General features: G+C 56.0%; 57 protein-coding genes and 1 pseudogene (2 of these 58 only partly in view). 38 read left to right on the top strand and 20 right to left on the bottom strand.

Annotated elements, in window-relative coordinates:
• The 5 genes from AABO57_01160 to AABO57_01140 form a co-directional block, all read left to right on the top strand.
• Positions 1-257: the final stretch of a sigma 54-interacting transcriptional regulator gene (locus AABO57_01160; protein ID MEK6284331.1), read on the top strand. It extends 3,166 nt beyond the left edge of the window; only the last 257 of its 3,423 coding nucleotides appear in the window; its start codon lies off the left edge, out of view; its stop codon occupies positions 255-257.
• Between the two features lie 280 nt (positions 258-537).
• Positions 538-2,202 carry a hypothetical protein gene (locus AABO57_01155; GenBank protein ID MEK6284330.1) on the top strand — a complete coding sequence of 555 codons (1,665 nt, stop codon included), beginning with the start codon at positions 538-540 and terminating at the stop codon, positions 2,200-2,202.
• A gap of 221 nt (positions 2,203-2,423) precedes the next feature.
• Positions 2,424-3,548 carry a histidine kinase dimerization/phospho-acceptor domain-containing protein gene (locus AABO57_01150; GenBank protein ID MEK6284329.1) on the top strand — a complete coding sequence of 375 codons (1,125 nt, stop codon included), beginning with the start codon at positions 2,424-2,426 and terminating at the stop codon, positions 3,546-3,548.
• Positions 3,549-3,570: 22 nt separating this feature from the next.
• Entirely contained in the window at positions 3,571-5,013 is a 1,443-nt protein-coding gene (locus tag AABO57_01145) for a sigma-54 dependent transcriptional regulator (GenBank protein MEK6284328.1), read from the top strand.
• Between the two features lie 31 nt (positions 5,014-5,044).
• Entirely contained in the window at positions 5,045-5,368 is a 324-nt protein-coding gene (locus AABO57_01140) for a hypothetical protein (GenBank protein ID MEK6284327.1), read from the top strand.
• 10 nt (positions 5,369-5,378) lie between these two features.
• Here AABO57_01140 and AABO57_01135 read toward each other — a convergent pair whose 3' ends face one another.
• Entirely contained in the window at positions 5,379-5,741 is a 363-nt protein-coding gene (locus tag AABO57_01135) for a hypothetical protein (GenBank protein ID MEK6284326.1), read from the bottom strand.
• Positions 5,742-5,827: 86 nt separating this feature from the next.
• On the opposite strand from AABO57_01135, the gene AABO57_01130 reads away from it, so the two are divergent.
• From AABO57_01130 to AABO57_01080, 11 genes are all read left to right on the top strand, one after another.
• On the top strand, positions 5,828-6,538 hold the full coding sequence (locus AABO57_01130; GenBank protein ID MEK6284325.1) for an MBL fold metallo-hydrolase: 711 nt from the start codon (positions 5,828-5,830) through the stop codon (positions 6,536-6,538).
• 362 nt (positions 6,539-6,900) lie between these two features.
• Positions 6,901-9,669 (top strand): methyl-accepting chemotaxis protein, encoded by a 2,769-nt coding sequence (locus tag AABO57_01125; protein ID MEK6284324.1) that lies wholly within the window; start codon positions 6,901-6,903, stop codon positions 9,667-9,669.
• 34 nt (positions 9,670-9,703) lie between these two features.
• On the top strand, positions 9,704-10,207 hold the full coding sequence (locus tag AABO57_01120; GenBank protein ID MEK6284323.1) for a chemotaxis protein CheW: 504 nt from the start codon (positions 9,704-9,706) through the stop codon (positions 10,205-10,207).
• A 38-nt stretch (positions 10,208-10,245) separates the two neighbouring features.
• Positions 10,246-11,103, top strand: coding sequence for a protein-glutamate O-methyltransferase CheR (locus tag AABO57_01115; protein ID MEK6284322.1), 858 nt, complete (start codon positions 10,246-10,248; stop codon positions 11,101-11,103).
• Between the two features lie 21 nt (positions 11,104-11,124).
• Positions 11,125-12,873: a chemotaxis protein CheA gene (locus AABO57_01110; protein MEK6284321.1), complete on the top strand. Its 1,749-nt coding sequence runs from the start codon at positions 11,125-11,127 to the stop codon at positions 12,871-12,873.
• On the top strand, positions 12,863-13,951 hold the full coding sequence (locus tag AABO57_01105; GenBank protein ID MEK6284320.1) for a chemotaxis response regulator protein-glutamate methylesterase: 1,089 nt from the start codon (positions 12,863-12,865) through the stop codon (positions 13,949-13,951). The genes AABO57_01110 and AABO57_01105 overlap by 11 nt, the downstream gene beginning before the upstream one ends.
• Positions 13,938-14,369, top strand: a complete 432-nt coding sequence (locus AABO57_01100) for a response regulator (GenBank protein ID MEK6284319.1) — start codon at positions 13,938-13,940, stop codon at positions 14,367-14,369. The genes AABO57_01105 and AABO57_01100 overlap by 14 nt, the downstream gene beginning before the upstream one ends.
• A complete protein-coding gene (locus AABO57_01095; GenBank protein MEK6284318.1) occupies positions 14,366-14,830 on the top strand; it encodes a chemotaxis protein CheX in 465 nt (154 codons plus the stop codon). The genes AABO57_01100 and AABO57_01095 overlap by 4 nt, the downstream gene beginning before the upstream one ends.
• 12 nt (positions 14,831-14,842) lie before the next feature.
• Entirely contained in the window at positions 14,843-15,676 is an 834-nt protein-coding gene (locus AABO57_01090; GenBank protein ID MEK6284317.1) for a GAF domain-containing protein, read from the top strand.
• On the top strand, positions 15,669-16,055 hold the full coding sequence (locus AABO57_01085; GenBank protein MEK6284316.1) for a response regulator: 387 nt from the start codon (positions 15,669-15,671) through the stop codon (positions 16,053-16,055). The genes AABO57_01090 and AABO57_01085 overlap by 8 nt, the downstream gene beginning before the upstream one ends.
• Positions 16,056-16,063: 8 nt before the next feature.
• Entirely contained in the window at positions 16,064-17,248 is a 1,185-nt protein-coding gene (locus AABO57_01080) for a DUF4388 domain-containing protein (protein ID MEK6284315.1), read from the top strand.
• A gap of 221 nt (positions 17,249-17,469) precedes the next feature.
• Here AABO57_01080 and AABO57_01075 read toward each other — a convergent pair.
• From AABO57_01075 to AABO57_01040, 8 genes and pseudogenes are all read right to left on the bottom strand, one after another.
• Positions 17,470-17,613 (bottom strand): annotated as a pseudogene (locus AABO57_01075) (TOBE domain-containing protein).
• Positions 17,614-17,762: 149 nt separating this feature from the next.
• On the bottom strand, positions 17,763-18,935 hold the full coding sequence (locus AABO57_01070) for an acyl-CoA dehydrogenase family protein (protein MEK6284314.1): 1,173 nt from the start codon (positions 18,933-18,935) through the stop codon (positions 17,763-17,765).
• Positions 18,925-19,701 carry an XdhC family protein gene (locus tag AABO57_01065; protein ID MEK6284313.1) on the bottom strand — a complete coding sequence of 259 codons (777 nt, stop codon included), beginning with the start codon at positions 19,699-19,701 and terminating at the stop codon, positions 18,925-18,927. Before AABO57_01065 ends, AABO57_01070 begins: the two co-directional genes overlap by 11 nt.
• Before the next feature lie 65 nt (positions 19,702-19,766).
• Complete coding sequence (locus tag AABO57_01060; GenBank protein MEK6284312.1) at positions 19,767-20,813, bottom strand: VWA domain-containing protein; 1,047 nt, start codon at positions 20,811-20,813, stop codon at positions 19,767-19,769.
• 36 nt (positions 20,814-20,849) lie between these two features.
• Positions 20,850-22,151: a UDP-glucose/GDP-mannose dehydrogenase family protein gene (locus AABO57_01055; GenBank protein MEK6284311.1), complete on the bottom strand. Its 1,302-nt coding sequence runs from the start codon at positions 22,149-22,151 to the stop codon at positions 20,850-20,852.
• Between the two features lie 28 nt (positions 22,152-22,179).
• Positions 22,180-23,160, bottom strand: a complete 981-nt coding sequence (locus AABO57_01050; protein MEK6284310.1) for a UDP-glucuronic acid decarboxylase family protein — start codon at positions 23,158-23,160, stop codon at positions 22,180-22,182.
• Positions 23,161-23,179: 19 nt separating this feature from the next.
• Positions 23,180-24,310 (bottom strand): DegT/DnrJ/EryC1/StrS family aminotransferase, encoded by a 1,131-nt coding sequence (locus tag AABO57_01045; GenBank protein ID MEK6284309.1) that lies wholly within the window; start codon positions 24,308-24,310, stop codon positions 23,180-23,182.
• A gap of 634 nt (positions 24,311-24,944) precedes the next feature.
• Positions 24,945-26,207, bottom strand: a complete 1,263-nt coding sequence (locus AABO57_01040) for a hypothetical protein (protein ID MEK6284308.1) — start codon at positions 26,205-26,207, stop codon at positions 24,945-24,947.
• A 183-nt stretch (positions 26,208-26,390) separates the two neighbouring features.
• On the opposite strand from AABO57_01040, the gene AABO57_01035 reads away from it, so the two are divergent.
• The 6 genes from AABO57_01035 to AABO57_01010 all read left to right on the top strand — a co-directional run bounded on the left by AABO57_01035 (position 26,391) and on the right by AABO57_01010 (position 30,332).
• The gene (locus tag AABO57_01035) at positions 26,391-27,164 is read left to right on the top strand and encodes a mechanosensitive ion channel family protein (GenBank protein MEK6284307.1); all 774 of its coding nucleotides are present in this window, start codon (positions 26,391-26,393) and stop codon (positions 27,162-27,164) included.
• Between the two features lie 103 nt (positions 27,165-27,267).
• The gene (locus AABO57_01030; protein ID MEK6284306.1) at positions 27,268-28,002 is read left to right on the top strand and encodes an SGNH/GDSL hydrolase family protein; all 735 of its coding nucleotides are present in this window, start codon (positions 27,268-27,270) and stop codon (positions 28,000-28,002) included.
• Positions 28,003-28,252: 250 nt separating this feature from the next.
• Entirely contained in the window at positions 28,253-28,987 is a 735-nt protein-coding gene (locus AABO57_01025) for a hypothetical protein (protein MEK6284305.1), read from the top strand.
• 63 nt (positions 28,988-29,050) lie between these two features.
• Positions 29,051-29,680, top strand: a complete 630-nt coding sequence (locus AABO57_01020) for a hypothetical protein (GenBank protein MEK6284304.1) — start codon at positions 29,051-29,053, stop codon at positions 29,678-29,680.
• 180 nt (positions 29,681-29,860) lie between these two features.
• Positions 29,861-30,058 carry a BrnT family toxin gene (locus tag AABO57_01015; protein MEK6284303.1) on the top strand — a complete coding sequence of 66 codons (198 nt, stop codon included), beginning with the start codon at positions 29,861-29,863 and terminating at the stop codon, positions 30,056-30,058.
• On the top strand, positions 30,045-30,332 hold the full coding sequence (locus AABO57_01010) for a CopG family antitoxin (GenBank protein ID MEK6284302.1): 288 nt from the start codon (positions 30,045-30,047) through the stop codon (positions 30,330-30,332). Before AABO57_01015 ends, AABO57_01010 begins: the two co-directional genes overlap by 14 nt.
• Before the next feature lie 191 nt (positions 30,333-30,523).
• On the opposite strand, the gene ccsA is transcribed toward AABO57_01010, so the two are convergent.
• The 4 genes from ccsA to AABO57_00990 all read right to left on the bottom strand — a co-directional run bounded on the left by ccsA (position 30,524) and on the right by AABO57_00990 (position 35,343).
• Positions 30,524-32,089 carry a cytochrome c biogenesis protein CcsA gene (ccsA, locus tag AABO57_01005; GenBank protein ID MEK6284301.1) on the bottom strand — a complete coding sequence of 522 codons (1,566 nt, stop codon included), beginning with the start codon at positions 32,087-32,089 and terminating at the stop codon, positions 30,524-30,526.
• Positions 32,082-33,833 (bottom strand): cytochrome c biogenesis protein ResB, encoded by a 1,752-nt coding sequence (locus tag AABO57_01000; protein MEK6284300.1) that lies wholly within the window; start codon positions 33,831-33,833, stop codon positions 32,082-32,084. The genes ccsA and AABO57_01000 overlap by 8 nt, the downstream gene beginning before the upstream one ends.
• Before the next feature lie 175 nt (positions 33,834-34,008).
• Positions 34,009-34,728, bottom strand: coding sequence for an SDR family oxidoreductase (locus tag AABO57_00995; GenBank protein MEK6284299.1), 720 nt, complete (start codon positions 34,726-34,728; stop codon positions 34,009-34,011).
• Between the two features lie 24 nt (positions 34,729-34,752).
• Positions 34,753-35,343 (bottom strand): nucleoside triphosphate pyrophosphatase, encoded by a 591-nt coding sequence (locus AABO57_00990; protein MEK6284298.1) that lies wholly within the window; start codon positions 35,341-35,343, stop codon positions 34,753-34,755.
• A gap of 93 nt (positions 35,344-35,436) precedes the next feature.
• On the opposite strand from AABO57_00990, the gene AABO57_00985 reads away from it, so the two are divergent.
• The 6 genes from AABO57_00985 to lolA all read left to right on the top strand — a co-directional run bounded on the left by AABO57_00985 (position 35,437) and on the right by lolA (position 39,941).
• Positions 35,437-35,667 carry a hypothetical protein gene (locus AABO57_00985; GenBank protein MEK6284297.1) on the top strand — a complete coding sequence of 77 codons (231 nt, stop codon included), beginning with the start codon at positions 35,437-35,439 and terminating at the stop codon, positions 35,665-35,667.
• Between the two features lie 153 nt (positions 35,668-35,820).
• Entirely contained in the window at positions 35,821-36,948 is a 1,128-nt protein-coding gene (locus AABO57_00980; GenBank protein MEK6284296.1) for a multiheme c-type cytochrome, read from the top strand.
• A 127-nt stretch (positions 36,949-37,075) separates the two neighbouring features.
• A complete protein-coding gene (locus tag AABO57_00975) occupies positions 37,076-37,702 on the top strand; it encodes a Uma2 family endonuclease (protein MEK6284295.1) in 627 nt (208 codons plus the stop codon).
• 45 nt (positions 37,703-37,747) lie between these two features.
• Complete coding sequence (locus AABO57_00970; protein ID MEK6284294.1) at positions 37,748-38,194, top strand: DUF721 domain-containing protein; 447 nt, start codon at positions 37,748-37,750, stop codon at positions 38,192-38,194.
• Positions 38,191-39,150: an ABC transporter ATP-binding protein gene (locus AABO57_00965; GenBank protein ID MEK6284293.1), complete on the top strand. Its 960-nt coding sequence runs from the start codon at positions 38,191-38,193 to the stop codon at positions 39,148-39,150. Before AABO57_00970 ends, AABO57_00965 begins: the two co-directional genes overlap by 4 nt.
• Before the next feature lie 68 nt (positions 39,151-39,218).
• Complete coding sequence (gene lolA / locus AABO57_00960) at positions 39,219-39,941, top strand: outer membrane lipoprotein chaperone LolA (protein ID MEK6284292.1); 723 nt, start codon at positions 39,219-39,221, stop codon at positions 39,939-39,941.
• A gap of 6 nt (positions 39,942-39,947) precedes the next feature.
• Here the strand turns inward: lolA and AABO57_00955 are convergent, their stop codons facing one another.
• From AABO57_00955 to AABO57_00935, 5 genes are all read right to left on the bottom strand, one after another.
• Positions 39,948-40,430, bottom strand: a complete 483-nt coding sequence (locus tag AABO57_00955) for a hypothetical protein (protein MEK6284291.1) — start codon at positions 40,428-40,430, stop codon at positions 39,948-39,950.
• A gap of 36 nt (positions 40,431-40,466) precedes the next feature.
• Entirely contained in the window at positions 40,467-41,816 is a 1,350-nt protein-coding gene (locus tag AABO57_00950; GenBank protein MEK6284290.1) for a metallopeptidase TldD-related protein, read from the bottom strand.
• A gap of 130 nt (positions 41,817-41,946) precedes the next feature.
• Positions 41,947-43,383, bottom strand: a complete 1,437-nt coding sequence (gene tldD, locus AABO57_00945; protein MEK6284289.1) for a metalloprotease TldD — start codon at positions 43,381-43,383, stop codon at positions 41,947-41,949.
• A 74-nt stretch (positions 43,384-43,457) separates the two neighbouring features.
• Positions 43,458-44,177, bottom strand: a complete 720-nt coding sequence (gene ubiE, locus AABO57_00940) for a bifunctional demethylmenaquinone methyltransferase/2-methoxy-6-polyprenyl-1,4-benzoquinol methylase UbiE (GenBank protein MEK6284288.1) — start codon at positions 44,175-44,177, stop codon at positions 43,458-43,460.
• 36 nt (positions 44,178-44,213) lie between these two features.
• The gene (locus AABO57_00935) at positions 44,214-45,620 is read right to left on the bottom strand and encodes a pitrilysin family protein (GenBank protein ID MEK6284287.1); all 1,407 of its coding nucleotides are present in this window, start codon (positions 45,618-45,620) and stop codon (positions 44,214-44,216) included.
• A 250-nt stretch (positions 45,621-45,870) separates the two neighbouring features.
• Here AABO57_00935 and AABO57_00930 point away from each other — a divergent pair, with 250 nt between their 5' ends.
• Positions 45,871-46,419, top strand: a complete 549-nt coding sequence (locus AABO57_00930; GenBank protein MEK6284286.1) for a hypothetical protein — start codon at positions 45,871-45,873, stop codon at positions 46,417-46,419.
• A gap of 17 nt (positions 46,420-46,436) precedes the next feature.
• Here AABO57_00930 and AABO57_00925 read toward each other — a convergent pair whose 3' ends face one another.
• Positions 46,437-48,245 (bottom strand): extracellular solute-binding protein, encoded by a 1,809-nt coding sequence (locus AABO57_00925; GenBank protein ID MEK6284285.1) that lies wholly within the window; start codon positions 48,243-48,245, stop codon positions 46,437-46,439.
• A gap of 271 nt (positions 48,246-48,516) precedes the next feature.
• Here AABO57_00925 and AABO57_00920 point away from each other — a divergent pair, with 271 nt between their 5' ends.
• The 9 genes from AABO57_00920 (at position 48,517) to ybgF (ending at position 56,250) form a co-directional block, all read left to right on the top strand.
• Positions 48,517-49,143 (top strand): DUF5343 domain-containing protein, encoded by a 627-nt coding sequence (locus tag AABO57_00920; protein MEK6284284.1) that lies wholly within the window; start codon positions 48,517-48,519, stop codon positions 49,141-49,143.
• Positions 49,136-49,732, top strand: a complete 597-nt coding sequence (locus AABO57_00915; GenBank protein ID MEK6284283.1) for a Swt1 family HEPN domain-containing protein — start codon at positions 49,136-49,138, stop codon at positions 49,730-49,732. The genes AABO57_00920 and AABO57_00915 overlap by 8 nt, the downstream gene beginning before the upstream one ends.
• Positions 49,733-49,845: 113 nt before the next feature.
• Positions 49,846-50,304, top strand: coding sequence for a hypothetical protein (locus AABO57_00910; GenBank protein MEK6284282.1), 459 nt, complete (start codon positions 49,846-49,848; stop codon positions 50,302-50,304).
• 263 nt (positions 50,305-50,567) lie between these two features.
• Complete coding sequence (locus tag AABO57_00905) at positions 50,568-51,287, top strand: MotA/TolQ/ExbB proton channel family protein (GenBank protein ID MEK6284281.1); 720 nt, start codon at positions 50,568-50,570, stop codon at positions 51,285-51,287.
• 119 nt (positions 51,288-51,406) lie between these two features.
• Complete coding sequence (locus AABO57_00900; GenBank protein ID MEK6284280.1) at positions 51,407-51,841, top strand: biopolymer transporter ExbD; 435 nt, start codon at positions 51,407-51,409, stop codon at positions 51,839-51,841.
• Between the two features lie 123 nt (positions 51,842-51,964).
• Positions 51,965-52,831 (top strand): TonB C-terminal domain-containing protein, encoded by an 867-nt coding sequence (locus tag AABO57_00895; protein ID MEK6284279.1) that lies wholly within the window; start codon positions 51,965-51,967, stop codon positions 52,829-52,831.
• Between the two features lie 131 nt (positions 52,832-52,962).
• Positions 52,963-54,270 carry a translocation protein TolB gene (locus AABO57_00890; protein MEK6284278.1) on the top strand — a complete coding sequence of 436 codons (1,308 nt, stop codon included), beginning with the start codon at positions 52,963-52,965 and terminating at the stop codon, positions 54,268-54,270.
• Between the two features lie 86 nt (positions 54,271-54,356).
• On the top strand, positions 54,357-55,337 hold the full coding sequence (locus AABO57_00885) for an OmpA family protein (GenBank protein MEK6284277.1): 981 nt from the start codon (positions 54,357-54,359) through the stop codon (positions 55,335-55,337).
• A 127-nt stretch (positions 55,338-55,464) separates the two neighbouring features.
• Positions 55,465-56,250: a tol-pal system protein YbgF gene (gene ybgF / locus AABO57_00880; protein MEK6284276.1), complete on the top strand. Its 786-nt coding sequence runs from the start codon at positions 55,465-55,467 to the stop codon at positions 56,248-56,250.
• Positions 56,251-56,265: 15 nt separating this feature from the next.
• On the opposite strand, the gene AABO57_00875 is transcribed toward ybgF, so the two are convergent.
• Positions 56,266-56,725, bottom strand: the 3' portion of a protein-coding gene (locus tag AABO57_00875; protein MEK6284275.1) for a hypothetical protein. It continues 167 nt past the right edge of the window; 460 of the gene's 627 nt are visible here — the last part of the coding sequence; the start codon falls outside the window, past its right edge; the stop codon is at positions 56,266-56,268.

Below are 56,725 nucleotides of genomic sequence, written 5' to 3'. Positions count from 1 at the left end.
AGCGGACTCCATCCGTAGTTGGCAACAATAGGCAAGGCCGGGGAACTAATGGTAGCGGGCTTAGGGATCAGCCAGCTGAAGGCACCCGGTTAAAACTTAAGCAAGCGACAGCGGTGCTCGAGCGCCAACTTATCCAAGAAGCGTTGGTCCGCAACAGAAACAATCTCTCTCGCACCGCCATCGACCTCGGGCTGTCGCGGAGAGGGCTGCGGCTTAAGCTTGCACAGCTCGGAATTCAAAAGGAGGTTCCGGCTTAGGCCACCCGTCGTCGTTGGAGGAGCGGTCCAAAGAACGGTAACTCTTGAAAATGCTTCGAAAAACGCTTGACACGACGGTACCTTTGAAAATATTATCGCAGTCTGACCGACAGCAGCGGTGTATTGTTTCGCCTTTTCAGCAGGACTAGATTAGAAGTGGCAACCCCTGACCGCTCCTAGACACAGACAGGACTCAGGTCTTAAGAGCCGCGACCGGCGCAAATTGAATTTTGGGAGCGCAACGGACGTGACGGGATTGCACCGTGGAGTGAGGTATAGCATGAATACAAGTGGACTGTTCAGCAAGATGAGAGGGATGCGCATAGTTGTTGTTTTCTTAGCCCTCTTGTTGGCGTATGGCGCCGTTAGCTACTCACCCCAGGCGTCCTCCACAAACGTCTATTCCGTTGATCTTGGCGGAGTCACCGGCGCAACCAATAATACCATTCTGGCCTTTGGTAGATACGTCGTCATAGCTCCCTTCTGGCCTTCGAAGGGGCTTGCGGAAAATGGGGACCTTGACGTTTCGCAACTCGACAATCATTCCCTTTATGTGATCGACACGAAGAAGCCGGATGCGCCCCCGCTCTCAAAGAAAATCACGTCGTCGCGGGATTCAGAGCCTGGTGCGCCCAACACAGTCTACTTTCCAACGAGAGTCCTATTCGATCCGCCCAGCAGCACCGTTTATGTAAGGGGCACAAGGTTCGAAGAGAAGGACGGCGAGGTCACGCCAATTGATGTGATCGCCTACGTGCACTTTAGTTTGGATGAAACCGGCAAGCCCGTTCTCGATTCTAACGTGGTGACGTTTGACATCCCGGGGGTATCGACTGAACACACCAGTGAAGCGCCGTTGGACTTCGCATTGAACGGGAACGGCGACACGTTGGTGTTCACCAACGGAGCTTCACTGTTCTCATATAATCTTGCACAGGGGTATCTATACAGTGTTGCGATAGTGCAACCTGATGCGTACGGCCCGGACGATAGCATCTCGTTCCTTAACGTTGATGCGGCCACCAATGTTGTGAGCGTTTGCCAGAATCGGAGGTCCGTTGGAGAGGACACCGTTACCACGGTTTCATCCGAGATATCATTCTACGGGCTCGGCGTGTACGGTACATTCGATCCGCTGAAGCGAACAATGCCCGATCAGTTTCCTGCCGGAACAGCACTGGCCGACGGCAGCAATATCGCGATTGTTTCTCACGCGGATTCAGAGTTTGCATTGTTCGCGACAAGTGACGGCTCGCTGTGCGCGGTTGATCTTGAAGGCGACGACAAGATTGCGACGGTTAAGCGGCTATACTCGTTCCCGGAACTGGCGCACTACTCCGAGAGCGATGCGAGTCCTCTTTTGATCCAGTACGATTCATCGAAGCGAGTCGTTGGAATAGTCAAGCCTGGCTATACAGTCCAAATCAGGAGGCCGACTAACGCAAAAGGTCCGGGTATCCGTCGTCCTACTAACCTACACATAACATCCGAGCTTGCGGTGCTGGCTATGGCCAGGTTAGGAAAGAAGAACAAAGTCACATCCGCTAACTCGTTCACCGAGGACTTCAAAGACGAAGGTGGGCTTTCCAACTTCGTTAGCGGGCAGAATTCGGAGTGGCTGATTGCCACTTATTCGGGGAACCTATATTCCGTCGGCGTTGCGGGCGACTTGCAAGACTCTAAGCCGCAATTGGTCGGGCCAATTGGATCCAGAGTTGATCGGCTGGACTATTATGCGGACCGTACCAGCATTGTGGCGATAAGCTCATTCACATTGGATGAAGCCGGAATACGAATGGCCTCTCCGGGTTCGCTGGTCGTCGGGAAAATGCCAGACTTACAGAGTCAGTCTGGCGGCGCAATCCTACAAGCGCTTCTGCCAACGGCCGCGGCGCTCAGTACGCCCGCGCCTTCTATCCGCAGACCAAGCAACGTCAAGCGCTGAATGCAGTGCCTTGACTCAGACAGCGCGCCCTGTGACTAGCGTTCGAGACAAAGGGGGGGCCTACCACTGGCCCTCCCTTTTGATTTGTGGCGGCTACCTCACGTTGCAGCAAAGCGGTGCTATACTTTTTACTTCCCAATCTGGAGCACTGTACAGAGCGCGATAGGTTTACTTTCTGGGGATTCACAAGCAGACCTGTATTTGAATCCGTCCGGCTAAGCATGCCAACTGGTATAGACAACTCAACCGTAGATCGTATGGGCTCGACTTCCGCGAACGGCACTCCCGGATCTCCGGTGGAGTATCTGTTGACCACTGTCCTTGACGCAGTCTCTGAGGGCATTAGCGTCCACTCGGCAACCGGTGAAATCCTGTGGGTGAACAAGAACCTTTGCGACATATACTCCAAGTCGTTTTCTGAACTGAAGGGCTCTAGTTGCCAGCAAGCCTTTCATGGGGAACATTCGACTTGCCCACACGAGCAAGTTCTAGCGACAGGGTCGGTGGTCAAACTAGACGGTGAAGTGAACTTGTCCGGGAGAATACTGTTCGTGACCATCGAGCCGCTACTTGACGAACGCGGCGGCACGTGTGGATTTATAAGATTGCTGCGCGACGTTACCGGTGAACGCCGCGCACAGCAACAGTTACTGAAGGCAGAGCGGTATGCTAGCTTGGGTCAAATACTCTCTGGAATTGCGCATGATATTGGCACTCCCCTCAACGTCATATCGGGCTACACCGAGTTCCTACTGATGCGAACGAAACCGGACGGTCAAAACTACAAGGAACTCTCGGCCATACTTAATCAAACCAGGCGTATAGCATCAATGGTCGGACAAGCGCTCGATCTTGCGCACCCTCCGCAAGGCCGGGCCGACGCAATTGAGATCAACACCTTGCTGTCGGACGCGCTCACCCTGGTGGGGCACTATCTACACAAGACAAAGGTGAAAGCTGGCCTCACTTGCAGAATAAGCCCTCCGCTGGTATATGGAGAAGCGCCGCAGTTGAGGCAGGCGTTCTTCAACCTCTTGCTTAACGCCGGTCAGGAAGTCGGACCCGGAGGCAGGCTTGAGGTGGTAGTTGATGAAGCCCCTGAGAGGCCCGGATTTCTGGCCGTGGCGTTGGCGGGAACCGAGGCCGGCGGAGTCGGGCACGACTTCTCACAATCTCTTGGCTGTTTCCTTGGCGCGCAGAGTGAAGCAGCAACTGTAGGTGTCGGCCTATCGCTTGCAAAGGAGGTACTGAACGCGGCGGGCGCGAGAGTAGCTTTCAGCGGGTCGGGGGAACGAGGCATCTCGCTTGTGATCTATTTGCCTGTGAATCCTGGTAGCCCGGCATAGTCGAAACTCGGTACTGTAAGTCATGAGGGACATTAATCAGCGTATCTTAATTGTCGAAGATGAAGCTCCAATGTGCGAGCTTCTCACATCGTTCTTTTCGGAAAAAGCGTACACCGTGGATACGGCTCAGGATGGCGAACACGCCGTAGCTCGCCTTCAGGAACAGGATTACGCGCTCGTCATAACGGACATCAAGCTGCCCGGGATGAGCGGACTCGAATTACTGGCGAGAATTCGGGTCGATTGGCCCGAAGTGGCCGTCGTCATCATGACTGCCTTCAGCTCAATCTCCTCGGCAGTCGAAGCCATGAAGCTCGGCGCCGAAGATTATATCGGCAAGCCCTTTCAGCTCGACGAACTAGGCATCACAGTCGAGAAGGCTTTGGAGCGGCGCAGCCTCCGTCGCGAAGTGAAAGAGCTTCGAGCCGAGGTGCGGGGGCGATACAACTTCTCCAACATCGTTGGCCGCAGCAAACCTATGCAGCAGCTTTTCGAAGTGATAAAGCGAATTGCTGCCCGTCGAGACGCTTCCGCTTTGATAACCGGGTCCACTGGAACCGGAAAGGAGCTGGTCGCGCGTGCGATTCACTACAACTCGGATCGCCGGGACGCTCCGTTCATGCCCATAAACTGCTCCGCGATCCCCGACACCCTGCTTGAGTCTGAATTGTTCGGCCATCAAAAAGGCGCCTTCACCGGAGCACACGAGACCAGACGTGGTTTGATTGAAGAAGCGCAGGGCGGCACCGTATTCCTGGATGAGATCAACACGCTTTCGCCGAGTCTTCAAGTGAAACTTTTGCGAGTCTTGCAGGAGCGTGTCGTAAGGAGGGTTGGCGGGCGTGAGAACATCCAGATTGATATTAGACTCGTGTCTGCCAGCAACGAGGAGCTTGAAGAAGTAGTCAAACGCGGCGAGTTTCGTCAGGATCTATTTTACCGCCTCAACGTCGTGCCAGTGCGACTCCCAGACTTGAAGGACCGCCGTGAAGACATTCCGCTTCTCCTCCACCACTTCTTGCAGAAGTTCGCGCTTCAGCACAGCGAGCCTACCAGCCGGTTTGCGAATGAGGCGATGCGAGTTCTGATGACTCACGAATGGCCTGGCAACGTTAGAGAACTGGAGAACGCGGTCGAGCACGCGCTCACGATGGGAAGCGGCGAGATTCTGTTGCCCGAGGACTTGCCCGTCAGCGTCACTGCGCCTGAGCGCGACATAGTGCATGAAGCAACGCTTGACGGCGTCTCGCTCGCCGAGGTTGAACGCCGCTACATCATCCGAGTGCTCGAGAAGATGGGCGGTCATCAAATCAAAACTTCAAGAGTGCTCGGAATAGATCGGCGCACGCTCTATCGCCGCCTACGCCAATATGGTTATGCCGGCCGGCTGCGAAGCGAGGAAGAAGAAGAGATGGACGACGCGGTGACAGAAGGTACAGCGCGGGCCACAGCGTGGCCAGTATGAGCTTCGATGCCCATTGTTTTGAGATGGCCCAATGACAGACGAGATAACTTCGAAACAGCCGCCAACGAGAGATGAGGCTGAAAAGCGCACTTCATCTGGCTTACATCCATCTCGGAGCCTCGAACCGCGCGCGAGAGGTTACGGCATCGGCGGCGGATACGAGAAACCGTATCGTAGCCGGCCCAAGCCAGCGGATGAGCCAGGAGAGTCCTACGGGCCGCTCCCACACTCGGGGTACTATGGGGCTGGAGCTGGGTCGGAGCGGTTTGAACGGGGGGAAGCGGGGTACAACAGGGAACTCGCATGGTACGGCCCACAGTACGGTGAGAAGACAAGCGGGCAAGACCGGAAGTGATAGCTGGGGATCACTTACCGCCGGCAAGATACCCGGCGGCCTCCTTTTGCTCTTTCGTATAACCCGTAATGCTCTCCACCCGCCACTCATTGCCCGCTCGCGTCAGAATAAAACCGAGAAACTCGCGCTGCGGCTTTCCTTCGGTGCTCGCGAAGCTATAGACCACGGTGGCGCTGGTGTACGCTTTGTCGGGAAGGTTTGGATTGGTGTAAAAGAGATCCACGTTGACATCGGTGACTCCGTGGGGTTTTAAGTATTCTTGAATCACCTTCTTGGCCTTCGACTCGTTAGTCGCGCAGGAAGCGGCCGCGAAGAGCGTGCTGAGCAGCAACATGAAAAGCAAGATGCGACATTCTAGTCGTCCGTTAGTCATATGCACCCTTTTTACCCTAAGCCGGACCTTCTTTTCAAGGAAGACCGATTGACCGTTCCGACAATGATCTGAGACGGAAGTAAACCATGGGCTTATACATTAGACAGCTTCTCGCAGGCCGCGATTTTGCGAGAGCGGACTATTTCGCTTCGCAGATGGCCAACTTCGTCTACCTTGTCGGAGACGATGAGCTGAAGGTGTCCATGGTTGTGGACCCCGCCTGGGACATTCCGGGTATCATAGAGTTCGCCGACTACGAAGGCATGGGACTGGATGGGGCCCTGGTGACGCATTACCATCCCGACCACGTAGGCGGAAATATCTTCGGCCACGACATCGCCGGCCTTGCCGATTTCATCGCGATGCGGCCAGTCAAGGTTCACGTAAACGAAGTGGAGAGTGAAGGGGTAAAAACAGTCACCGGTCTTTCCGATTCCGACCTTGAAAAGCACCACGGTGGCGATGATATCTCCATCGGCAACGTCAAAGTGAAGTTACTTCATACACCCGGGCACACGCCCGGCAGCCAGTGCTTTCTCGCGGCTTCTGCGCTGATCTCGGGCGATACCTTGTTCATCGGGGGATGCGGACGTGTCGATCTTCCTGGCGGCAACCCCGAGGACATGTACCATTCGCTGACGCAGGTCCTGGCCAAACTCCCAGAGGAAACGCTTGTTTATCCAGGGCACAACTACGCTGCGAAGCCCACGAGCACAATCGGCGACGAAAAAAAAGAGAACTATTGTCTAAAGATCAGAAGCTTTGAAGGCTGGAAGAGTCTAATGGGTGAGCCGTAGCTACTCGTCACACTGACGCGGGAAGGGCTGGGAAATCCGGAGGTAGTCATCCATACAGGTAAGCAGGCACAAAGTCCCGATAGAATTGTATTGACTGCGTCCCCGCAATAGGCATAATAAAGGCCATCTGACGCGCATCTCGATTTGTTGCTCCCACCGTTGCCCCTTCAAGAAATTTCACCCAAAGTTGGTCGAGGCTCCTCTTTGAGTTAGTGTTCGCCTCGCACGTTGCCCCTTTCGCATTCTCTTCGAGACGATCTCGGTTTGGCCGGCACGCAGCGCGTGTGCGTTTAGCGGCTTAACTCGAAACATGCTTCTCTTTCCCGCCTCAAATCGGGCGAAAAAAAAGAAGAGTAACGCAAATGGATTCAAATCAAAAACGGCACAGTGCGCCTCCCCATGGTCTTGATGCTCGCTCGACACTCGGCAAGGTTGGTCTGAAGGCCCTGGACGTCAAGCTAGGGGGCTTAGCGGTGACGCTGGCGTTTCTGTTCGGCGCGGCCGCATACGTGTCTACTTATCTGAGTTTCGAAGGCTCGGCCGCAGAACCGAGTGCTCTACTATCAAGGGCCTCGACGGTCAATGCTGCGACGGCGGCTCTCCTTTCACTTGTGACGGTGTTTGTAGCCGGTCTCGTAGTCGCGAGGCGCATCACAAGCAGTCTGGAGAAGTTCAGTCACGCAACTAGAGAAGCATCGGCTGGAAACCTCGATGTCCGCGTAGATGCTTTTACCAGTCCGGTGTTCGAAGAGCTGGCGCGAAGCTTTAATGCGATGATGGACCGAATGAGCGAGACAGCGCGCTCTGAGGCGGGGCAAAAACAATCGCTTCTCGCGATCATTAAGGCGGTCGAAGGCTCGGGGGACGCAATTGCTGTCGCCGACTCCACCACCGAGGGCACCTACTACAACAAGAAGTTCACCGAGCTTTTCGGCTACAACGTCCAAGAGCTGGATGCCGCGGCCAGCAAAGCACTCCTCTACGTCGATCCCGGCGTTGCGCGAGAGGTCTCTGAAGCCGTCAGTAACGGCGCATCCTGGTCGGGAGAGATCGAGATGCGCGCTCGAAGCGGCAGGATCATACCTGTGGCCTTGCGTTCCGACGCGATAAAAGATGAGAGCGGTCGAGTGACAGGCCACATTGAGATTCACACGGACATTACGGAGCGCAAACGCGCAGAATTGCTCCAGTCGGCGCTCTACCGTGTTGCTGAGATGACCAGCTCGACAGATGATATGCAGGCTTTCTTCAAGGCAGTCCACCGTATCGTTGGGGAGCTAATGTATGCCGGAAACTTTTTCATTGCGCTTTACGATGAAGCAGCTCATATGGTGAGCTTTCCCTATTACGTTGATGAAGTCGACGACCCGCCTCAACCGCGAAAGCTCAGGAGGGGGATGACCGAACACGTGTTGCGCACCGGGGCGGCGCTACTGGCTCCGCGCGAAAACTTGCAGGCGATGATAGGGACTGGTGAAATCGAGGTCATCGGAACGCTTCCCGTCGCCTGGCTGGGCATTCCCCTCAAAGCAGGGGACGAAACGCTAGGTGTTCTCGCGGTCCAGAGTTACACAGAGAGCGTTAGGTTTGGTGAGACCGAGAAGGATGTCTTGACCTTCGTCTCGCAGCATATCGCCAGCGCGCTCAATCGCAGGCGCGCTGAAGAAGCGCTGAGACAAAGCGAGGAAAAGTATCGGACCATCCTCGAAAGCATCGAAGACGGATACTTCGAAGTTGATCTCAGAGGCAACTTCACTTTTTTCAATGGCCCAGTATGCAAGATGCTCGGGTATGAGGCCGAAGAGTTGATGGGAATGAACAACCGCCAGTTCATGGATCCCGACGTTGCCCAGCAGGTCTATCAAGAGTTCAGCAGGGTAGCTCGAACCGGGGAAGCCACCCGCGGCTTCTCCTATGAGGTAGTCGCGAAAGACGGAACGAAGAGAGTCGTTGAGTCTTCCGTTTCTCTCAAGCGCGATGCTTCGGGCAAGCCCGACGGCTTTCGCGGAATCAAACGTGACGTAACCGCAAGACGACTGGCCGAAGAAAGCCTCGAGCGCAACCTCAAAGAGTTTCTGACTATGGTCTCTTCGGTGTCCGAAGGTGATCTGACAAAACGCGGCGGTGAAACCGACAACACCCTCGGAAGAGTCATCCAGTCTGTAAACAAAATGCTCGACGATTTCAGCCTTATGCTTACCGAAGTCAAACAGATCGGGCTCTCTGTCTCGTCGAGCGCGACGGAGATACTAGCCGCGGCAGAGCAAATCGCGGTCGGGTCGCAACGACAAGCGGACGAAATAACCAATACATCAAGCGCAGTGGAAGAGATGGCGGCGTCGATGAATCAGGTTTCGAAGAATGCAGATGCTTCGGCTGACGCGGCGCGCCGCGCACTCGATAAGGCCGAACACGGAGACAAATCCGTTCGCGACACATCGGAAGCAATGTCGAGGATCGATTCCGCCGTCCAGCAAACGGCGGAGAAGATGCGGCTGCTCGGCATTCGCAGTTCCGAGATATCGGAGATCATCGACTTGATCGACGAGATCGCCGCCCAAACCAATCTGCTCGCGCTGAATGCCGCAATCGAAGCGGCACATGCTGGAGAGGCCGGCCTGGGGTTTAGCGTTGTGGCGGACGAGATCAGAAAACTGGCAGAAAGATCGGCGCGCGCCACCCGCGATGTAGGGAACCTCATCAAGTCGATTCAAAACGAGACCTCGGAAGCGCTCACTGCCATGGAGGCCGGGATGAAAGAGGTCCGGGGCGGGAGCTACCTTGCCTGCGAGGCAAGCACCGCGCTTCGAGAAATCTCAGAGGCCGTGCGCCAGTCATCGGAGCTGATCGAGGAAATCTCAGCGGCATCGGAAGAACAGGCGCGGGTGACGAGCAATGTGGCCGGAGCGATGCAGACCATATCGAGCATTACGCTTGAAACATCCGCCGGCGCTCACCAAACCGCGCAAACGATCGAGGGAATGGTGGGGCTCGCAGACCGGCTGAACAAGGCAATCTCGCAGTTCAAAGTGAAGGACGACTATATTCACCCGTTTTCGTACGATCTGCCCGGCTCGTCAGGGAACCGTGGAAACGGGACCACAATCGCACGCTATCCACACGGCGACTGAGCGAGGCGGTCAGGAAGCGAGCACGGAGGCGGCTTTGCCAGCAAGACGACAATTGGTGGTGTTCAAAGTCGGCGGAGAAGAATTCGCCGTTGACATCATGCTCACCAGCGAGGTTGTGCTGATGCGCGAGATAACGCCAGTCCCCGAGACCGAGCGTTATGTCGAAGGTGTAATGAATCTCAGAGGGAACCTCGTGCCTGTACTTGACTTCAGAAAGCGGCTTCGCGCTCTCGAAACGCCAATACCCACGGACCAGCGGATAATCATCGCGAAGCTCGACGGCCGGACGGCGGGATTAATAGTCGACGGCGCATCCGAGGTGATACGGGTTAGCGACGAAATGCTTGAGCCCGTGCCCGACCTTATTTCGGAGATCGGCGCCGGCTACGTCGAGGGCGTGGTCAAGATCAACGATAGATTCATCACGCTGATTGATCTGAGAAAGGCCCTATCCGATGAGATCGTTGCCGAACTGGACGTAGTAATTGAATTCTTGTCCCGTAGAAGAGAGCAGCTCGCAACCGCGTCATCGTTTTGAGTATGAGCAATTCATCGCACGTTATGACACCGGGGTACATGCAACAGTTCGACTCGGGGCCGCTCAGCCTGAACATTTTGTCTGACAGCGAGTTCAGGCTGTTCAGGGACCTTATCTACGAGCAGTGTGGTGTCAGCCTCGGTGTCGAGAAACGATCGTTTCTGGAATCCAGGTTAAGACGCCGAATGGATCAACTCGGGGTTACGAGCGGGTATGAATACTACTGCATGATCACCGCGCCGCAGGGCAGGTCGCAGGAGCTGCTCGCGCTTCTGGACTCACTGATGATCTGCGAGACCTCGTTCTTTAGAAACCAGCCGCAGTTCGACTTATTGCGAGAGGTAGTGCTGCCCGAGATTGTCTCGAAGAAAGAGAAGAGCGCGACCCGCCTTCTGCGCGTGTGGAGCGCTGGGTGCTCGACAGGACAGGAGCCCTATAGCGCAGTAATGACGCTGCTGGAAACATTGCCCGATCGAGACTCGTGGGCCATTCGCGTCTTTGCGTCGGACCTGTCATTCACCGCGCTCGAGCGGGCGCAGTGCGGCTTGTATCGCGCCGACCAGTTGAGGGGAGTCGATCCGGACTCTGTTGCGAAATACTTTCGGCAGGAGAACGGGCACTACGTGATGAGCGAGGCAGTCAGGAAGCGCGTGATATTCGACTATCACAACCTGAAGAACGACAACGGGCTTCGCGGACTCGACATAGTCTTTTGCCGAAATGTGATGATTTACTTCGACGCCGAAGAGCAGCGCAGGCTGGTCAATCGATTTGCGAATTGCCTGGTGCCGGGCGGTTTCCTGTTCCTGGGGCACGCGGAAAGCCTTCAGGGCTTATCAACCAGATTCGCAATGGTGCATCGCAACAAGGGCATCGCCTACAGGCTCGAAGGATAAGGCGATAGGAATGTGTTCGAGATGGATGATCTGACCAAAGCAGAACTCGATCAGTTGCTCGGGGTGTTTCGCGACCAGTCGCTTCAGATTCTGGAAGAGATGGGGCACGATCTGCTTACTCTGGAGTCGGCCGGTGACGACGCCGAAGCGATGACGCGGCTACGAAGAGGGGCGCACACGCTGAAGGGCGATTCGGCCTGCATAGATCTCGAAGGCGTGACACAAGTAGCCCACAAGATCGAAGACGTGTTCGACGCGGTACTCAGCGGAAAGATTGCGTTTGATCGTCGCTCGGTGGATGCGATCCTCAATAGCCTCGATGCGGTGAAGGCCGCAATTGACGGCAGTGAAGTGGGCGATATCCCGGCTGAAACTGCGAACAAGATGGTTGAAGCGCTCGGAGCGATTCAGACAAGTGGGGAGTTTCCTTCGACGCAGCCAGATGATCATCAACAGGTCGAACCACGGCACCGGTCAGAAGCTTCGATTCGCGTCGAGAGCCAGGCCGCGACCAGGAATCGCCGCGTCTACGTCCGCGTTGAGGCGGCGAAAATAGACACCCTGTTGAACCTTGCCGGTGAGATGGTGATCGCGCGTTCAGTCATCGGTCAGCTCCGTCCTGAACTCGAACTGGCGCTTCCTCGAAACGAAATTGTTAGCCGGTTCAGCGGCGCCAGCTCACACATGGGCAAACTGATTGCCGATTTGCAAAAGAGCGTACTGAAGATGCGAATGGTTACCATCGACCACGTATTCCGCAGATTCGCGAGACCTATGCGCGAGCTAGCGGCTGAACGCGGAAAGGAAGTCGAGCTTCAGATAAGCGGGGGCGAGACGGAGCTTGATCGCGCGTTGGTGGATCTGCTGTACGAGCCGTTGTTACATCTCCTACGCAATGCGGTCGATCACGGGCTTGAAACGACGGCCGCTCGGCGAAATGCCGGTAAGCCGGCGGCCGGTCGCATCGGGATGCGCGCCTACCATGAAGGGAACTACATCATCATCGAAGTCAGCGACGACGGCGCCGGTATCGATCCGGCCATCGTCAGAGCGAGGGCGATCGAAGCAGGAGCGATAACAAGCCAGGATGCCGCCCGGCTTTCCGACGAAGATGCAATGGAGTTGATCTTCCTCGAAGGGGTGTCCACGGCCAAAAGTGTCACTCGATTGTCCGGACGAGGCATTGGGACCGCTGCCGTGAAGTCGGCCATCGAGCAGTTACGCGGGAGCGTGACCGTAAGGAGTGAGGCTGGCGCCGGCACGTGTTTCACTCTTCGGATGCCGCTCACACTGGCGATCATAAAGGCGTTGCTATTCAAGGCTGCCGGGCAGCTCTTCGCGTTGCCGCTGCTCTCGGTCAGCGAGATAGCGCGAGCAGAAAGCTCTGACATTGTTTATCTGGACGGAGTCGAAAACTATAGACTGCGCGATCGCTTCGTATCGATGGTTCGGCCAGGCGTTGTGCTCTCGTTTGACAGGCGCAAAGGCGGCAGCGGCGCCGCTCTTAGAAGCGAAGCAGAGCAATTCTTTATAGTCGTCCTGGCAACCGCTGACAAGAGGTACGGCGTTGTGGCGGACGAACTGATAGGCGAGCAGGAACTGATGATAAAGCCGCTCGACAGCCACTGGGTGCAGAACGAAGCGCTGTCTGGCGCCTCAGTGCTGGGTGATGGACGAGTTGTGCTGATAATGGACGCGGAGATGGTCTTCCGCAAGGCAGTGAAGTACGAACGAGGGAAAGGGAACAGCAGGGAGGCTTATGCCGTCTGAGCGAAAAAAGATTCGCGTGTTGGTAGTAGACGACTCCGCCTTGATGCGCAAGCTCATCTCGAAGCTATTGGAGGGAGATCCTGAGATCGAGGTGATCGCGACTGCGATTGACGGCTGCTTCGCGTTAACCAAGGTTGAACAACTGAAGCCGGACGTGGTGACGCTGGATGTGGATATGCCGCGAATGGACGGACTGACCGCGCTCGGGGAACTCGTTTCAAAGCATCGCACTCCTGTGATTATGCTCAGCTCGCTGACCACGCGGGGGGCAGCTCTGACTATGCAGGCGCTCGAGAAGGGAGCAGTGGACTTCGTCTGCAAGCCTTCAGGCACGGCCCGGCTGCCGGAGATGGCAGAGGAGCTTGTGTCGAAGATCAAGGCCGCCGCGCGAACGAACGTAGCGGCGCTGGGCGGCTCTTTGCCCGGACCACTGGTCAAGAAAAAGCCTCGGGTTGAAGGACGGGGCAGGGGAGCCGGAAGGATCGTTGCGATAGGCGCTTCGTCGGGCGGGCCGCACGCTTTGCGATACTTATTGCCGCGAATCCCGGCAGACTTCGACGCGGGCATCGTGATCGTGCAGCACATGCCGGAGAGCTTCACTGCGATGCTCGCTCACTGGCTCAACGAGATTTGCGACCTGGAGGTGAAAGAAGCGGAATCGGGCGATCTGGCTCTCCCCGGAAAGGCGTTGATTGCGCCAGGCAATATGCATATGAAAGTCCGGAAAACGCCGGCCGGATGCCAGGTGTTGCTGGAGGGAGGCGCTCAGGTGAACGGCCACAAGCCATCCGTTGACGTCTTGTTCCGGTCTGTTGCAGCGGAGTATGGGCCAATGGCTACAGGAATCATAATGACAGGAATGGGCAGCGACGGAGCGCTGGGACTGGGAGAGATCAAGCAAGCCGGGGGACAGACTATCGCGCAGGATAAGGAAAGCTGCGCGGTCTATGGGATGCCTAGAATCGCAGTGGAAAGAGGTTACGCAAACAAGATCGTGCCGCTCGCCGAGATGGCGTCATATCTCACGAGTCAGGCGGGACAGCTTGTCGAGGTGGAGAAAGTCTATGCATGTAAGTGACGAAGAAACAGCAATCGCGAAACCGCCCCTCACGTGTTTGATCGTGGACGATTCGGCGTTTATGCGATTTCACCTGAGGCGAATGATGGATTCCTTCGAGAACGTCATCGCCAGTGAAGCCGCCAACGGCACCGAGGCCATAAGAGAATACAGCCGCCTCAGACCGGATATTGTGCTGATGGACATCGTCATGCCGGGCCTGGAGGGCGTCGAAACCGTTAAGAGAATATGCGACGAAGACCCGAAAGCAAGGGTCATAATGATCAGCTCGGTAAGCTACACAGAAAAGGTGGCCGAGGCAATGTCTGCAGGCGCAAAGTGGTTCCTCCCCAAGCCCGTCACTACCGAAGAGCTAAGAAAGGCGATTGAGAACGTCCTGTCCTCGGCTCCCGACAATCGTGCCAGGGGAGTGATATGAGACTAGACTTCGTAAAAATATTCGTCGACTCGACCACCGTGGTGTTTCGGGAGTTGATTGGGCCGACGGTTGATGTCCCTTCAATTTCTATGAAACCAAGCCCGGTGGCCGGCAGAGAGGTCATGGCGATCATCGGACTCGCCGGCGAAGCGCAAGGACGCGTCATCTTCGATATGGATCTGTTCACGGCGGTGCAGCTCGCCGGACACATGCTCGGAGAACCGTCGCCGGGAATGACGCCGCTGGTTCGCAGCTCAATAGCGGAGCTCGCTTCGATGGCGATCGGTCGCGCCATATCGAAGATCAACGAGGGCGGCACCAGACTCAGAATGAGCCCACCGACGGTGATAACGGGCGCGAATCTTGTCAGCTACGATCAATGCTTCGAGACCCTGGTTGCGCCAATAGCTACCGCCTACGGTGAAGTGCGAGTCAACATTACAATTCAGGATTTGGATTGAGGGAGCGCTGACATGGCACAAGAGCCCGCAGAGATCTTGAACCTCTTCAACAAGAGCGAAGAGCTGGTGGACATGCTCAGAAAGGGAAGGGCATTCACCGAAGAATTAATGTGTGAGAATGAGCGACTCCGCTACCGCGTGGTCCAGTTGGAGGCGGACCAGATGAACTCGTCGGACGCGCTGATGAACGAAGTCGAGCGATTGAGACTCGAAAACGGCCAGATGGCGCAAAAGCTCGAATTCCTCGATCGCAGGTTTCAACAGGTCGAAGCCGAGAACAAAGACTTCGCGCAAAGATACGTTCAGGTGGAAGAGCAGAACGAGAGCCTCGCGAATCTGTACGTTGCCAGCCATCGACTGCACTCGACGCTGGACTCGGCCGAGGTTCTGGAGTGCATCAAGGAAATCCTGCTCAACATGATCGGCTCTGAGGATTTCGGTCTCTTTGTTGTCGATGATGAGACTCATGAACTCGTGCGGGCGGGCTACGAGGGCGATACCGGCGGCCGGCCGGACAAGGCGCAGGTTACTCTCGGTGAAGGCATCGAAGGTGTCGTCGCTCTTACGGGAGAGCCGTATTTCAGCGAAGGCGAAGGGGACGGGCCTCGCGCCTGCGTACCGCTGAAGATAAAGGAGCGCGTCGTCGGTTTGATAACGATTTACCAACTGCTGTCTCACAAGAGGGGACTTACCGAGCTGGATCATCAGCTAATGGAGTTGCTAGCCGGCCACGCCGCGAGTGCGCTCATCAGCTCGAGGCTCTACTCGATGGCCGATAGAAAGCTTCGCACAATTGAAGGATTCATGAGTTTGTTGCGAGTGCCACAAGGAGGCGCCAATGGCTGACAAGTCTCTGCTGGTGGTCGATGATTCGGCGACCATGCGACAGCTCCTCTGTATGACCCTGACAAGAGTCGAGGGCATTACTCAGGCAAACATAACCGAAGCCTTCGACGGCGAGGATGCATTGAACAAAGTCAGGAACCGGAACTTCGACCTGGTTCTGACTGATATTCGAATGCCAAGAATGGACGGCCTGGAATTCATTCGAACGGTGCGTGCCGAGCCAAAGCATCGCGAGCTGCCGATTATCATAATCAGCACCAAGGGCGCTGATGAGGATGTCCAACTGGGGATGAGCCTGGGCGCCAGCGGTTATCTCTCCAAGCCCGTATCGATGGCGAGGCTGAAGGAGTTAGTGAAGGATTTCCTGGGTGAGCACTGAGCACGGCTATGCAGCTAACTGGGGACTTGAGCGACTTCGCTCTAACAGACATCTTGCAGATACTGTCGCTGAGCAGAAAAACGGGAATGGTGTCTCTTGAAGGCGGGGGGTCGGAGGGCAAGATAATAGTAGAGGGAGGGCGAATAACACATTCCTCAGTCCGGCCCGGAGAAACTCTCAGGGATAGTCTGGCGCTTGCAGGGTTGCTTGGAGCGGATGCTTTGAGAACGCTGGCCGCCGGCGGCGACCACAAGGATGCCGGCCTCGAACGGTTGGTGGAAAGCGGGATTCTCACACGGAACGGACTGGCCGCCGCTGCCCGTCGCCACACTCAACGCGTCATAGCAAAGCTCGTGAGAATAGAGAAGGGACGCTTCAGCATAGCGCTGGGTGAGGCGACGCTTCCGCAATCGGTAGAGGGCATACGGCTCGCCGAAGGCCTCGATGTCGGCGAGGCTCTGTTGCACGCAGCGCACGAACAAGATAAATCATACAAAGAACGAGAGACGGAAGCGCTACACGACGACTCTGGCTGGTTCAGTTTGAATGGCGGGCGGGAAACCCGGCCTCTCGGCAACCGTCGGGACGCTCAAGTCTCGTTCGGGACACGGATGGGGCACGATGACGATGCGCCAAAGCGGGGGAATCACGATCGATCGAGTCTTTTGTGCTCATTACTTGCCGAGATGAAGCAGCACTCGTTTGAAGCTGAGATCAGTTTGCTGCTGATGAGGTATGCGAGCGAGCTTGCAGCGCGGGGCATTCTGTTCGCGATCAAAGACTCGAAGCTATATGGCCTCGGGCAGTTCGGGCTCAACCAGGGCGCGGACGGCAAGAGCGCCGATGAACTGGTTCGCGACCTTTGCCTTCCGTTGGAAGGCGACAGCGTTCTTGCTCGTGTCGTGAGGACAGGCGAGCCGTTTGTCGGAGCTAAGCCGGACAGCTATTGGTTCTCGGAATTGCTCAGTCGCGTGGGAGGCTTCGGCCACGAGCTTACTTTCTTCGTGTTGCCGTTAAGCTGCAATGAATCTCCGGCCTTCGTAATCTACGGCGACAACTATCCCGGCAACGCTGAACTGACGGGACTTGGGGAATTGGTCGCCCTGGCCAGTCAAGCGAGCCTCGCTCTCGACCGCATCGCGTTGCAGCGTCGAGTCGTGCAGCTCGAAGGGGATCAGTACGGCATCTCCTAGAAGAACCGATCCGTTGCGTCCGATAATAGATATTATGTAGACGCGGGCTTTGCCTCAAAAGCACCTTCCGAGTCGATTTATGAGGCCAGCGGGGATTTCTGCCCCGAAATTCGATGGTGTCCTTGGCTTTACACAAGAAAGCCGATTTTGATACCTATTCTTGTGTAGAGTCGAAATGGCTGCACGATAAAGAGGCGACATAGAAATGGCAGTGATTCGCTTTAGTCAATGCCTATCATCACGTCACTAGCTTTGACAACTGCATATGCCTCTTTGCCTTCTGTAAGCCCTAGCCTTTCAGCGGAATCCTTAGTGATAATTGAAACGACTTCCGTACCGCCCGCAAGCTCAATTACTACTTCGCTTTGACCATACGCCACGTCTAGAAACACAATTCAACGGACGCCGCGATGAGCTTGGTGAGGCAGACTCCGTTTATAAGAAAAGCCATTGCATACGCGTCTAGTAGGAACGAGCTTTGCCTCAAAAAGTAATGGAATAGGCCGCGTGCGATCTACTGGAATGCGCTTTCGCCTGTAAGGTGCTGCCCAAGCACCAGCGTGTGGACCTCGTGCGTGCCTTCGTAGGTGTAAACCGATTCAAGGTTGCACATGTGACGCATGATCGGATACTCACCGGTGATGCCGTTCGCCCCGAGGATCCCTCGAGCCGTTCTCGCACACTGCAAAGCGATCGACACGTTGTTCATCTTGCCCATCGATACGTGCACTGGCTTAATCTTGCCGCCGTCCTTCAACCGCCCCAGGTGCAAGCACAACAACTGCGCTTTACTGATTTCAGTCGCCATTTCGGCTAGCTTCTTTTGAGTCAGTTGAAACCCAGCGAGCGGGCGCCCGAATTGTGTCCGCTCCTTTGAGTACTTTAGCGCAACGTCAAAGCAAGACATCGCGGCGCCCACCGCGCCCCACGCTATTCCGTAGCGCGCTTGCGTCAGGCACATCAGCGGGCTCTTTAGCCCACCTGAGCCCTGCAAGATGTTCTCCTCAGGAATCACGCAATCCTCGAAGAACAGTTGCGATGTGTCAGACGCGCGCAGGCTTAGTTTATGATGAGTTTGCCGCGTGCTGAAGCCTTTCGTGCCTCTCTCAACTATGAAGCCGCGGATCTGGTCATCTTCATCGGTCTTGGCCCACACGATGGCGATGTGCGCCATTGAGCCGTTCGTTATCCATGCCTTCGAGCCATTGAGCACCCAGCCGTTTCGGTCTCTTTTGGCTCTTGTCAGCATACCGCTCGGATCAGAACCGAAGTTCGGCTCTGTAAGCCCAAAGCATCCGATTACCTTGCCGGCAGCCATTTCGGGCAACCACTTGCGCTTTTGTTCCTCGCTTCCAAACTGAAATATTGGATACATACAGAGCGCGCCCTGGACCGAAGCGAAGCTCCTGATCCCGGAATCACCCGCTTCGAGTTCCTGCATCACCAACCCGTAGGCGACGTTGTTCATCCCCGCGCAGCCGTAATCTTCGGGAAGATTCGCCCCCAACACGCCGAGCTCGGCGAGGCTCGGTATCAGTTCGTTCGGAAACCTTCCTTCTTCGAAACACCCGGCTATGATCGGGGTAATCTCCGACTCAACATACTTCCTGACCTCAGACTGCACGAGTCTCTCCTCATCCGATAGCAGCGCGCCGACTCCCAAAACATCCAATCCTTCAAATGGCATTTTTCTCTCCCTTGTTTTTGTGGTCAGGGTTGTTCAAGTGATCAATTATCTCGGCGAGAATCGACACGGCTATCTCCTGCGGAGAGATCGCTCCGATCCGCAATCCAATGGGCGCGTGTACTCTCTGCAAGGCCTCTTCGGAAAAGCCCTCGCCGGCGAGCTTCTTGAACACCGACAGCACTCGTCTACGGCTTCCTATCATTCCGATGTACGTCGCGTTTGAGCGGATGACGTTCTTGAGACAAACCTCGTCGTACTGATGCCCACGCGTAACAATCACAATCGCTGTGCTCGGTGAGAGTTTTAGCTTCTCGGTTGCGCTGGCATAATCGCTCACCAGCGGGCGGATCCTCGGGTCAGGCAATCGGCTGCGCGAAGCGAACTCTTCCCTGTCGTCTACAACAGTGACCTGATATCCGGTTAGCGCCCCCATCAGTGCAACGGCCTGGCCAACGTGTCCAGCGCCGAATACCACCAATTCGAACTTGGGTTTGACTATCTCGATAACGAGCCTTACCGAACTTCCCTGCTCATCCAGCGTCTCGATCAGATCGGCGACGCCGCCCTTTGCTCTAACGCTCTCCACTGAAGCCAGTATCTTGGAAGCTATTACTCGGTCCGCTATTGGCGGGGACAATTCGCCGTTAGAAACCGTAACCGTCGCGTTCTTGCCTGAAGCCTCGTTCAAAACTCGGACGACCGCCAGGGGTTCCTCGCGCGATGCGCCATCCTCGATAGTCTTCAGAAGGTTCTTTAGCCCCGCCATAAATAAATTCGCCGACCATTCGTAGGCGGCCCTAAAGCTTGGTTTGAAGTCAACGCGCGACCTGACTACTGTGCGACTCTATATGCCGGGCGTGCTCGAACTGTGACGCTCGGGCGAGAGACTCGTACCGTTATCTTACGCGCGCGATCGTCCTTTTGCTTGTTTGTCGGGTAATAACCAAGAAGGTATTGGTGACGCAGTTCTTCGGCTATTCTTCCCAACGCCGACTTCAAGTCGCCGAGTCTATCCGCGCGCTCGACTATCCCGCCCGACATATCAGCAAGGCGTTGCAGATACTCGTCTGCGCTTCTGTACGCGCGATCCAGCTCTCGCCTGCTTTGCTCGAGTTTGGAGTCTACCGCGGAAGTCCCTTTCGAATTCAACAAGCCCCTTACCCTGGCGTCCATCTTGCGTTCGACATCCTCGCGCGTGGCGTAGCGAATCGGGTAAACGATGATGTCCTCGCTCTCAATGACCGCATCCAGCGTGTCCTCTTCGGAAATCTCGCTACTTGCCGTGTCGAGTCCGTCGCTGAAAACGATCACCGCCTTTCTTCCGGGAACATCGCGGAGCCTTTCCCATACCGCCGTATAGACTGCCTCGTAAACCTGGGTGTACTCGCCCGATTTGATCGATCGCACGGCCGCCGCAAGCCGAGTCGCATCGTTGGTTAGTTCACACATGACCTCAACGCTGTCATTGAACGAAGCGACCATCACGCGATCGTGCGGCCTGAGGTTGCCGAGAAAAGCCATTGCTGCCGACTTGATTTGATCCAGCGCCCCTTCGGTTGAGCCGCTCGAGTCCAGCAGCAGCGCAACACTGAACGGCTCTTCAACTGAGCCGAACAGTTCGAGGTTCTGCTTGACGCCATCCTCGAAGATATTGAAGTCATCGCGCGTTAGATCGCTCACGTAGCGGCCACCATGCTCGCTAACGACGACAGGTACCTGCACAAGAGTCGTGTGGAGCTTGATCGGCTCATCTTCTCGAGGAACCGGCTTCTGGCTTCGCTCCTGCTGCGCGCTGGTCACCGGAACCACGAGCGCGAAAAGGAGGCCGGCGACGACCGTCACCAGCCGCAATCTGTCGAGCCGACCGCATTGTTTCATCACCGCGATCTCCTTGAAACCGGTACAGACCTCAATTCAGTTGCGCCCCATCGCCAGATAGTTGAACCCCGCCAAACGCATCGCCACAGGCTCGTAGAGGTTTCTAAGATCTATGATGTTTGGCTCGCGCATCAGTTGCTTCAGTCGATCCATATCGAGCCGCCGAAATTGGTTCCACTCGGTAACAACGACCAGGCCATCGCTACCGCGAGCGGCTTCGTACTCATCCTCGCAATACTCGACGTCGGTTAGCAGCCGGCGCGCGGACTCCATAGCCGCCGGATCGTAAGCTCGAACCTTGGCTCCCGCCTCGAGCAGGTCCTCGATTATCTTGATTGACGGCGCTTCTCTGATGTCGTCGGTCTCGGGCTTGAAAGCCAATCCTAGTATTGCGATCGTTTTGCCGCCCAGTTGCGGCAATAGACGCCTGATGCGATCGATGATTGAGTTCTTCTGAGACTCGTTAACGCGCAGCGCAGCATCGACGATTCGGACGTCATAGTTCACGCTGCGTCCTAGCGCCACGAGCGCCTTTGCATCCTTCGGGAAGCAACTTCCGCCGAAACCAGGTCCGGGATGGAGGAACTTAGACCCGATTCGGACATCCATCCCCATTCCCTTAGCCACATCGTGGACATCGGCGCCGAGCAATTCACACAGCCTCGATATCTCATTGATGAATGAAACCTTCGTCGCCAGAAATGCATTTGAAGCGTACTTGATCATTTCCGCAGACTCCGGCGTCGTGATAACGAACGGGGTCTCGAGCAGGTACAGCGGCTGGTAGATATCTTTCAGTATCGCCACCGCTTCTTCATCTCTGCAACCAATCACTACCCTGTCCGGCCGCATGAAGTCGCTAATGGCTGCCCCTTCTCTCAAGAATTCAGGGTTCGCCGCAACCGAGAACCGGCCTGGCGCCGCCCTGTTCTCCTCGATGATCTTCTTGATGCGAGAAGCCGCGCCGACCGGTACCGTACTCTTGGTCACGATTACTTTATAGCCGTTCAGTGACTTTGCTATCTCGTAAGCCACTTCATCGATCTGACTCATATCGGCCGACCCGTCTCCGCTGGGCGGCGTGCCGACCGCAAGGAACACGACCAGCGATTGCTCGACTGTTTCTTTCACATCGGTGCTGAAGTCAAGCCTTCCCTCCCGGACATTCTTCGAGACCAGCGCATCAAGTCCCGGCTCGTAGATCGGCAGCTTGCCCTCTTTAATCGAGTGAATCTTGTCCCGGTCCTTGTCCACACAGGTGACCCTCATACCAAAGTCGGCAAAGCACGCACCTGTGACAAGGCCAACGTAGCCGGTGCCGATGACTGCTATGTGCATTGACTTTCTCCAGCTCTCGATCAGCACGCTACAGAATGCTGGCAAAGAATGCGATCGTATTCTTGAGCCCCTCTTCCAAGCTTACCTTCGGCTCCCATCCTAGAAGTCTGACAGCGCGGCTGATGTCGGGCTGCCTCACGCGCGGATCGTCCACCGGCAAGGGTCTGTGCTCGATGATACTCTTGCTCCCGGTCAACCTGATCACCATGCGAGCAAGCTCGATCACGGTGAACTCACCGGGGTTGCCGATGTTTGTCGGCAAGTGAATATCGTCGTCTGCGCCCGGCCGTCCGCCGGCTGACTTCGATCCTCGCGCATCGGAACTCATCAACAAGCGCAATATACCTTCGATCAAATCGCTAACGTAGCAGAAGGAGCGCGTCTGGTCCCCGTCTCCGTAGACGGTGAGAGGTTCGCCTTTGAGCGCCTGAACCACAAAGTTTGAAACCACTCGTCCGTCATTAGGCCTCATCCTGGTGCCGTACGTGTTGAATATTCTGACGATGCGGGTGTCAACGCCGTGATAGCGATGATAAGCCATCGTGATCGCTTCGCCGAAGCGCTTTGCTTCATCGTACACGCCTCGTGGCCCGACGGGATTCACGTGTCCCCAGTACTCTTCCGGTTGCGGATGCACCTGCGGATCTCCGTAGACCTCCGACGTCGACGCCAACAGGAACCGCGCGCGCTTTGCCTTCGCCAGGCCCAATGCTTTGTGCGTTCCAAGACTGCCAACCTTCAGCGTCTGAATCGGTAACTGCAAATAGTCGATCGGGCTCGCAGGGGATGCGAAATGCACAACCGCATCGAGTTCGCCGGCGACGTGCAAATACTCGGTCACATCCTGTTTGACAAACTTGAAGCGTTCGTTGCCCAGATGATGCTCGACGTTCTCTACGCGGCCGGTAAGCAGGTTGTCGAACACGATCACGTCGTGTCCGTCCGCGATTAGGCGGTCGACCAGATGTGAGCCTAAGAATCCTGCTCCGCCTGTTATCAGCACTCGCATTTCAGTTCACCTGTGCACATCAAGCGATACCCTGCCGATAGAACGAGCCTATTGTCTCGACCACGTAACCCTGCGCGGTTTCGCCGAGCTCTGGATATATCGGGATCGCCAGCGCCTCTTCGGCTGCCCTCTCTGATTCGGGGAAATCTCCCACCCGATAACCCAAGTCTTCGAAGCAGGCCTGCATATGAAGTGGCACCGGGTAGTAAATCTCCGTCCCTACGCCGCGCTCCGCAAGGTACGCTCTTAGCTTGTCCCGTTCGCGGGCCCGAATAACGAATTGATTGTATACGTGCCGTGCCGATGCGGACTCGCCGGGCAATCGCACCGCACCGCTCGAAACCAATCCGGCTGAGTCAAACAGCCCTCGATATCTTTGCGCATTTGCTCTACGAGTCTTTGCCCACTGATCCAAATAGCGAAGCTTGACCCGCAGAATTGCGGCCTGCAACGAGTCCAGCCTGCTGTTTATCCCCACCCGATCGTGATGATACTTTCTCTTGGCCCCATGCGCCCTCAGGGTTCTCAGACTCTCGGCCAGCTCAAGATCATTAGTCGTAAGTAAACCACCGTCTCCTGCCCCGCCCAGATTCTTCGACGGGTAAAAGCTGAAGCACCCGACTAGCCCCAGGCTGCCAGCCCTTCTTTCGCCATACTCGGCGCCGATAGCCTGAGCGGCATCTTCAATAACCGCGATCTTGCCGGGCCTGGCAAGTTCATTGATGCGGTCCATCTCTGCGCATTGCCCGAAGACATGCACGGGCATGATGGCTTTCGTTCGCTCGGTCATTGCGCCCTCGATAAGATTTGCATCGATGTTGAAAGTCGCGACATCGATATCGACGAAGACTGCCCTGGCTCCCAACCGCACGATTGACCCTACGGTAGCAAAAAAACTAAAGGGAGTTGTTATGACCTCATCGCCGGGTCCCACTCCGCAAGCCATAAGAGCGAGTAGAAGGGCATCCGAACCCGACGCGCATCCTACAGCTTCTGCGCACTGGCAGTAAGGCGCCAGCTCCCGCTCAAGCTCGCGCACCTCAGGCCCAAGAATAAACTGCTGGCTGTTCAGGACGCCTGCTACGGCCGCTTGAATCTCTTCCGCGATCGTCTGGTGCTGGACACTCAGATCCAGCATCGGAACTTTCATCTGCGTTCTTTCTTGCATTGGCTCTAGCACTCCGGGGGAGGCGGCGTCACGATGGGGGCGATCCGCATGAGCGCTTTATCATATCGTGAAGAAACTCCGCTCGTCAAAGTTGGGACTCGATTAGCCAACTTGGGGCGCAATGAGAACCGGGACTTGTTGGTTTCACTCCATAGGAGTGTGAGTTCAACTTCCGGTTACAATCGCACCGATCTGCTGCCGCTATAACAAAAACAGTAACATCCGATGACAGAATCTGTGAGTTGGCTTTCGGGTCCTGTGGCGGGAGAACTGTCTTCAACCAAGTATCAACAGTTTACAGCTGGACTCATCTGATATTTGCCTTGGCACCAACCTTGCCAACTCTATTACCGAGCTTCAAAACGGAAGGGCCGAAATGATCAGGGCAACGGGGGCTGTGCTGATCGCTTCGGTCCTTCTTTATTTTTCTCGCCTGTTCTCGCAATCCTGGTAGCATAGACTTTTTTAGTTTCTGTGTGCCGATCACATAGAAGAGATTTCGCACGACACAGGCTAAAGTCTATGCTACCCGGCAAAAGAACGTTAGCCATAAAACGAAGGCCGCCATTCCAACGGCGGCCCAAGCGTTCCGGTTAAGGCAGATCGAAGCACAAGCCTATCGCACTTCAATGTTACGCGGTCGCGTGCTCGGCTTCGAACGCTCTGCAAGAAAATCGCTGATCCAGTGGTACTGGCTAACGTACTTGCTTGTCTCATTCTTGAAGATCGGTTGTGTATACTTCTTCACGACGTAGCGTCTTGCTACTCGTCCGCTACGCGAGCGAACCCTGACTGCAACTTTCCTGGAGACGGTCATAGTCGGGCGGGTGTTCGAATCGGGATCTTCCATCCAGTCGGTTTGATCGTGGGACAGCACCGACAAGACTCGGCCGACCCCGCCGTTGTAGGCTGCAGCTAAATAAGGACCGACGCGATCTGCCGGCAAGTCAACTCGCGCCCTAATCGATTCCCAATCGGAATCGCATAACAACACCTGAGCCATCACCGCGCCTATCGGGTCTCCCATTGCCGCGTGGAAATCACGTTTCAGCCCCGCCGCCGGATACCTGTTCAAAAGAAGCGAGTAGGTTGAGGGTATCATCTGCACAAGCCCGCGAGCTCCCGCGGGGCTGATCGAGTATGCATATGCCTTATCGCGATTTGTCGCAATCACCGTCAACACTCGTTCAGCCAGCGGCTTGGTTACACCGGCGCTCTTAAATTCGCTTGGATCTATGTGCTCGTTTAGCAACAGCACCCTAAGGATGTCTTTGGGTATAACGTCGACGATTCGCCTTCCCGCGAACGCCCGCGACTGGACTCCTCGGTCACGCAGTCGAGCATACGCCTTTTCAATAAATCCGTTTTTTACGTCGATGCCTTTCTTGATTACTTCTTCTGTCTTTATCTCGGCCGAGTACGGTGTGTAGACGGCTTCTATCACTGGGTCGCCTGGCCCGAAGCGATTACCCTCGTTTGACACCGGATACTTGACTGCTACAACCTTTCCGCCTGCCGGACTTATGCAAGCGATGTCGGAATTGATTCCGTTCTCGCGCCGCATCGAAAGTATGAAACCAGGAGTGAGGACCTCGAAACCCGGGTCGCGCTTGATTGCTCGTGCAATTCGGATCTTACCGTCCGTGTCCAGGATCGCCAACGCCATCTCGCGCCCGACGATGCCGGTGACCGGAACGTCTTTGAACTGCCGGCGGCCGATTCGTACCCGCCGCGTGCCGACGGTGCCCATTATCAATTGAACTGATTCCTTTTTTACCTGTTCCCTTCCCTCTTCAATGTTGCTCAATAAGTGGTTGTTGGTGTGGTCCACTCCGGCGCCGCCGAGCATGGCAAGCATCCAAACTGCAACTCTTATCATGCGATTGGTCTCCCACTAAGTGAAATACAGATGGTGTAATACTACCAAGTGCAGCTCTCGATTCTCAATACCTTTCTCATGCAACAAGATATTCACAACAAGTAGCGCCGGCTTGCAGGTTCGCGGTTGGCAATGTACCTTGCCTGATGATTGCCCGGCCCGCCGAGCAACAACGGATTGACGATGATCCAGTTCGATAACATTAAGACGTTTGTATCAAGTCACGCTCTGCAATGGCTCGCCGCCTTGCTCATTTTTCTAATCGGAGTGCTCGCTTCGAAGCTCAGCAAACGGTGGATGACGCCGATTCTCAATCGCAGTCGCGTACGCGATGACGTGTTACTCAAGAACTTCTTCGTCCGCTCGATATCTCTGGCGATCCTGATCGCCGCAACGCTCATCGCGCTCGAAAAGGTGGAGGTGCCGGTAACCTCGCTTATCGCCGGCCTCGGTATCACCGGTTTGATACTGGGCTTCGGGCTGCGAGACACGCTATCGAACTTTGCAGCCGGCCTGTTGTTGTTGATCTACCGGCCTTTTCGGGCAGGGGAGTTGATCGAAGTCGAAGGCGCGCACGGCGTGGTCGAAGAATTGACAATCGTGAACATGCAGATGACGACGACTGACGGAGTCCGGGTTATCATGCCGAACTCAAAGGTGTGGGGTTCGAAGATTGTGAACTATTCGTTGAGCCAACGCCGGCGTTTGGAGCTGACGCTGAAAGTACGACAGGACGACGTAGAGATTGCGATCGCCGCAATCAATGCGGCTTTGGCCGATGACCCGAGGATATTGAGCGAGCCTGCGCCGTCGGTCCGGATCACTTCGATAGCAGACAACACGACAACGTTGATCATCTGGGCGTGGACAAGGCCCGAAGAGTTTTCGAGTGTGACGGCGGACGAGTATCTTCGACTGTTGAACCGTTTCAGACAAGCTGAACTGCAAATCCTTTGAGGCTTAATTCGTGGCAGCTCGTTATCACAGCACGCGACACCTTCTCATGAATTTGTTTCTTGCAATCAGAAACTCCCGGACGAGAACCTCAGGCTGGCTCTCAATGGTTTTGGTTATTGTCTTTTTGTTTGCCACACCTCCTCGCAGTAGCAGTCTCGGCGGTCGGCTCCCAGCCGATACGCTCCGAATCTTATTCGTAGGCAACAGCCTGACCTACTTCAACGATCTTCCCTCCATTGTCGAGGCATTGGCCGAAGCGAATGACCAGCGCCTCGCCTACAAGATGATCGCGTTTGCAGACTTCAGCCTCGAGGATCATTGGAACAAAGGAGACGCGGGCAAAGCGATAAAGAACGGAAAATGGAACTACGTGGTGCTGCAGCAAGGGCCCTCAGCTTCTAAGGAAGGTCGCGCCGTGCTTCGCGAGTACGCTCGTCGATTTGCTGAAGAAATTCGGCGCACTGGCGCAAGGCCGGCATTGTATATGGTCTGGCCTTCGTCGAGCCGAGAGCAGGATTTCGCGGGCGTCAGTCAATCCTACAGCCAGGCCGCCGAAGATATTGACGGGCTGGTTTTGCCGGTGGGCGAAGCCTGGTTGAGTGCCTGGAGAATCAATCCCAAAATCGAGCTGTACTCAAAAGACGGACTTCATCCGACTGTGACGGGTTCGTACCTGGCCGCCCTGGTCATCTATGGGCAACTCTCCGGGCGACCGTTAGGGGGCCTGCCATCGAAGTTGTCACTGCGCTCGAAAGCAAAGATTGAGATACCGGTTGAACAAGCGGAACAGTTGCAGCGAGCAGCCAGTGAGGCAAACGGGAAGTTCGCAAGACGGTAAGCTACGGCTAATCGCAACGGCCGCGGTCTCGATCGACCTTCGTCCGAGAGCCGGCATGCACATTGAGAAGTTAAGTCGCCTCCAGGACCGCTTTGCGAAGCTATTGCCTAATCCTGATCTCCAGCCGGCGTTGACCTGATCAAAATGTATCAGTAAGGTTGATCGGAAAGTTCGAGCAAGCCCGCTTTTAGCACCTCATCTGAGTCGCTCGACAAGCAGATAAAACCATCGTTCCAGGAGAGCACTAGTTATGAAACCGAAAGACAGAACTGTTTTTGTGATGTTGCCAGTCATCGCCCTCCTATTCCTCCCCTGCGCGAGCGCGATTCGCCATGTCTCCGCTCAGCAACGACAGCAGCCGCAATCCAAGTGCCCGGTCACGAAGGTAACGTGCCCCGACTCGGTCGAGGCGAACGATACGTTGAAGATCACGGTGGAGGTCCGTGGTGGTGACCCGAAGGTAACGCCGACATATAACTGGACGGTCTCGGCTGGCTCAATCGAATCGGGCCAGGGCACCCCAAACATTGAAGTGAGCACGAAGGAAATAGCCCCTGATGCAACGGTGACTGCGACGGTTGAGGCGGGCGGGTTCGACCGAGCTTGTGGTTATGGTTCTACAGCGGCCAGTTGTACAACTACGGTGACCAAGAAAGCCGAGGCGCGTAAGCTGGACGAGTATGGCAAGCTCAAGCCCAAAGACGAGGATGAGAGGCTCGACAAGCTTATGATCGAACTCAGTCTCGACACAACGGCACAGAGCTACATCATCGCTTACGGTGGACGCGCGAGCCGGGCCGGCGATGCGCAGAAGACGGCGAACAAGGCGAAAGCTTATCTTGTTTCGAAGCGCGGCCTGGATGCCGCCCGGGTGGTGATCGTGGATGGCGGCCTTCGGGAAGAGCCGGCGATTGAGTTATGGATAGTGCCATCGAGCGCGCAACCGCCCAAGGCGACGCCGAGCTCCGGGGTTCGACGATCGTGAACTACGCGCTCAGCCAGCTTCGGGCCTTGTGCTATCATTTGGCAGAGTTAGTTTGAGTAAGTTATGCAGCAGCGCGAAGACTTTCAGCAGATACTTTCGTCACCGACCGAAGCCTACGAAGAAGGTTTAAGGTTTTTCATGGGCAAGAGCCTTTTGAACAACGCGCTGCGGCGCATCGCATCGGACCTCGACTCTCACGGAATTGATTACGCCGTGATCGGAGCGATCGCATTGAATCAGCATGGTTACCGGCGTTTCACCGAAGACATTGATCTGCTGCTGACAAAGGAAGGACTCGAAAAGTTTCGAGAGGAATTGATTGGCCTCGGCTATCGCCCTGCATTCGAGGGCTCGACCAGGAAGTTTCGCACGGCAGCGGAAAATGTTCCGATAGAAATCATCACGGCAGGTGAATACCCCGGTGATGGGCTTCCAAAGCCGGTCAAGTTCCCAGGCCCGAGTGAGCACTTCGTAGTAATTGACGGTGTGAAAACGATCACGCTTGAGAAGCTGATTGAATTGAAACTTGCATCCGGAATGACGGCGCCCGACCGCCTGAAAGACCTCGCGGACGTGCAGGAGTTGATTAAGGCGAAGTCACTCGATTCCTCTTTCGCTGCGAAGCTAGACTCGTCTGTCCGCGATAAATTCCTTGAATTATACAATGCAGTGCAAGAAGCTCGGAAGAGATAACAAAGAATAAGGAATTCGGTGGCGTGGGAGAGTGAGAACTGCGTTAGGTTTGTCGATGTGTTGACCGACCACCTGCGAGTGTGTCAGAGGGGTTATGTACATCGATAATTTCATCTGGTTGCCCGACATATTGGACAAGCTCGCGCTAAACATAACGTCACACAAGACGAGATCGAGGAAGTGTTCTTCAATGAGCCACAATATCGTTTTGTTGAGTCACGGCATCGACCAGGCGAAGATGTCTACTCAGCCAACGGGCAGACCGATGCAGGCCGTTACGTGATTGTGTTCTTCATTCACAAATCAGGCAACATGGCCCTGATCTTAAGCGCGCGAGACATGGATAGTAAGGAGCGAAAACGTTATGAACGAAAGTGATGATCAACAACTCACAAGCATATCGAAGGCAAAGACGTTAGAGGAAATCGGTGAGTTCTGGGATACGCATAGTCTCGGCGACTATTGGGATCAAACCCACGAGGTTGAATTCGAGGTAAGGGCGCAACGGAGGCGGCGCGTGACACTCGATCCCAAAGTCTTTGCTCACCTCGAGGCTCAGGCCCGAGTCCGTGGAGTCTTGCCTGAAACATTGGTCAACCTGTGGTTGGCTGAACGGCTACAGGAAGAAGTTAGTGGAGACAGAACAACGTAGCGACTCCGCGATAGCACCAGACCGCACAAGGAGCTAGACGCGTACCGGCGCGACCCCTAACACCTACAGTAATCGTTTCTTCAAATGCCGTGGGCCAGGCATGTGTCCAAGAAAAGCCGAAAAGAACAAAGAGGGCGAGCCTGCGGGCTCGCCCTCTTTTCGTAACTAACTCCAAGGGTCGACCTAAAAAACTAGACCCCGGCGTAGGAGTGGAGACCTGGAATTATGAAGCTCACCCCGAGCCAGGTGAATATCACCAGCGCGAATCCTAGCAGCGCGAAGTAAGCGCTTCTTCGGCCACGCCAGCCGTGGGCAATGCGCGTGTGCAGGAAGCCCGCGTAAGCCATCCACGCCACCAGCGCGCCGACTTCCTTCGAGTCCCATCCCCAATACCGGCCCCAGGACTCATTGGCCCACACGGCGCCGGTGATCAGCAGCAGCGACAACAACGGGAACGCTACTCCGACCGTTCGGTACAGCAAGGAGTCGATCGTCTTAAGCGGCGGCAGTGCCGACAACAGTGGTTCGCGCTTCCAGGAGAAGAGTGTGACAAGGAATAGCGCGACAGTGAGGCCGATCAGCCCGCCAAATTCGACCGGGTTCGAAGTCATGCTGAGCTTCAAACTCGATGCGTTTTGCTGAACCCACCTCTCGGCGTCTGACGGCGTCACGCTTTGCTGCGACTGCTCGGACATCCACACGCTGAAAGCCGGGTACTCTCGAGTTGGTATGTGCGCAGCCGGATTGTCGAGGCTCTTCATCTGCCAGAACAGAAGCACCAACACCAGGACTTGCAAAACTACCGCGCCGTTGAAGAGCTTCCACCCCCACGCTCTGGCTTTCTCGTCTTTGTTGAAATGATCGAGCGCGAACAGCGCGACCGCAACGACAAGCACCAACAACGTCAGGCTCATCAGCGGTCCGACCATCGGCAGTTCAGTTCGCAGCGGCAGCGCGCTTTTGTCCATGAACAAGTTCACGGTGTATTGACCGCGGAAAACCTCGAAGGCGCTCGCAGAGCCGAATCCTAACATCACGAGCGTGAGTAATCCGTACAGCGCCGTCCAGAGCGCGACGCCCTCAAAACGGATTCCGTCTTTTAGCAAGTACGCGAACGCCAGACCGAAGCTGACAAGGCATACGCCGTATGCCACCGTGGCTATTGAAACGTGAATCGGCCGCCAGTAGCTATCCAGGATCGGCGGCAAAGTGCTGATGCCGCTGCCGAGCATCATCCCCAGCGCGAGCACTACAACAAGGATCGGCATCGACATCGCGCCAAGCGCGCGATACTTGGGCTTGCGGATCACCACCAGCGTCGTCAACGCCGCGCCGGCGGAAAACCCCAAAGTCAGCGCGTACAGATTATCTAGTGGAAAGTATCGCCAGACGCCGTTGATTCCATCCTTCCAACCCTCTTTGTCCCCCGCTTCGATCCAACGTACCATCCAGCCCGTCAGGTTGAAGCAGTAGCCCATTGCGACCGTGATCAAACCCAACCGGGCCAGGACGTTCTCTTTGACGAAGATGTTGGTTATCAGGAGAACCGCCGCGCAGATGTAGCTGATCAGCGCGAGCATGATTAGTGCATCGCAGTAGATAAAGCCGATCGGCCGCCCGGCTTGGATGCGCACCATGATCAACAGTATTGTTCCCAGAATGGGAAGGACGATCGGCAAGAGGCCGATGGCTTTTTCCGGGACGGTCAGCTCCAACTCAGGCATCATTACTTCTTCGTGTTTGATAGCTCTACTCATCTCTTGATCCTCCCGTAACAGACTGCACCAGCGAATTGAACCGGCCTTCAAATGCAGGCCTGTTCCGGTTTGTGTTTCCACCAAAGTAAATCTTCGAACCGCCGCCGTTCGGTTCAATCACCGCCCACGCCCTCTGATGGGAGAAGAAGAACACTCCGCATAAGGCCATAATCAAAAGCGTGAATCCAATGTAAACCGGCGTGCGTCCCGGATCGTACTGAATGGTCAACGTGTGAGCGGATGACACCTTTTCGAAGTCTTTCAGCGACACCTTGTTCCCGCTAACGATGGTAGCTCGGTCAGCCTCGGCCTGACCCAATTGTTTCGCCATTGCAGCCGCAAGCACCTGGGCAGCGTCGTCATGGTAAAAGGCAAACGCCCGTCGAGCACTTCCGTCTGGCATCGTTATCGCCAGTAGAACCGCAGGGTTGTTATAGTCAGTAGAGCGAGTTGTCGGACCGTCGCTCCCTAGTACGAAATCCGGAAGAAACTCAACGTACGACACGCGCCCAACCCCCTTCACATCCACAGAACCGTCTCGAGGTATCGTGACGCTCTGAGCTTCAGTACCGTCGACCGGTTGAAATCTAAGCGTAATCTGCCGGGCATTTCCGAGCGGTTGGAATTGGCTTTGGAAGAAACGATAGCCCCGGTAATCACCGACATTGTTCATGTGAACAACCATGTCCTTCCGCACGTTCCGTTCTTGGTCGATGATTCGGATTGAGCTCAACCAGTCGATTGTGTTCGATGCTTCCAGACCGCCTTCGGGCCTGATTAGCTTCTGCTGCAGATCAGTGCATTCGATTTCGAACGGAAGAACCGCCGGCGTCGTGCGCGCGCCATCAAGGGAGATCTCACTCATCGCGAACTGCTTAGAAGTCTTCCCAGGCTTGATCTCCATCGGACCGCCCATCCCGTACCGGCTAGTGAGAAAGCCGCCGGTGAAGATCGTGAGCAGGGCAACATGCACGACGTAGGCGCCAAGACGGTTCCACGTGTTGCGCTGTGCGAACACGGTGAGACGGCCATTCTCGTCGGTAATGTGAACCCACCCGGTCCCTTTTTTCTTCTTCAGCCAGAGGTAGACAACTAGCCCGAGATAACCAAGCCAAGCGAGAAACAGATAATAAGCCGAAATGAATCCCGGTAGCTTTGCAATCCGCAGAACTATCTCCACGCCGGAAGCCAATCCGAGCACGAGAAGAATCCACATCTGGATAATTACAGCGCGTTGCCAACTCTGCTTCCACCAAATAGCACGTACTCTTTCAGCTATCCGAGCCGGGGGTTCATAGGAAACCTCCTCAGTGCTGAACATCTGGGCGGCGATGAACTTGGGAGAAGCAGTGCGCTTCGGTTTTCGTATGTATTGCCACGCCGCCGGGAAGCGGTCGATCGATGCAAGGATTATGTTTAGTCCGGTGAGCGCCAGCAGAAGAGTGAAGTATCGCGAGCGATATATATCAAAGAAGCCGAGCGCGCCGTAGACCGTCTTCTGCGCCGGTTTGAGGTTCGCGAAATACTTATCGAACCCGTCGACGTTGACCTGCATCACGAGCATTCCGAGCATGCAACACGAAAGCAGAATGCTCAACATCACGATGCCGAATTTCACGGAGCTGAGCAAGCGAAGCACCTTGTCGAGCACGGAATCGCTCTTCTTGGTGCTGACCTTGACGGCCGGCGCGGCCGCAGGCGGAGCTTCCGTTGCCGCGGCTAGTTCGGTTTCAGTTGTTGCCATAAGTAAGTTCCGGTGTGAATTGAATGATTGCCCTAATAACCAACGCGAATTCTAGCAAGCGCTGTTTTAGGGTGTCAACGACGCCAAGTTTGACCGCACGGCGATCCGTCGAAGCAATCGAGACACAAACAGCATGAACATCGCAAATCAACCGGCCGCAGCCTGAAGTTCATTCCTACTTCTTCGGCTCGGATGGCCTTAGTTCGACTCGGCTCGCCAACGCTCGCGGATCGCTTTCAACTAGATTGATGACGACGTTGGCCACATCCTCCGGCGCGAGTTTCCAAGTCGTTGACGGGTCCTGCTCACCGCCGCGGCCGAAGCGCGTATTCACAGAGCCGGGCATCACATAGCTCACTCGGATGTGGTCGTGCCGCACTTCTTGCATCAGAGCTTCGGAGAAGCCTATCAGTCCGAACTTCGACGCGCAGTAGGCCGCCGCGCCGGGGAATGCATTCTTACCCGCGAGACTCCCGATGTTGATGATGTAGCCGCCGCGTTCCTTCATCGAGGGGAGGGCTTCGTGGCAGCAATAGAAAACTCCCGACAGATTCGTCTCGATTGTGGCGCTCCATTCTTCTACCGGCATCTGCTCCACGTAGCTGTGCGAGCCTACACCGGCATTGTTGATCAGGATGTCGAGCGTGCCGAACGAAGCCAGGACTTCGCGGAACAGTGAGCGGACGCTATCGTAGTCGCGAACATCGCACGCTACGCCCTTGATGTTGTCACCATAGTCCGATTTGAGAGCCGCGACGCTGTGCTCGACCTCTTCCCTGCTTCGAGCGCAAATGAAGACCCGTCCGCCGCGCTCCAGCAAAGCGCGCGCGATCGCCAGCCCGATTCCGCGAGTTGCTCCGGTCACAACTGATGTTTTGCCTTCGATGTTGCTCATGCGAATTCCCTTTCCGAGCCTACGCTACTCCACAAACGAATATCCGAGCCGCCGCGCCAGGCGATACACGAGCGGAATGGGCAACCCAACAACGTTGTAGTAATTGCCCGCGATCTCATCGACAAACAGACCGCCAAGCCCCTGAATCCCATAAGCGCCAGCCTTATCCATCGGCTCTCCGGTGCTTACATACCATTCAATCTCTCTGTCGGTGAGCTGGGCGAATTTGACCAGAGTCTTATCATAGTCCGCAACCTCGCGCCGGGTTTCGATGTCGTAGAGCGCGACGCCGGTCATCACGGCGTGCCACCTTCCTGACAACTGCTCTAACATGGTTGCGGCGCTCGCCTCATCCTGAGGTTTGCCCATCAGGCGGCCGTCCAGCACAACCACCGTATCCGCGCCGATGACCAGTCCGGCTTCACGCGTGCGCGCCGCGGCAATAACTTTAGCCCTTGCAATGCGTGTGATATAATCGGCTGGCGTCTCATCAGGATGAGGGCGCTCCCCGATTTGGCTGGGTGCAAGCTCAAACTCGACCCCGATTTGCTTGAGCAAATCGGCGCGTCGTGGGGACGCGGAAGCAAGAATGATTCTGGGCTCTCTCCCCGGCATCTTTATTGGTTTGCGACTGACGGCGCGAAAGCAAACGCTTGAGAATCGGCTTCGGTCTTAGCCCCGCGAATAGCGACTAACCTGGAGGTTGCAGTGCGTCGAAAAATCTCATTGCTGGTCATTGCTACTTTTATGACCGGGCTCGCAATAATCAACAACGGCTGTTCCCGTTCCGGTGGTATGGACGACGCTGATCGAGACGACACCATCAGTTTCGACCTGAACGATCCAAAAATAAAAGAGCGGTTAGGCGAAGACGACGGCTACGCCTTTGCGATCATGTACGGCGCTGACGTTCACGGCAGCCTGGAAACCTGTGGCTGACCGAGCCACCCTATGGGTGGACTGGCACGGCGTGTCAGCTATATCAAGGCTTTTAGGCACAGGTCAAACACGGAAGTCCCGACGCTCCTCGTTGATGCAGGTAACTTGTTCTCAGATGATCGTTACAGCGCGGACCAACTACCCGCCGAGGTTATGACAAAAAACAAGTGGGTAGTCAAGGGATACGGCGATTTTCATCACGACGCTGCTAACATCAGCTACCTTGACCTGCCTTACATATCCGAGCTTCTAAAGAAAGACGGCTATGACAAGCGAGTTGACGAGTATCCATTCATGCAGCGACTGGTGTCAGCTAACCTCCAGCCGCAGGATGATCAGCATCGCGCTCCCGTTCCCTATGTTGTTCGTGAGATTGTGCTGAAGCGCGGCGCTCCCGGGCAGAAGTTGAAAATCGGGATAGTCGGATTTACGGAAGGCAAGCCTGTGACTCAGACGCAAAAGGAGGAAGTCTACGCCGGCTACCGCATAACCGATCCGTTTGAAGCCGCCAAAAAGATCTTGCCCGAGCTAAAGCAGAAGTCTGACTTTATTGTAGCGCTCGCCTATATGGACGCAGCGTCTGCTCAACGTCTGGCCACCGAAAATTCCGAGATTGATACGGTTATTGGAGCGCGGCAGACCAGTTCAATGGATGAACCCCAGCACTTCAATCGCGCCACGATCACTTACTCTTATAACCAGACCAAGTATCTGGGCGAGCTGCGCGTTTATGTCAAAGGCGACCGGAGCGCAGAGAATCAGGTTAACCGGTACGTGGCGCTTGATTCCAACATTCCCGACGACCCCTCAGCCGTAGAGGTCGTCACCGCGGCTCATACCGAGTTCACCAACGAACAAAGCCAGAGCGCACAAGCGACCGCCGGTTCGCCAAAGCCCGCTTTGCTGAACGCAACAGGGTCGCCCTACGTTGGAGTCGAGACGTGTGCCGGTTGTCACGAAAAAGAGAATCAGATATGGGTGGGCACCAGGCATGCTCACGCGATGGCCACGCTCGAGAAAAAGAGCCAACAATTCGACAACGAATGCATCGCGTGTCACGTGGTCGGCTTCCAACGGGGAGGCTTCCAATCGCTGTACACCACGCCTCAGTTCGCTAATGTGCAGTGCGAGGAATGTCACGGCCCCGGCCAAGAGCACGCAAGCAACCCGGCTAAAGGATATGGCTTCGTGGCGACCCCCGTGGGCTGCATGCAGTGTCACAAGGAACCGAACGATCCGGACTTCGACTTCGCCGTCTACTGGCCGAAAATAAAACACTGAACAAGTGGAACATACAAAGTAAAGTGCAAATGCGGCTACGAGACGAATGTGGGAGTAGGTACTGGCCGCAAGCCAGGTCGCGAGCACAAATAAGCGCTGTGCGGCGCGCTCGGTCATCTTGTTCGTTATGAAACAAGGACTGCAGGAGAAAGATCATTACTCTATCGAAGAGTACCTGGCTCTCGAGCGAAGCTCTGAACTTAGGCACGAGTACATCTCGGGCGACATGGTGGCGATGGCTGGCGCTACTCGCGAACACAATCTAATAACGGGGAATATAGCTCAGAGGCTCAGGAATCAACTCGAAGGCATACAGTGCGAGACCTACTCAAACGATATGCGCGTGAGGACAACGCCAGCGGATTACACTTATCCTGATGTGGTGGTTGTGTGTGACGAACCGCAGTTTGAAGACGCGGAGCTTGATACGCTGTTAAATCCCACGGTCGTCATTGAAGTACTATCCAAGACTTCTGAAGCGCGCGACCGGGGTGAAAAGTTCTCGGATTATCGCGGCGTTAAGAGCGTCAAGGAAATTGTCTTTGTTAGTCAGCATAGAATACGAGTCGAGCATTATGTAAGACAATCGAATGACGAATGGACTTTGCACGATATAAGCGATCCTGGCGAAGTGATAGTACTTAGTTCAATCGGATGCACATTGAGCTTGGCTGAGATTTACGAGCGAGTAGAATTCCCGCCTCCAAGGCGGCTTAGGGATGTGAAAAGAAAGTCTCAAGGTGAAGGGGAATAGTCCACTAGTCCGTCAATGGTTCCCCCGATCGCTGACCGTTCTATGTTGACCGATCTGTTGATGCTGGTTCCGCAGATGCTCCGCCAAGCCGCGGACTCCGACGAGATGCGCGAGCAGGCGGTATTCGCGGCATGGCTCGTAGCCGTTGGCGGTCCGATCCGCAAGGTCACGTCGCCCATCCGGCTCGAACGGAAAACGTTGATCGTGGCGGTGCCCGACGCGACATGGCGCACCCAGTTGATCAGAATGCACGGACAGGCTCTGTTCAAACTGAACTCATTGCTTGGCGCGCCGCTGGTAACAACGATTGAGTTCGTCGTCAACCCCAGCCTTATCGTTTCTGAACCCGAAGCCCCCAACGAAGTCAAGTTCACCGCCCCCGAAAAGATGGCACTGCCGTTGCGGGAACAGGCTGACCGGATACCTGACCAGGAGATCCGTGAAACATTTCTACGCGCCGCGGGAAAATGCCTCGAGAGAACAACGAAATGAGCGAACCTGCAAAACAGACTTCCGAAGCAGTAATCGAGATGATCGGACTGACGAAGGACTACGAGGCCGGCTTTCTCAAGAAGAGAAAAGCGCGAGCCCTCGACCACCTGACCCTCGAAGTGCGGAGGGGCGAGATATTCGGATTTCTAGGTCCAAATGGAGCGGGCAAGACCACCACGCTCAAGCTGCTGATGAGCCTTATTTATCCGACGGAGGGCACCGCCCGAATACTCGGGCGTCCAATTGACAACGTGGCAACCCGTTCGCGAATCGGCTACCTGCCTGAGAACCCTTACTTCTACGACTACCTTTCCGGCCGGGAGCTTCTGGAGTATACCGCAGCGCTTTTCGGTCTTCCCGATGGGGCGGCGCGTGTGAGAGGAAAACAGTTGCTCGAGCTTGTGGGGCTTGATTCCGACGGCGCCAACCGCCAGCTTCGGAAATACTCGAAGGGCATGCTTCAACGAATCGGAATTGCGCAAGCTCTGGTCAATGATCCGGAAATCGTTTTTATGGATGAACCGATGTCCGGCTTGGACCCGATAGGAAGGCGCGAAGTTCGAGACTTGCTGCTATCGCTCCGCGCCCAGGGCAAGACGGTTTTCTTCTCATCTCACATCCTTTCGGATGTCGAAGCGCTGTGTGATCGCGCTGCGATTCTGAGCCGAGGCAAGCTCGTTCGGTGCGGCACGGTGCATGAACTTACGGCCATTGAGGAGGCAGCCCTGGAAATCGTAGCAATCGGCATCGAGCCTGCTGCGCTTGGCCGGTTCCCACAAATCGTCTCCTCGTTGCAATCTGCGACCGCGACGCCCAACGGCGTTCACCTTGTGCTGGGCGACGAACGCGAGATCGACAATACGCTTGCTCTCATACATGAGTGCGGAGGCAAGCTAGTTTCGATCAATCCCAGGCGAGCCTCGCTCGAGGACGTTTTTGCAGACACCGAACAGTAGCATAGACTTCAGTCTGTGTTTTTCCGTCTCTTGCAAGGGTGCGCCCGGTTGTTACACAGACTAAGCCTATGACACCTCAATCAATCTACGGCCCGATTCCCAAGCGTCTCCGACCCGTGCTGCTCGCATTCGCGTTGCTGTCTTCTTCATTCATAGCAATGGCCGGTGCAAACACAAAGCCGGTCCTTGGAAGTCAATCACCAGATTTGAACCCGTTGATTGATGGCCTTCAGCGCAAGTACTCGCGCATGCAAGGGCTCGCGGCGGATTTCATTCAGATCTACTCCGGCGCCGACGGCCGGATCATTCGCGAGACAGGTCAGCTCCTGCTGAAGCGGCCAAGAAAGGCCCGGTGGGAATACACGTCGCCGGAACGCAAGCTGTTCGTGTCTGACGGCAAGAACGTATTCTTTCACGTCTACGGAGAAAAGAATGCGACGCAGTCACCGATCAAAGAGACCGCCGACCCTCAGATTCCTTTTCTTTTTCTGCTTGGCAGAGGAAACCTGCGGCGCGACTTCTCGCGCATAGAGGTCGCCACAGGCGAGCCGGCAATCGGCTCTGGTAACCAGGTGCTACGCTTGTTTCCTAAGCGCGCCCCCGAAGAGTTCAAACAACTAATCGTCGAGGTCTCGACGGCTTCGTTTGAGGTAAGGCGAATGGTGATCTTTGAGCGCAGCGGAGCGAGGATGGATTTTCTTTTGTCGAACGTCCGAGAGAACTACATCGCAGCCGACAGTCTGTTCGGGTTCACCCCGCCTCCAGGGGTAACCGTAAAGCGAGCGGATTAGCCTGAATCACTTCACTTTTAATCCATAAAGCTCGATAGTCATCTCCATGATCTCCGACGGGTCGGGTACCGGCTCTAGAGAGACGTCGATTTTCATAGTCTGGTTCGGCCCGAGTGTCTCACTGGTCTTTGGCACAGGCGTAATGATCTTCTCTCTCAGCACCTGACCGCCGGTTCCGATCACCGCCGCCCTGAGTTGAAGTCCGACGAGCACTTGATCTCCGGCGTTCTGTACCGCGCACAAAATGCGCGCATACCGGATGTTGAGTCTCTCACCGCTCCGCTTTTCCATGTTACTGATTATTACGTTCGGGGCGTAAGCGTCGAACTCCGGCGAACCGGCGTACGCGACTTCGGTTTGCGACGGTCCACGTCCAAGCGACGTTACAATAATGATCAGTACGAGCACGACGAGGACTGCCAGGCCGCTCAAGATCATTATTGTCTGTGAGCGATCCTTCTCTGATTTGACGGCTGGTTGCTCGAACATGCGCTCCTCAAAGTAGCCCAGACCTTTGTCTGTTGCTCATCCTCCTATCGTCATCCTTCCAATCAACAGCGTCGGCGAGACAACGCTGCCTCTGAAATCAAGATCGTTCCCGATCATCTCGATCGAACTGAGCATCTCCTTCAGGTTTCCCGCGATCGTCACCCCTTGAACGGGAAAAGTCAGCTCGCCGTTCTCGATCCAGATTCCCGAGGCCGATCTCGAGTAATCGCCGGTGACGATATTCACGCCAAACCCAAGCAGTTCGGTAATCAGAAGGCCCTTTGTCACCGACTTGATGATCTCGTCCGGTGAATACGGCCCCGGCTCGATATACAAGTTCCCAGCCTCGACGCCCGTGGCGCCACTCAAGCCGCGCCCCGCGTTTCCCGTCGACCTGAGACCCAGCTTGCGCGCGGTGTAGGTGTTCAGCAGATAACTCTCGAGCACGCCTTCCCTTATCACAACGGTGCGCCGCGTCGGCAGTCCCTCGCCGTCGAACGGTCGCGACCCGAGCCCCCGCGGCATGGACCCGTCGTCAATAACGGTCAGCCGCCGGCTCGCGACCTGTTCGCCAAGCTGCCCGACCAGGAAGCTTGCCTTTCGAAAGATCGATTCTCCGGATGCCGCATTGAAGATATCGCCGAGCAGATCGCGCGCCATGTTCGGCTCGAGCACCACCGGCACCGATTGCGTCGGCACCGCTCGCCCGCCGAGTTTGCGAAGGGTCCGCCTGGCTGCCGTGATGCCGATCTCTTCAGGGCTGTCCATCTCCGAAAGCTTGCGCCGCACATCGTACCAATAGTCGCGCTGCATCTTCCCGTCTTCCGCGGCGACCGGCACCGAGGCAAGCGAGCACGAGGTGGTTTGAAACTCGCCGGCAAAACCCAGTGAGTTCGCTAAAACCACGGAACCGTATGCCGAATCGAATCCGCCACCGTCGAAGTTTATTATCTGAACGCTGAACTCTTGCGCCGCGCGCTCCGCTCTCAACGCCATCTCGATCTGCTCTTCGGTTGAAAGCTTCTCGATCGCTTCGTCGTACAGATCCAGGTTAGGAACGGACGTGGCAAGCTCTTGAGGATCTGGCAGACCTGCGGTTTCATCCGGCGAGGTGAGTCGCGCCAACTCGACTGCTTCATCGATCAGCGAAGTCAGCGCATCGCGGCTGAAGTCTGAACCGGAAACCGAGGACTGTCGTCCGTGGATCAGGATTCTCAAACCGAGTCCCCGATCTGTTGATTCCTTAAGCGTCTCCACTTCCCCGAGCCTTACTCCAACAGAGAACTCCGTCCTCTGCCTTATTACTACTTCAGCGGCGCTCGCTCCTCGCTCTACAGATTGCTGGGCGACGCCGGCCGCGAATTCTTTAGTAAGGTGGAATGTCATTCAGCGCGGATGATCTCTGGTATACACCTGTATCGGCGTCACTCTTTGGGCGCCCTCCCCGCATGCTACTGCCGAACTGCGGAATGAGCGGCGCCAAAAGAGGGACGCCCGTGCAGCCTAGGTCCGAAACTTATTTCTGCGTGCCACCGACCGTCATTTCGCTTATCTTGATAGTCGGGATACCAACTCCGACCGGCACGTTTTGCCCGTCCTTACCGCATACGCCTACACCGGGATCGAGCTCGAGATCGTTGCCGATAGCCGTCACGTGTTTGAGAGATTGAGGTCCATTCCCGCGAAGCGTTGCGCCTTTTACCGGTGCGGTCACCTTTCCATCTTCGATCAAGTAGGCTTCGGACGCGCTGAACGCGAACTCACCGCTGGTGATGTCGACCTGTCCGCCTCCAAACTGTACGGCATACAACCCTCGCTTGACCGAGCGAATTATGTCTTCTTTTGCGTCCAGGCCGGCGAGCATGAACGTGTTGGTCATTCGCGGCAACGGCATGTGCTTGTAGCTTTGCCTTCGTCCGTTTCCGGTTCGCGCGGACTTCGTCAGACCGGCGTTCAGATAGTCGCTCATGTAAGCTCGGAGGATCCCGTCCTCTATCAACACTGTCCGGCTTGTTGGCTCGCCTTCATCGTCAATATTGAGCGACCCGCGGCGATCGGGAATCGTGCCGTCGTCGACCACGGTGCAACGCTCTGAGGCAACGCGCTGTCCGATGAGGCCGGAAAAGGCCGAAGTTTGTTTTCGATTGAAGTCCGATTCCAGACCGTGGCCGACAGCCTCGTGAAGCAGTATGCCCGGCCAGCCTGGCCCCAGCACGACTTCCATCGTTCCCGCGGGAGTCGCGACCGCGTCCAGTTGGATGATCGCCTGACGCGCCGCTTCGCGGGCGAAGTGGTCCGGGGTCATTTCGGTTTCGAAGAAGTCAATACCGACGCGGCCACCCCCTCCCGCGCGGCCGACCTGAAGATTGCCGTCGTCATCGGCTATACACGAGATGCCGAATCGCGCCAGCGGCTGGACGTCACCGGCCAACCTCCCATCGGAAGAGGCGATCATCACGTACTTCATTTCGTCGTTGACTGATGACTGCACCTCTCGTATGCGCGGGTCGGCTCCGCGCGCCGCTCTATCCCCGCGTTTGATCAGCTCGATCTTTCTCGACAGTTCAATCGACGACACGGGAACCTCGACTGGATACAGGTTCAACGCGGTCGGCGTCGCGTTCACACCCTCGAGTCTCTTGCTCCCCCCGCTGCGAGCTATGTGGCTTGCGGTTTCGGCCGCGTGACGGATTGCGTCGAAGGCTATTTCGTCGGTGTAAGCATAGCCTGTCTTGTCGCCGATGATCACGCGCACGCCAACACCCTGGGCGATTGACTTTGCGGCCTGTTTGACGATCTGTTCTTCGATGTTGACGCTGTTTGCAACCCTGTATTCGAAGTACAAATCCGCATAGTCACCGCCGCGCGCCAGTGCAGTCGCGAGTAGCTTGTCGATATCGCCGTCGGTGAGGCCATACCGATCGAAGAAAAACTTGATTGCATCTGTGCTCATTCTATCCCTTTCAGAGGAAGCGGAGACTCGGCGCCGGACTTCTTCCCTGCCCCCGGCGCTCTTGCGATCTGGCTCTATTTTTCGCCAAGGTGTAATGAGGCAACACCACCGAACAGATTGTAGTAGCTGATATCGGAAAAACCAACCGCCTCCATCATCGCGGCCAGTTCCTTTTGACCGGGGAATTTCTGCACCGAGTCCGGCAGATACTGATAAGCGAACCTTGACCCGGACACCGCGCTACCAATGAGAGGAAGCAGCCGCGTGAAATAGAAATGAAACAGATTCCGGAAAACCGGGAGATGGGGATGAGAGAACTCGAGCACCACGCAGCGGCCCCCAGGCTTCACCAGGCGATAAATCTCACGCAGCCCCGATTCCGGGTCGTCCAGGTTTCTGAGCCCGAATGCCACGGTCACGACATCGAACAGCGAATCGGCGAAAGGCACGCTTAGCGCGTCTCCTTCGATAAGCTCGATCGGAAGCGCCGCCCGTCGAACCTTCTTGGCGCCGATTTGCAGCATTGGATGGCAGAAGTCGACGCCAAAAGTCGGCGCCAGAGCCCCTAGCTCAAGCGACAGGTCGGCCGTCCCGCAACAAAGATCGAGCGCCATCGCGCCGGGAAGGCGCAGGCGGCCGGCTACCGTCTTGATTACAAGCCTGCGCCAGCGCTTGTCTATGTTCAGCGACAGCGCATGATTGAGAAAGTCGTATCTCGGAGCGATCTCTGCAAACATCGAGCGCACTCGCAAGGCTTTGCTGCTCGGCCCGAGATTACTTGCCTGGGTTTCCATCGACGTTCAAAACATTCTCTCGCGCGAGAGGGTTAGTTACTTCAGCACGGCGACCGTACCGAGCTTCTTCATTTGACTCTCGAATCGGTTGGCGGAACCGGCGATTACTATAGTCACGGACCGCGGCTTCAAGTAAGTCTGCGCGGCGCGCTGGACATCGGCCGGCGTGATTGAATTGACCCGCTCGGCGAATCGTATCACGTAATCGCGGCCCAGTCCGTAGGTTTCAATATCCAATATGACCTCTGTGGCTCCCGCGGTCGTCTTGAGCCGCTCGGCCATCGACGCAATCAGTTTCGCCTTTGCTGATTCCACACGTTCGTTTGTTGAGACGCTGGTCTGCATCCGGGTCATTGTGTCGAGCACAACGTCCAGGTCGCCGGTCAGATCGCTCGGCGCCGACTTGATACTCACAATGAAGGGCCCCGCAAGCAGCCGAGCCTCGAGATCGCTGGTGATCGTTGTACCCGAATGCACCGCAGTAATGTTGGACGCCTGCTGATGAAGCACGTCGGCCATTACTACCGCGGCGAAGTAGTCCTCCGCTCGCCTTGAAACACCAATCTGAGCTATCTCGGCTCTCGCCGGCTGTTCGTCTGTGCGATCAATTAAGAGAACGCGACGCGATGGCGGCGCATCCAGCGACTTGAATGTCGGCGGGATCCTCTCGCCCTTCTTCCACGCGCCCAGCTTCGATCTGGCCAGGCGAGTCACCTGCTCGGCGGTTGCATCGCCTCTTACCAGCAACTCAGCGTTATTAGCGATATAAAACCGGTTGTGAAAGTAGACCAAATCCGGCCGGGTTATTTGCGCGATCGATTCCGGCGTTCCACGCGCGGGACGGCCAAACGGGTGTGACCCGTAAACGGCCTCCAGAGCCTTGCGCCTTACGGCCACGGAATCATCCTGTCCTTCCTTAACAAGAGTTGCCGTTCGCGCGGCCTTGAGCATCTCCAGTTCCTTCTGGTCAAATGACGGCGTTATCACAAGCTTGCCGAGCAAGTCGAAGATCGCATCGAGCGATTCGGGGGGACCGCTGGTCACGATGTCAGTCGAGTCCCATCCGGTCGTGACCGTCACCGCCAGGCCCAACTGCTCGACGGTGTCAGCGACATTCCGCGCGTTCAATCCACCGCCGCCTTTCAACAGCATGCCCGCGGTTATGTCCGCGAGCCCGCCCTTTGCGGCAAGATCAAACAACCCGCCACTGTTGATACGCAGATGGGCGGAAACGCTGCCGGTGCTCTGCTGCTCCAGCGTTATGAGCTGAAGGCCGTTTAGCAGTGAATCCCGCTTAACGATCGGCAGCACGAACGGAGAGGTTTGAGGACCAGGATTGCCACGCACCAGGACGGAACCGTGAACTCCAAGGCTGAACCATAGCGATAACGGTAATACGCCCGCAGAAACGCTCGCAAGCGCGGCCCACTTCTTCAATCCCAAAGATTCCTCCACGGTTCTCGAATTTGAATCGAGTGTAGCTATGAAGTCTAGAGACCGTCAACTGTCCGTGCTATACTGCGCGCGTTGCCCCTGCCACATAGCCGATCTTGGGGATTGATCACCTGAACAAGCAGCCCTTGCTGCGAAGCTGTCGGTTGAAGCCCCGCCTCATAACCGGAGAGCTTGAATGTATTGCCCTACCTGCTCAACACATGCCAGCGACGGCGCAAAGTTCTGCAAGTCATGCGGCATGAACTTGGGTGTTGTCACCCAGGCGCTAAGCGGCGGCGCGTTTATCTCTGATCCATCACGCGACCGCGAGTTCAAGCGAGCGCGCAAGCAAGTAAGCGATGGCATACAGGGCTCGGCTGTCGGCGCCGCGTTGTTAGTCGCAGCGGCGCTGCCCTACTTTCTCATCCCCAGGACTCCGTGGGTGTACACCGCCTCGTTGTTGCTTGCGCTAGCCGGCATCGTCAAACTCTTTCGCGGCATCGGCAGCATTATCGATTCCAAGGTTGGTCCGAAGCTGGTCGATCCGGCGCTGCAGCCTCGGGGCACCGGCGGGCTCAACAACGGCCAGTCGTTGCCGGCAAACGTTCGAGCAAGCCAGCGCTTGAGCATCGGGCAGCCGGCTCATACTCGTGCTGGGCTTGTAGAACCTGGCGGTACAGCGCTACCCTCCGAACCTCCGCCTGAGAACTTCCCACGCCCGTTGACCGGGCGAATAAACCGCGAGCATTCAAGTCCGCTCAGAGCGTTTGATAAGGATGACGACTTGATGTCGAAGCTCAGAAATTGAACAATGACCAATGACCCTCATCTCGATTTAATCTCCGTCCACCACCTGTCATAGACAACAATCATCGGGCCGATCTCTTTGATGAACTCACAGCGCTCGAGCGCATCGCGCGGCGGATAAGCTGCCTCGTTGGTTAGTAGGTCGGGACGAATCAGCGAACGCGCGGCCAGGTTCAGCGATGAGTAGCCCGTGCCGTTCGCGATTGCTGCCGCGGTCTTCGCTTCATGCACAAAGTTGATGAACTCGTGCGCCAGCTCCTTGTGGAACGAGTTTCGAGGGACGCACATATTGTCAACGAAGATCGTGCAGCCTTCCTTCGGGATCACATAGCCGATCGCGGGATTCTCGGCAATCGCCTTGGCGATCTGACCGCTGTACGCCTGGGCTATCCACGCATCGCCGGAGAGGAGCATCTGATCGAAGCCGCCGCTGTCATAAGCCTTCACCAGCGGCTTTTGCTCCAACAGCAACCCGGCTGCCGCCTGCACCTCGCCCGCGTCGGTGCTGTTCTCGGACTTCCCAAGAAACTTAAGCGCCGCGCCGAGCGTCTCGCGCACGTCGTCAAGCATAGCTATCCGGTCCTTGTACCGGATGTCCCACAGTGCCGCCCAGCTATCGATGTTTCCAGTGACTTTGTCTTTCCGATATGCGATGCCCGTAGTTCCCCACATGTATGGAATCGAATGCTGATTTGTCTGATCGTAGGGCAGCCCCACGAACTGCGGGTCGAGGTTAGAGAAGTTCGTGAGCACATCGCGGTTCAGCTCTTGAAGCAGTCCTTGCTCGCGAAGCACCGTAACCATATAGTCGCTCGGCACAATAATGTCGTAGCTCACGCCGCCTGATTGCAGCTTCGCAAGCAGAGCCTCGTTGGAGTCATAGAGTTCGACGTTGAGCTTCGCGTCATAACGGCGTTCGAATTCCGCGATGACGCTATCCGGAAGATAGTTTGACCATATGAAGACGTTCAGCTCGCCGCCTCTTGCCCGCTGCGCCTGGCCTCCCAAAGCGAACACAACCAGCACGGCGAAGCCGCAAGCCGCTGCTCCCAATGTCCAACGCGAATGCCGCCCCGATGCCAGTCGTTCCGAAACCAAAACGAGCATCATCGTGACCACCAGCAGCACGGTCGAAATTGCGTTGATCTCCGGCGTCACGCCGGTCTTAACCATCGAGTAGATCTTGAGCGGCAACGTCGCGCTTCCGGGACCGGCTACAAAACTCGTGATCACATAGTCGTCGAGAGAGAGCGTAAACACGAGCAACGCCGCCGACGTGATGGCGGGAAGGATCAGAGGCAGGGTGACTCTGAGGAAGGTTTGCCAGCGGGTTGCGCCCAAATCCAGCGCTGCTTCTTCAAGCGAGCGATCGAGAGTTACCAGCTTCGCTCGGACGATAAACACGACGTATGAAATCGAGAACGCAACGTGGGCTGCGATGATGGTGCCGAGCCCGAACGCAAAGCCGAGCATGCCGAACAGCCCGGCCGTTGCAAAGCCTATGACGATCTCGGGGATGATGACTGGAAGGAAGATCAGCCCTTCAGCCGCGCGCTTGAACTTAATCCTATAACGCGCCAGCCCAATCGCCGCCGCCGTCCCGATGATCGTGGCGAACAGCGTAGTCATGAACGCAACGATAAGGCTGGCCCGAAGCGACGCGATGAGTTCGGCGTCTTGCCAGGCAAGTGCGTACCATCGCCAGGTGAAGCCTTGCCAGATCGTGCTGAAGCGGGAGCTATTGAAGGACAAAGCCACGAGCACGACGATCGGCGTATAGAGAAACACGTACACGAGACCAGTGGTTAGGCTTAGGGTTGAGGGCAAACGTCGCTGAGTTCTCGCTGACACTGCGGATCAATATGTTTGATGGTCGTGCTCGAGTCAAGGAACTAACTCACAACCTCATCGAGTTGCCCTTCCTTTTCGTTGGCTTATCTCAGAACTGGGTCGAGCCAAAGCGCTGCAATCGTTGATCGCACGCTCTAAGGCGACTTGAATAGGTGCACTAACGGCGGTAACATTCACACCGCTTTTAGTACGGATACTTCAAGTTAGGTGCTGAGGATCGCGTGATTGACGTTTCGGAGGATAAACAATGGCAGAGAAACTACCTTACGTATACTCGCCCGGAATGCTTGAAAGAGCGTTGGAGCGAATGAACCAGGCCGCGACTCCGCCTCGCTTCACGCGAGATTTTCTCAACACAAAGCTCAGCGTCAAAGGCGGATCGGCTAACGCTATCATTCCGCTCCTTAAGAAACTAGGGTTGATCGGGACCGATGGAACGCCTACGCAGCGCTACCATCGATACCGAAACCCTGACTACTCGCGAATTGCGCTTGGTGAGGGAATCAGAGAGGCCTACGCAAATCTCTACTCAGTCAATGAATATGCGCACGACCTTGACGATAACAAGCTTAAGAACCTGATTGTAGAAGTAACGGGCCGAAAGAAGGACGACAAAGTCGTGCAGCTGACTTTCTCGACATTCAAAGTACTTAGAGACCGAGCCGATTTCGAGGCAACAGCGCCTAGCAGTGAGTCGGATCGGGAGGACATAGCTGCTGTCGAACCTCGAATGGCAGAGAACTCACGCCATGGAGGTGGCATCGGATTGAATCTCGGCTATACGATAAACTTGAATCTGCCCGCTACGACGGATATCAAAGTGTTCGACGCGATTTTCAAAAGCCTACGTGAACATTTGTTAAGACATGAATAGATTCAGATCAATCGCTGATGGTATCAAAGTCTTCGGTATGACAAACCAGTTGATCGAAACTGATCTTGATCAAGTCGAAGCAACCCTTCAAATCGATCTCGGCCGTGGCTTACGTTCTGCAGCAGAGGCGGATGCGCAGTACTATCCGCAGTTTGATGAGAAGATTCGATCCGAGGCCGCCGCCATGTCGCGACATTACGAGATATTCTACTGTCTGGAAAAGTCGATACGGACACTGATCGAAGAGTCACTAGAAGCGGTGGAGGGCGACAAGTGGTGGGACTCCGGACGCATTCCGCAGAAAGTAGGCGACGCTGTACGCGATAGAATGCAACGGGAAAAGGACGCCGGAGTGACACTCCGATCCGACGAGCCTATTGACTTCACGACGTTCGGCGAACTCGGCGAGATTATCAAATCCAACTGGCCGATTTTCGGAGCCATCTTCAATAGTCCGAAAGCGGTTGAAAAAGTCATGGCGAGTCTCAATATGCTTCGAGGTCCAATCGCTCATTGCAGTCCGCTTGCGGAAGATGAGGTCCTTCGGCTGCAACTGAGCATGCGCGACTGGTTCCGGCTTATGGAGTAGTACGCACCTAACAACGGCGTCAACCGGAGCCGCGCAAGCGAGTTTCGAATCCTTTATCCATTGTTCGGTGCGCGGCCCGGTTACGCCGAACGTTAATGCACCAGGAGAGATCAATGAGCATTAATGGTTCCGGTGAGATAACCTCTGAAGCGAGCCTGGGAAGGCCCGATGGTGGGTTACTTGGCCCCCTGCGCGCAGTGGCCCTAATCGCGGTGGTGGCTGGGGCCGGGGGCTCGCTCGGTTTGATGCTCCGTGCAGGTCGTAGCACACCCCGTCTCCTGCTGGTTCTTTTCGTAATCTGGGTACTGTCGCCGTTCGTGGCCCTCGCATGGGCCAACATCGTTTCGAAGCGTTGGTCGGTTCTTACCCGAGCGACGCTTTATTGCGTGACGCTCGTTATCACGCTGGGCTCTTTGGCCATCTACGGGGGTGTAGTTTTGCCGCCCGCCGGGTCGCCGCACGCTTTCGTGTTCGTTGTCGTTCCCCCGGGATCATGGTTGCTTATGGCGATAGTTGTTCCGATAGCCGCGTTCATATCACGCAGGCGGTCACATCGAGGCGCAGGTGCCTAACATTCGTTCAACCCTAGCCGTGCCAAGGTTGTTGTGTTTGACGATCAAACTTCGGGCGCGGTCAACTCCTGGTTAGCGAACGTGGGGAACGAAGAGGAGAATCACCATAGATGAGAAAGACCTCAAGCAAGTGCAGCTAATCATCGAGATGCTGAAACTCGCCGCCGGCGAAGTATTTCAAGACCTCCAAGTTGCGTTGTTTGACACCCCCGAGCCCGCAATCTAGAATTCATCTCGCAGGCAACAACCGAGGAGAACGAGGATTGACGATACCTGTTGGGTTCGCACTCTCTTTGATTCAGTCCACTCAAACTCAGACCAGCACCTTCTTCGAGCTCTTGCTGCGCGCCAGCCCTATCGCCAAAGGAGTCCTGATTCTGTTGCTGGTGTTCTCGATTTACTCGTGGGCGATAATCATCACGAAATGGCTCTGGCTTCGCGACGCCGAGAAGGAAACGAAAGCATTCCTCTCCCGATTCCAACGCGGAGGCAAGCTGTCCGAGTTTCATCAAGCTACAGATCCCGATGGCCGTAGTCCGCTCGTGCGAGTGTTCACGGCCGGTTACGACGAAATAAACAATCAGCTAGCTGAAGCCGGCGGCCAGGTTCGGAGCATCGACGCGCTCAGTCGAGTCCTCCAATCGGCAACCATCGGCGAAGTCTCACAGATGGAGCGGCGGCTGACCTGGCTGGCTACTACCGCAAACGCTTCTCCGTTCATCGGACTGTTTGGGACGGTCGTCGGAATCATCATTGCGTTTCATGGTTTGAGCACCGCGTCGGCTTCTTCAATTCAGGCGGTGGCGCCTGGAATCGCAGAGGCGCTGATTGCAACCGCTGCTGGAATCGCCGCTGCCGTGCCCGCCGCGATCTTCTACAACCATTTCCTGAACAGGATCAAGGCGCTGACAGCAATTATCGACCGGTTTTCTTTGGAGCTGATCAACCTTGTGGAGCGGCATTACGTCAAAGCGAATGTGTAGGAGAGTGATGCGTGATGCGGGAACGTGATGCGTGACGCGTGATTCGTGACCGAACCTCTTTTTGTCACGCATCACGCATCACGCATCACCGCCCAAGTTCAGAAGAAGATCTAAAGACTATGGCTTTTACAGATCAACGAGGACGCACTCAAACTTCCCTTTCCGAAATCAACGTGACGCCGCTGGTTGACGTTATGCTGGTGCTCCTAGTCATCTTCATGGTGACGGCGCCGATTCTTCAGACCGGCATTGAGGTCAATCTGCCAAAGACCCAGGAGACCCGCACCGAGCAGCCGAAACCCAAAGCCGTTGTCGTCAGTATCGATAAAGAGGGGAATGTCTACCTCAGCACTCAAGCCGAAGCGAAACAAGTAAACGTGAACGATCTTCCGGCGTTGCTTTCAGAGAAGCTCGGCCAGTCGGGTGAGCGCAAAGTTTATGTGCGTGGTGACGGCGAGACTCCATATCGGATAATTGCGTACGTGCTGGATGTCGCCAAGCAGGCCGGGGCGGACGTGAGCCTGGTGACCGAGCCAACGCTGAAGAAGAAGTGAAGAGAGAGGCTCGTAGTCCCGCATTTATGCGGAAGTTTGTAAACAGGTCGGAGCTACGCGCCTATTGATGTTTCAAACTTCCGCCTGAAGGCGGTACTACGAACGCATCTTACGAACGCAGCTATGGAATCGCTTGTCACTTTCAGGAAAGAAGTTGAAGTCGGCGAAAGGTCGCCGCGCCTGGGCGTTGTCCTGTCCGTAGCCTTGCACCTGATCATCTTCGCTGCGTTGTTCGTGGCGTTCAATCGAGTCGTTTCCTCTGAAATCGTAGCCGCGGGTCCGGGCGAAGGCGGCGAAGGCGGAGGCGGCTCAATCGAAGTCGGGGTAGCCGACAGTTCGGCCATACTCGGGTTCGCAAAGCCTCAGCCGGTCTCTTATGTTGGCGACACGAATGATCCGATCAACAACGCACGGGTCGAATCCGTTCGCACACCGGACGCGAATTCCGAAGCGCTGCTTCCCCCAACCGAAAAAGTTATTCCGGACCCGAAGTCGCTCAAGACTGATCGGCCGGTGGTCAATCAACAGGAAAAAATCTTTACTGGCAAAGAAGAGCGCGGACGCTCGACGAATCCAACTGCGCAGGTTGGCCGCACTTTCGGCAGCCCTACACCTGCGGCGCTGATCGGAGGCGTTGGAATTGGCTCTGGCGGCGGGGTTGGCGGCGGCACCGGGTTGCCCGGAGGATCTGAGTATGGCCGCAGGATTCAGGCGATCCTCGGTAGAAACTACACGCCGCCGGCGATCGATTCGGGCGGAATCCAGTACGTCGTGATACTGATTAAGATCTCACGAGACGGCCGGATACTTTCCCTCTCCGGCGGCCGAGTAGCGCCTTCTTACATCAGGCAGCGCTCAGCAAACGCGCAAGTGAACTACGCGGCCGAGCGAGCGGTGATCGCATCTGATCCGCTGCCGCCGTTTCCCTCAGGGTTCTTGCCTAGCGCGCAAGAAGCGACCGCTGAAGTTTGGTTCCGGTATCCGAAGTGATATTGTGGAAAGGGTTCACCGCCGAGACGCAGAGACCGCGGAGCCAGCGCAGAGAAAAGTTTGAGAGTCTCTGCGTAACCTCGGCGTTCTCTGCGCCTCTGCGGTGAGACGGGCATTCTCGAGTCTGAGCTATGAAGACAAAAGCACTAATAGCGCTCGCAACGTTCGTTGCTTTAATACCGTCGGGCGTATCCGTAGTCGTTGCACGTCAAGAACCTCAGCCACAGGAAGACCTGCGCAAACAAATCGGCACCATCATCGTCACGCCGGGGAATGGTCCGAATCTCGCGGTCGCCGATTTCATAGCGCGTTCGGCCGGACTGGAAGCGGCGACCGGCACATTCAATCAAGTGTTGTGGGCCGACCTTGATTTCGCGGCAGTATCCGGCCTGGTCGGCAAGAGCCTTTATCCTAAGACGCTGGTCCCAGACCCGGCTTCGCTGAAGTTTGACGACTGGAGCGCCGACCCGGTCAAGGCTGACTACGTTGCGTTTGGCAATCTCCAGAGCACCGGCGGCGCGATCTCTGCCGACACATATCTTTTTGACGTAAAGACGAAGCAACAGCTTATTGCTTCGCGGCACACCGGTGACCCGCGACGCATCGCGCATGAGTTTGCGGATGAGGTAGTAAAGTTGCTGACCGGCCGTGACGGCATCGCAACTTCGAAGCTCGCCTATGTTGCGGGCGACTCGATCAAGTTGATGGACTACGACGGCTTCAATCAGCGCGGCTTCGCCAGTGACGGCCCGATAGTGCGGTTTCCGCAGTTCTCGCCCGACGGGCGTTATCTGGCTTATGTTAGCTACAAGACCGGCGTTCCCAATATTGTAGTGCGCTCGGCGGAAGGCGGTCTCATCGGCGGCACCAGTTTCAATTCGACCACCACTTCGCCGACGATTTCTTCGAGCGGACAGCTTGCTTTCAGCTCGGCGATCGGCGGCGATGGGTCGATGGAGATATATGTTTCAAACCTTGACGGTTCGCACTCGAGAAGATTGACGCGAACCGCTAAAGGGATCAACATCTCGCCGCGATGGAATCCGCAAACCGGGCGCGAGATAGCTTTCATATCTGACCGCGCCGGCACGCCTCAGGTATACGTAATGGACTCGAGCGGCGCGAATCAGCGGCCTCTCATCGCCAGAGGCGGCCAGGCTGATTCACCTTCGTGGTCGCCTGATGGGCGCTATGTCGCCTTCACCTACGGCGGGGCGGGCAGCTTTCAAGTTTTCGTGGCAGACGTAGCATCCGGTCAGCTTATTCAGCTAACATCTCAAGGGCGAAACGAGAGCCCGACCTGGTCGCCCGATAGCCGGCACGTCTCGTTTCAATCAAACCGTTCGGGCCGATGGGAAGTTTGGCAAGCGCACATCGACGGCACCGGCCAACGCCAGCTCACTCGTGGCGGCGGCCGTTCACCGACGTGGGCAAAATGATTTCACTTAGCGCCCAGAGTCGAGACCTCGCGGCCGAAAACCTGAGGTTTCACACTCGATACTGGCCGCGCAAAAAGGAGCTTGTGATGGAGAGAAAGTTTTCGCGAATAGCTGCGATCATCTTTACTACTTCTGTTCTGATTGGCGTAGTGGGATGCGCAAAGCCGAAAGTTCAGTTACAGGTCTCGCGCGACCGCCTTCAGCAAGGCGAGGACGTCCGCGTGAGCTGGACCTCGAAGGATGCGAAACAGGTTCAACTCAACGGACAAACGGTAGAAAAGACCGGGGTGCAAGTCTTCACGCCCAATAACACGACAACCTACATGGCAGTGGCGAAGCGCGGCAACAAAGAAGCGCGAGACAGCAAGGTTGTCGCCGTTACGGCGCGACCTGCTAAACCGAGCATTCGCATATCAGCAGACCAGGAAGCCATTGTGCGAGGACAGAGCACAACGCTTCGATGGACTTCCAACAACGCAGATCGAGTAACGATCAGCGACCTCGGAACCGTACCGAGTTCTGGATCACGCGTTGTCAGTCCTTCGCAATCCACGACCTACGATGCGAGCGCGACAGGCCCTGGTGGAACCGACAACGCTTCCGCTCGCGTGACGGTGACCGAAGAAACTCCCCCGGGGGATAGGCCGAGAACCAACACCACCGCCCCCAACCCAACGATCGCCGCGCTGTTCAATCAATGGGTTCAGGCGGTCTATTTTGATTTGGACAAAGCCGATTTACTTCCGCAGTCCAAGGACAAATTGCGCCGCGCGGCAGAGTGGCTGACGCAGGGTCCAAACCGATCCATCGTGTTTCGCATTGAAGGAAACTGCGACCCGCGCGGTACCGAAGAATACAACATCGGCCTGGGCGAGCGGCGCGCGCAGACAGCGAAGGAGTTTTTGACTTCGCTGGGAGTCGAAGCATCGAGAATTCAAACGGTCAGCTACGGCAAGGAGCGCGCGGCAGGCTCGAGCGAAGGATCGCCGGAGACTCGGCCTTCGTGGGGACACGATCGCCGCGATGACTTCATCTACGTGAGCGGCGGAACGCCACGCAATCCGTAGGCAGTCGTCGTCACCGGGAGCGCAGGCGTCCCTGGGAGCGCAGGCATCCCTGCCTGCCTCTTCTCGCGCCACCACCAAGCAGGCAAGGATGCCTGCGCTCCCAGGACGGAATCAAGAGGAGAGCACTATGTCGTTGAAGTTCATCACCGCCGCCGCACTTAGCCTCGTCTTACTGGCGTCGATGGGTAGAAGCGGACTCGCGGATCAAAAAAGCGAGGCTCAACTCAAGCTTGCGCTCGATGAGTTGAAGGCCGAAGTGATCGTGCTCGAACGCCAGGTCCGCACGATGCAAGAAGCGATGGATAAGAACAGCGGGCAGCTAAATACTCTGGTCGTTCAGATCGCCGATAAGGTGAATGCAATCAGCCAGGCACAAAGCCGCATCAGCGAAGGCAGCTCGAGCGCGATTCAATCGGTCAGCGGGCTGAGCGAGCAACTGAGCTCCACCAATCAGCGCATCGATCGCGTGTCAGAGCAGTTGGCCCAGCTCAAAAAGCTGGTTGAGAACCTGCCGAAGCTTCCTACCTTCACCCAGATCACCCCCGGCAATCCGGATCAACTGTTTGCTGCTGCTTATGGCGACTACAGCCGAGGTAACTACGACCTCGCGATAAGTGAGTTCCGCCAGTACGTCGAGACTTATCCCACGAGCGAGATGGCCGACAACGCGCAGTACTGGATAGGTGAGTGCTATTTCAGCAAGAAGCTGTTGAATGAAGCAATCGCCGAATTCGACAAGGTGTCTTTGTTGTTCCCGAAGGGTGATAAGGTCCCGGCCGCTCGATTCAAGAAAGCGCTGGCGTTGACCGATCTCGGCCAGGTCGATGCAGGCCGCGCCGAGCTTCAAGCGCTAATCAAGCTCTATCCTCGAAGCACTGAAGCAGTGCTCGCCAGGCAACAGCTCGAAAGGTGAGACAGACCGAGCCAACTAGGGGAGACGCTCGGTCTTGATACGTAGCCACGGCTTATCCAGAACCTCTGGCGTATATTTTGAAGGGTCACCCAGGAAAGTCATCTCCCCATTCCCATCCGTCTCCAGTTCAAATGTCATCTCAGTACCCCCATCCGTCGCGTGCAGTTCAAAGCCCAGCTCGAGTCTGTCAGCGACGCGCTGCCCGTTTTGATCCAGCACAATAATCCTGAACAATGGTTCGCTTATCTCGATCTTGTAACGCCCTGCTTCTACGTCGCCTTCCGCGATCGTGAAATCCTTAGTATAGACAGGGACCGTAAATTCCTTCCGGTCGCTGGTCCTTACGATTGCGATCTGTCCGAGCACTGCACGGTACAGTCCAGGTGAAGAGAGTGTAGACCTCCACAAACCACCGGATATCTCTCCCTCATCGGGGCCGAAATAATTCCTGATAGATTCCTCGTTGCGATATAAT

The organism is Acidobacteriota bacterium (assembly GCA_038040445.1).
Classification (GTDB): domain Bacteria; phylum Acidobacteriota; class Blastocatellia; order UBA7656; family UBA7656; genus Onstottus_A; species Onstottus_A frigus.
This window is presented reverse-complemented; position numbering and strand designations above follow the sequence as displayed.

Excerpts from the sequence above, each read along its gene's own strand:
- AABO57_01010 (MEK6284302.1), top strand. The coding sequence starts at position 30,045 with ATGAACGAAAGTGATGATCAACAACTCACAAGCATATCGAAGGCAAAG.
- AABO57_01150 (MEK6284329.1), top strand. The coding sequence starts at position 2,424 with ATGCCAACTGGTATAGACAACTCAACCGTAGATCGTATGGGCTCGACT.
- AABO57_00920 (MEK6284284.1), top strand. The coding sequence starts at position 48,517 with ATGGCAGAGAAACTACCTTACGTATACTCGCCCGGAATGCTTGAAAGA.
- AABO57_00900 (MEK6284280.1), top strand. The coding sequence starts at position 51,407 with ATGGCTTTTACAGATCAACGAGGACGCACTCAAACTTCCCTTTCCGAA.
- AABO57_01155 (MEK6284330.1), top strand. The coding sequence starts at position 538 with ATGAATACAAGTGGACTGTTCAGCAAGATGAGAGGGATGCGCATAGTT.
- AABO57_00995 (MEK6284299.1), bottom strand. The coding sequence starts at position 34,728 with ATGAGCAACATCGAAGGCAAAACATCAGTTGTGACCGGAGCAACTCGC.
- AABO57_00975 (MEK6284295.1), top strand. The coding sequence starts at position 37,076 with ATGAAACAAGGACTGCAGGAGAAAGATCATTACTCTATCGAAGAGTAC.
- AABO57_00895 (MEK6284279.1), top strand. The coding sequence starts at position 51,965 with ATGGAATCGCTTGTCACTTTCAGGAAAGAAGTTGAAGTCGGCGAAAGG.
- AABO57_01050 (MEK6284310.1), bottom strand. The coding sequence starts at position 23,160 with ATGCGAGTGCTGATAACAGGCGGAGCAGGATTCTTAGGCTCACATCTG.
- AABO57_01000 (MEK6284300.1), bottom strand. The coding sequence starts at position 33,833 with ATGGCAACAACTGAAACCGAACTAGCCGCGGCAACGGAAGCTCCGCCT.
- lolA (MEK6284292.1), top strand. The coding sequence starts at position 39,219 with ATGACACCTCAATCAATCTACGGCCCGATTCCCAAGCGTCTCCGACCC.
- AABO57_01035 (MEK6284307.1), top strand. The coding sequence starts at position 26,391 with ATGATCCAGTTCGATAACATTAAGACGTTTGTATCAAGTCACGCTCTG.
- AABO57_01065 (MEK6284313.1), bottom strand. The coding sequence starts at position 19,701 with ATGGCGGGGCTAAAGAACCTTCTGAAGACTATCGAGGATGGCGCATCG.
- AABO57_01110 (MEK6284321.1), top strand. The coding sequence starts at position 11,125 with ATGGATGATCTGACCAAAGCAGAACTCGATCAGTTGCTCGGGGTGTTT.
- AABO57_00955 (MEK6284291.1), bottom strand. The coding sequence starts at position 40,430 with ATGTTCGAGCAACCAGCCGTCAAATCAGAGAAGGATCGCTCACAGACA.
- AABO57_00950 (MEK6284290.1), bottom strand. The coding sequence starts at position 41,816 with ATGACATTCCACCTTACTAAAGAATTCGCGGCCGGCGTCGCCCAGCAA.
- AABO57_01145 (MEK6284328.1), top strand. The coding sequence starts at position 3,571 with ATGAGGGACATTAATCAGCGTATCTTAATTGTCGAAGATGAAGCTCCA.
- AABO57_01025 (MEK6284305.1), top strand. The coding sequence starts at position 28,253 with ATGAAACCGAAAGACAGAACTGTTTTTGTGATGTTGCCAGTCATCGCC.
- AABO57_00890 (MEK6284278.1), top strand. The coding sequence starts at position 52,963 with ATGAAGACAAAAGCACTAATAGCGCTCGCAACGTTCGTTGCTTTAATA.
- AABO57_01045 (MEK6284309.1), bottom strand. The coding sequence starts at position 24,310 with ATGAAAGTTCCGATGCTGGATCTGAGTGTCCAGCACCAGACGATCGCG.
- AABO57_00980 (MEK6284296.1), top strand. The coding sequence starts at position 35,821 with ATGACAAAAAACAAGTGGGTAGTCAAGGGATACGGCGATTTTCATCAC.
- AABO57_00990 (MEK6284298.1), bottom strand. The coding sequence starts at position 35,343 with ATGCCGGGGAGAGAGCCCAGAATCATTCTTGCTTCCGCGTCCCCACGA.
- AABO57_01115 (MEK6284322.1), top strand. The coding sequence starts at position 10,246 with ATGCAACAGTTCGACTCGGGGCCGCTCAGCCTGAACATTTTGTCTGAC.
- AABO57_01055 (MEK6284311.1), bottom strand. The coding sequence starts at position 22,151 with ATGCACATAGCAGTCATCGGCACCGGCTACGTTGGCCTTGTCACAGGT.
- AABO57_01095 (MEK6284318.1), top strand. The coding sequence starts at position 14,366 with ATGAGACTAGACTTCGTAAAAATATTCGTCGACTCGACCACCGTGGTG.
- AABO57_01135 (MEK6284326.1), bottom strand. The coding sequence starts at position 5,741 with ATGACTAACGGACGACTAGAATGTCGCATCTTGCTTTTCATGTTGCTG.
- AABO57_01140 (MEK6284327.1), top strand. The coding sequence starts at position 5,045 with ATGACAGACGAGATAACTTCGAAACAGCCGCCAACGAGAGATGAGGCT.
- AABO57_01130 (MEK6284325.1), top strand. The coding sequence starts at position 5,828 with ATGGGCTTATACATTAGACAGCTTCTCGCAGGCCGCGATTTTGCGAGA.
- AABO57_01030 (MEK6284306.1), top strand. The coding sequence starts at position 27,268 with ATGGTTTTGGTTATTGTCTTTTTGTTTGCCACACCTCCTCGCAGTAGC.
- AABO57_00930 (MEK6284286.1), top strand. The coding sequence starts at position 45,871 with ATGAACTTGGGTGTTGTCACCCAGGCGCTAAGCGGCGGCGCGTTTATC.
- AABO57_01125 (MEK6284324.1), top strand. The coding sequence starts at position 6,901 with ATGGATTCAAATCAAAAACGGCACAGTGCGCCTCCCCATGGTCTTGAT.
- AABO57_01100 (MEK6284319.1), top strand. The coding sequence starts at position 13,938 with ATGCATGTAAGTGACGAAGAAACAGCAATCGCGAAACCGCCCCTCACG.
- AABO57_00910 (MEK6284282.1), top strand. The coding sequence starts at position 49,846 with ATGAGCATTAATGGTTCCGGTGAGATAACCTCTGAAGCGAGCCTGGGA.
- AABO57_01040 (MEK6284308.1), bottom strand. The coding sequence starts at position 26,207 with ATGATAAGAGTTGCAGTTTGGATGCTTGCCATGCTCGGCGGCGCCGGA.
- AABO57_01085 (MEK6284316.1), top strand. The coding sequence starts at position 15,669 with ATGGCTGACAAGTCTCTGCTGGTGGTCGATGATTCGGCGACCATGCGA.
- AABO57_01020 (MEK6284304.1), top strand. The coding sequence starts at position 29,051 with ATGCAGCAGCGCGAAGACTTTCAGCAGATACTTTCGTCACCGACCGAA.
- AABO57_00915 (MEK6284283.1), top strand. The coding sequence starts at position 49,136 with ATGAATAGATTCAGATCAATCGCTGATGGTATCAAAGTCTTCGGTATG.
- AABO57_00965 (MEK6284293.1), top strand. The coding sequence starts at position 38,191 with ATGAGCGAACCTGCAAAACAGACTTCCGAAGCAGTAATCGAGATGATC.
- AABO57_01105 (MEK6284320.1), top strand. The coding sequence starts at position 12,863 with ATGCCGTCTGAGCGAAAAAAGATTCGCGTGTTGGTAGTAGACGACTCC.
- ybgF (MEK6284276.1), top strand. The coding sequence starts at position 55,465 with ATGTCGTTGAAGTTCATCACCGCCGCCGCACTTAGCCTCGTCTTACTG.
- AABO57_01080 (MEK6284315.1), top strand. The coding sequence starts at position 16,064 with ATGCAGCTAACTGGGGACTTGAGCGACTTCGCTCTAACAGACATCTTG.
- AABO57_01090 (MEK6284317.1), top strand. The coding sequence starts at position 14,843 with ATGGCACAAGAGCCCGCAGAGATCTTGAACCTCTTCAACAAGAGCGAA.
- ccsA (MEK6284301.1), bottom strand. The coding sequence starts at position 32,089 with ATGAGTAGAGCTATCAAACACGAAGAAGTAATGATGCCTGAGTTGGAG.
- AABO57_01070 (MEK6284314.1), bottom strand. The coding sequence starts at position 18,935 with ATGCCATTTGAAGGATTGGATGTTTTGGGAGTCGGCGCGCTGCTATCG.
- ubiE (MEK6284288.1), bottom strand. The coding sequence starts at position 44,177 with ATGGAAACCCAGGCAAGTAATCTCGGGCCGAGCAGCAAAGCCTTGCGA.
- tldD (MEK6284289.1), bottom strand. The coding sequence starts at position 43,383 with ATGAGCACAGATGCAATCAAGTTTTTCTTCGATCGGTATGGCCTCACC.
- AABO57_00885 (MEK6284277.1), top strand. The coding sequence starts at position 54,357 with ATGGAGAGAAAGTTTTCGCGAATAGCTGCGATCATCTTTACTACTTCT.
- AABO57_01060 (MEK6284312.1), bottom strand. The coding sequence starts at position 20,813 with ATGAAACAATGCGGTCGGCTCGACAGATTGCGGCTGGTGACGGTCGTC.